The organism is Burkholderia sp. LMU1-1-1.1, assembly GCF_040675865.1.
GTDB lineage: Bacteria > Pseudomonadota > Gammaproteobacteria > Burkholderiales > Burkholderiaceae_D > Rugamonas.
On sequence record NZ_JBEGHG010000002.1, the window covers coordinates 225,021 to 282,215 of the forward strand.

At 65.8% G+C, this 57,195-nt stretch carries 51 protein-coding genes (2 of these 51 running past the window's edge); 36 read left to right on the forward strand and 15 right to left on the reverse strand.

From position 1 onward, the window contains the following. The 6 genes in view from MRBLMU1_RS03380 to tagF are tightly spaced (at most 25 nt apart) and all read left to right on the forward strand, a layout consistent with a single transcriptional unit that may run on beyond the window. Positions 1-405, forward strand: the 3' end of a protein-coding gene (locus MRBLMU1_RS03380; RefSeq protein WP_363497012.1) for a type VI secretion system Vgr family protein. Its footprint begins 1,560 nt before the window's first position; the window shows 405 of its 1,965 coding nt (coding positions 1,561-1,965); the start codon falls outside the window, past its left edge; the stop codon is at positions 403-405. Between the two features lie 9 nt (positions 406-414). Beyond that, complete coding sequence (gene tagH, locus MRBLMU1_RS03385) at positions 415-1,914, forward strand: type VI secretion system-associated FHA domain protein TagH (RefSeq protein WP_363497015.1); 1,500 nt, start codon at positions 415-417, stop codon at positions 1,912-1,914. A gap of 16 nt (positions 1,915-1,930) precedes the next feature. Beyond that, on the forward strand, positions 1,931-3,268 hold the full coding sequence (tssK, locus tag MRBLMU1_RS03390; protein ID WP_363497018.1) for a type VI secretion system baseplate subunit TssK: 1,338 nt from the start codon (positions 1,931-1,933) through the stop codon (positions 3,266-3,268). 9 nt (positions 3,269-3,277) lie between these two features. Next, the gene (gene icmH, locus MRBLMU1_RS03395) at positions 3,278-4,627 is read left to right on the forward strand and encodes a type IVB secretion system protein IcmH/DotU (protein ID WP_363497021.1); all 1,350 of its coding nucleotides are present in this window, start codon (positions 3,278-3,280) and stop codon (positions 4,625-4,627) included. Positions 4,628-4,652: 25 nt separating this feature from the next. Further along, positions 4,653-8,195 carry a type VI secretion system membrane subunit TssM gene (tssM, locus tag MRBLMU1_RS03400; protein ID WP_363497023.1) on the forward strand — a complete coding sequence of 1,181 codons (3,543 nt, stop codon included), beginning with the start codon at positions 4,653-4,655 and terminating at the stop codon, positions 8,193-8,195. After that, entirely contained in the window at positions 8,195-8,791 is a 597-nt protein-coding gene (gene tagF / locus MRBLMU1_RS03405; protein ID WP_363497026.1) for a type VI secretion system-associated protein TagF, read from the forward strand. Before tssM ends, tagF begins: the two co-directional genes overlap by 1 nt. A 13-nt stretch (positions 8,792-8,804) precedes the next feature. On the opposite strand, the gene MRBLMU1_RS03410 is transcribed toward tagF, so the two are convergent. The 5 genes from MRBLMU1_RS03410 to MRBLMU1_RS03430 form a co-directional block, all read right to left on the reverse strand. Continuing rightward, positions 8,805-10,310: a serine/threonine-protein kinase gene (locus tag MRBLMU1_RS03410; protein ID WP_363497029.1), complete on the reverse strand. Its 1,506-nt coding sequence runs from the start codon at positions 10,308-10,310 to the stop codon at positions 8,805-8,807. Further along, positions 10,303-11,184, reverse strand: coding sequence for a c-type heme family protein (locus MRBLMU1_RS03415; protein ID WP_363497032.1), 882 nt, complete (start codon positions 11,182-11,184; stop codon positions 10,303-10,305). Before MRBLMU1_RS03415 ends, MRBLMU1_RS03410 begins: the two co-directional genes overlap by 8 nt. A 3-nt stretch (positions 11,185-11,187) precedes the next feature. Beyond that, complete coding sequence (locus MRBLMU1_RS03420; protein WP_363497035.1) at positions 11,188-12,063, reverse strand: hypothetical protein; 876 nt, start codon at positions 12,061-12,063, stop codon at positions 11,188-11,190. Between the two features lie 89 nt (positions 12,064-12,152). Continuing rightward, positions 12,153-13,247, reverse strand: coding sequence for a GAF domain-containing protein (locus MRBLMU1_RS03425; RefSeq protein WP_363497038.1), 1,095 nt, complete (start codon positions 13,245-13,247; stop codon positions 12,153-12,155). A gap of 51 nt (positions 13,248-13,298) precedes the next feature. Beyond that, a complete protein-coding gene (locus MRBLMU1_RS03430; RefSeq protein WP_363497041.1) occupies positions 13,299-14,165 on the reverse strand; it encodes an alpha/beta fold hydrolase in 867 nt (288 codons plus the stop codon). Between the two features lie 233 nt (positions 14,166-14,398). Here MRBLMU1_RS03430 and MRBLMU1_RS03435 point away from each other — a divergent pair, with 233 nt between their 5' ends. Continuing rightward, entirely contained in the window at positions 14,399-16,012 is a 1,614-nt protein-coding gene (locus tag MRBLMU1_RS03435; protein WP_363497044.1) for a GMC family oxidoreductase, read from the forward strand. Positions 16,013-16,070: 58 nt separating this feature from the next. After that, positions 16,071-16,643, forward strand: a complete 573-nt coding sequence (locus MRBLMU1_RS03440; RefSeq protein WP_363497047.1) for a sigma-70 family RNA polymerase sigma factor — start codon at positions 16,071-16,073, stop codon at positions 16,641-16,643. Positions 16,644-16,776: 133 nt separating this feature from the next. Here MRBLMU1_RS03440 and MRBLMU1_RS03445 read toward each other — a convergent pair whose 3' ends face one another. From MRBLMU1_RS03445 to MRBLMU1_RS03455, 3 genes are all read right to left on the reverse strand, one after another. Next, positions 16,777-19,890 carry a di-heme oxidoredictase family protein gene (locus MRBLMU1_RS03445; protein ID WP_414646021.1) on the reverse strand — a complete coding sequence of 1,038 codons (3,114 nt, stop codon included), beginning with the start codon at positions 19,888-19,890 and terminating at the stop codon, positions 16,777-16,779. Positions 19,891-20,274: 384 nt separating this feature from the next. Beyond that, the gene (locus MRBLMU1_RS03450; RefSeq protein WP_363497053.1) at positions 20,275-21,141 is read right to left on the reverse strand and encodes an SAM-dependent methyltransferase; all 867 of its coding nucleotides are present in this window, start codon (positions 21,139-21,141) and stop codon (positions 20,275-20,277) included. Between the two features lie 82 nt (positions 21,142-21,223). After that, positions 21,224-22,084 (reverse strand): alpha/beta fold hydrolase, encoded by an 861-nt coding sequence (locus MRBLMU1_RS03455; protein WP_363497056.1) that lies wholly within the window; start codon positions 22,082-22,084, stop codon positions 21,224-21,226. A 467-nt stretch (positions 22,085-22,551) separates the two neighbouring features. Here MRBLMU1_RS03455 and MRBLMU1_RS03460 point away from each other — a divergent pair, with 467 nt between their 5' ends. Beyond that, positions 22,552-23,451, forward strand: coding sequence for a GAF domain-containing protein (locus MRBLMU1_RS03460; RefSeq protein ID WP_363497059.1), 900 nt, complete (start codon positions 22,552-22,554; stop codon positions 23,449-23,451). A 165-nt stretch (positions 23,452-23,616) separates the two neighbouring features. Then, complete coding sequence (locus MRBLMU1_RS03465; RefSeq protein WP_363497062.1) at positions 23,617-24,600, forward strand: glycoside hydrolase family 43 protein; 984 nt, start codon at positions 23,617-23,619, stop codon at positions 24,598-24,600. Positions 24,601-24,618: 18 nt separating this feature from the next. On the opposite strand, the gene MRBLMU1_RS03470 is transcribed toward MRBLMU1_RS03465, so the two are convergent. Together MRBLMU1_RS03470 and MRBLMU1_RS03475 are read right to left on the reverse strand one after the other, a co-directional pair. Beyond that, positions 24,619-25,557: an alpha/beta hydrolase gene (locus MRBLMU1_RS03470; RefSeq protein WP_363497065.1), complete on the reverse strand. Its 939-nt coding sequence runs from the start codon at positions 25,555-25,557 to the stop codon at positions 24,619-24,621. Positions 25,558-25,591: 34 nt separating this feature from the next. Continuing rightward, positions 25,592-26,953: a glycoside hydrolase family 27 protein gene (locus MRBLMU1_RS03475; protein ID WP_363497068.1), complete on the reverse strand. Its 1,362-nt coding sequence runs from the start codon at positions 26,951-26,953 to the stop codon at positions 25,592-25,594. Between the two features lie 294 nt (positions 26,954-27,247). On the opposite strand from MRBLMU1_RS03475, the gene nhaA reads away from it, so the two are divergent. Then, positions 27,248-28,423, forward strand: a complete 1,176-nt coding sequence (gene nhaA / locus MRBLMU1_RS03480) for a Na+/H+ antiporter NhaA (protein ID WP_363497071.1) — start codon at positions 27,248-27,250, stop codon at positions 28,421-28,423. A 10-nt stretch (positions 28,424-28,433) separates the two neighbouring features. Here the strand turns inward: nhaA and MRBLMU1_RS03485 are convergent, their stop codons facing one another. The 3 genes from MRBLMU1_RS03485 to MRBLMU1_RS03495 form a co-directional block, all read right to left on the reverse strand. Next, positions 28,434-28,709: a pentapeptide MXKDX repeat protein gene (locus MRBLMU1_RS03485; protein WP_363497074.1), complete on the reverse strand. Its 276-nt coding sequence runs from the start codon at positions 28,707-28,709 to the stop codon at positions 28,434-28,436. A gap of 65 nt (positions 28,710-28,774) precedes the next feature. Next, a complete protein-coding gene (locus MRBLMU1_RS03490; protein ID WP_414646022.1) occupies positions 28,775-29,506 on the reverse strand; it encodes a molybdopterin-dependent oxidoreductase in 732 nt (243 codons plus the stop codon). 73 nt (positions 29,507-29,579) lie between these two features. Continuing rightward, positions 29,580-30,197: a cytochrome b/b6 domain-containing protein gene (locus tag MRBLMU1_RS03495; protein ID WP_363497080.1), complete on the reverse strand. Its 618-nt coding sequence runs from the start codon at positions 30,195-30,197 to the stop codon at positions 29,580-29,582. A gap of 117 nt (positions 30,198-30,314) precedes the next feature. Here MRBLMU1_RS03495 and MRBLMU1_RS03500 point away from each other — a divergent pair, with 117 nt between their 5' ends. From MRBLMU1_RS03500 to MRBLMU1_RS03520, 5 genes are all read left to right on the forward strand, one after another. Continuing rightward, a complete protein-coding gene (locus MRBLMU1_RS03500) occupies positions 30,315-30,899 on the forward strand; it encodes a sigma-70 family RNA polymerase sigma factor (protein WP_363497083.1) in 585 nt (194 codons plus the stop codon). Continuing rightward, entirely contained in the window at positions 30,896-31,537 is a 642-nt protein-coding gene (locus MRBLMU1_RS03505) for a DUF1109 domain-containing protein (protein ID WP_363497086.1), read from the forward strand. Before MRBLMU1_RS03500 ends, MRBLMU1_RS03505 begins: the two co-directional genes overlap by 4 nt. A gap of 51 nt (positions 31,538-31,588) precedes the next feature. Continuing rightward, entirely contained in the window at positions 31,589-31,723 is a 135-nt protein-coding gene (locus MRBLMU1_RS03510) for a hypothetical protein (protein ID WP_363497089.1), read from the forward strand. Then, a complete protein-coding gene (locus MRBLMU1_RS03515) occupies positions 31,720-31,917 on the forward strand; it encodes a hypothetical protein (RefSeq protein ID WP_363497092.1) in 198 nt (65 codons plus the stop codon). Before MRBLMU1_RS03510 ends, MRBLMU1_RS03515 begins: the two co-directional genes overlap by 4 nt. Before the next feature lie 115 nt (positions 31,918-32,032). Next, positions 32,033-32,653: an RNA polymerase sigma factor gene (locus MRBLMU1_RS03520; protein WP_363497095.1), complete on the forward strand. Its 621-nt coding sequence runs from the start codon at positions 32,033-32,035 to the stop codon at positions 32,651-32,653. Here the strand turns inward: MRBLMU1_RS03520 and MRBLMU1_RS03525 are convergent. Continuing rightward, positions 32,638-33,591 (reverse strand): LysR family transcriptional regulator, encoded by a 954-nt coding sequence (locus MRBLMU1_RS03525; RefSeq protein WP_363497098.1) that lies wholly within the window; start codon positions 33,589-33,591, stop codon positions 32,638-32,640. The genes MRBLMU1_RS03520 and MRBLMU1_RS03525 overlap by 16 nt on opposite strands. Before the next feature lie 312 nt (positions 33,592-33,903). Between MRBLMU1_RS03525 and MRBLMU1_RS03530 the strand changes: the two genes are divergently transcribed. From MRBLMU1_RS03530 to MRBLMU1_RS03630, 20 genes are all read left to right on the forward strand, one after another. Beyond that, on the forward strand, positions 33,904-36,243 hold the full coding sequence (locus MRBLMU1_RS03530; RefSeq protein ID WP_363497101.1) for a family 43 glycosylhydrolase: 2,340 nt from the start codon (positions 33,904-33,906) through the stop codon (positions 36,241-36,243). A gap of 123 nt (positions 36,244-36,366) precedes the next feature. Continuing rightward, entirely contained in the window at positions 36,367-37,557 is a 1,191-nt protein-coding gene (locus MRBLMU1_RS03535; RefSeq protein WP_363497104.1) for an aldose epimerase family protein, read from the forward strand. A gap of 81 nt (positions 37,558-37,638) precedes the next feature. Beyond that, on the forward strand, positions 37,639-38,544 hold the full coding sequence (locus tag MRBLMU1_RS03540) for a LysR family transcriptional regulator (protein WP_363497107.1): 906 nt from the start codon (positions 37,639-37,641) through the stop codon (positions 38,542-38,544). 180 nt (positions 38,545-38,724) lie between these two features. Beyond that, on the forward strand, positions 38,725-39,669 hold the full coding sequence (locus MRBLMU1_RS03545; protein ID WP_363497110.1) for a dihydrodipicolinate synthase family protein: 945 nt from the start codon (positions 38,725-38,727) through the stop codon (positions 39,667-39,669). Positions 39,670-39,776: 107 nt separating this feature from the next. Next, positions 39,777-40,475, forward strand: coding sequence for a GntR family transcriptional regulator (locus MRBLMU1_RS03550; protein WP_363497113.1), 699 nt, complete (start codon positions 39,777-39,779; stop codon positions 40,473-40,475). Between the two features lie 180 nt (positions 40,476-40,655). Continuing rightward, the gene (arr, locus tag MRBLMU1_RS03560) at positions 40,656-41,111 is read left to right on the forward strand and encodes an NAD(+)--rifampin ADP-ribosyltransferase (protein ID WP_363497116.1); all 456 of its coding nucleotides are present in this window, start codon (positions 40,656-40,658) and stop codon (positions 41,109-41,111) included. 110 nt (positions 41,112-41,221) lie between these two features. Beyond that, positions 41,222-42,835: a mechanosensitive ion channel family protein gene (locus MRBLMU1_RS03565; protein ID WP_363497118.1), complete on the forward strand. Its 1,614-nt coding sequence runs from the start codon at positions 41,222-41,224 to the stop codon at positions 42,833-42,835. A gap of 314 nt (positions 42,836-43,149) precedes the next feature. Next, positions 43,150-43,455: a P-II family nitrogen regulator gene (locus MRBLMU1_RS03570; RefSeq protein ID WP_363497121.1), complete on the forward strand. Its 306-nt coding sequence runs from the start codon at positions 43,150-43,152 to the stop codon at positions 43,453-43,455. A gap of 35 nt (positions 43,456-43,490) precedes the next feature. Next, positions 43,491-43,823 (forward strand): hypothetical protein, encoded by a 333-nt coding sequence (locus tag MRBLMU1_RS03575; protein ID WP_363497123.1) that lies wholly within the window; start codon positions 43,491-43,493, stop codon positions 43,821-43,823. Between the two features lies 1 nt (position 43,824). Further along, the gene (locus MRBLMU1_RS03580) at positions 43,825-44,727 is read left to right on the forward strand and encodes a c-type cytochrome (RefSeq protein ID WP_363497126.1); all 903 of its coding nucleotides are present in this window, start codon (positions 43,825-43,827) and stop codon (positions 44,725-44,727) included. 33 nt (positions 44,728-44,760) lie between these two features. Then, positions 44,761-45,375, forward strand: a complete 615-nt coding sequence (locus MRBLMU1_RS03585; protein ID WP_363497129.1) for a PEP-CTERM sorting domain-containing protein — start codon at positions 44,761-44,763, stop codon at positions 45,373-45,375. A 193-nt stretch (positions 45,376-45,568) separates the two neighbouring features. Next, the gene (locus MRBLMU1_RS03590; protein ID WP_363497132.1) at positions 45,569-46,429 is read left to right on the forward strand and encodes an AraC family transcriptional regulator; all 861 of its coding nucleotides are present in this window, start codon (positions 45,569-45,571) and stop codon (positions 46,427-46,429) included. Between the two features lie 23 nt (positions 46,430-46,452). Beyond that, positions 46,453-47,031 (forward strand): gluconate 2-dehydrogenase subunit 3 family protein, encoded by a 579-nt coding sequence (locus MRBLMU1_RS03595; RefSeq protein WP_363497135.1) that lies wholly within the window; start codon positions 46,453-46,455, stop codon positions 47,029-47,031. Continuing rightward, positions 47,028-48,767, forward strand: a complete 1,740-nt coding sequence (locus tag MRBLMU1_RS03600) for a GMC family oxidoreductase (protein ID WP_363497138.1) — start codon at positions 47,028-47,030, stop codon at positions 48,765-48,767. The genes MRBLMU1_RS03595 and MRBLMU1_RS03600 overlap by 4 nt, the downstream gene beginning before the upstream one ends. A 9-nt stretch (positions 48,768-48,776) precedes the next feature. Further along, positions 48,777-49,637, forward strand: coding sequence for a sugar phosphate isomerase/epimerase family protein (locus tag MRBLMU1_RS03605; RefSeq protein WP_363497141.1), 861 nt, complete (start codon positions 48,777-48,779; stop codon positions 49,635-49,637). Positions 49,638-49,653: 16 nt separating this feature from the next. After that, positions 49,654-51,144: a sugar ABC transporter ATP-binding protein gene (locus tag MRBLMU1_RS03610; RefSeq protein WP_363497143.1), complete on the forward strand. Its 1,491-nt coding sequence runs from the start codon at positions 49,654-49,656 to the stop codon at positions 51,142-51,144. Continuing rightward, on the forward strand, positions 51,122-52,123 hold the full coding sequence (locus MRBLMU1_RS03615; protein ID WP_363497145.1) for an ABC transporter permease: 1,002 nt from the start codon (positions 51,122-51,124) through the stop codon (positions 52,121-52,123). The genes MRBLMU1_RS03610 and MRBLMU1_RS03615 overlap by 23 nt, the downstream gene beginning before the upstream one ends. 30 nt (positions 52,124-52,153) lie before the next feature. Next, a complete protein-coding gene (locus MRBLMU1_RS03620) occupies positions 52,154-53,104 on the forward strand; it encodes a substrate-binding domain-containing protein (RefSeq protein ID WP_315213265.1) in 951 nt (316 codons plus the stop codon). Between the two features lie 138 nt (positions 53,105-53,242). Continuing rightward, on the forward strand, positions 53,243-54,298 hold the full coding sequence (locus MRBLMU1_RS03625; protein WP_363497148.1) for a sugar phosphate isomerase/epimerase family protein: 1,056 nt from the start codon (positions 53,243-53,245) through the stop codon (positions 54,296-54,298). A 1-nt stretch (position 54,299) separates the two neighbouring features. Then, on the forward strand, positions 54,300-55,457 hold the full coding sequence (locus tag MRBLMU1_RS03630; protein WP_363497151.1) for a Gfo/Idh/MocA family protein: 1,158 nt from the start codon (positions 54,300-54,302) through the stop codon (positions 55,455-55,457). A 40-nt stretch (positions 55,458-55,497) separates the two neighbouring features. Here the strand turns inward: MRBLMU1_RS03630 and MRBLMU1_RS03635 are convergent, their stop codons facing one another. Beyond that, positions 55,498-57,195: the 3' portion of a TIM-barrel domain-containing protein gene (locus MRBLMU1_RS03635; protein WP_363497154.1), read on the reverse strand. Its footprint extends 1,221 nt past the window's final position; only the last 1,698 of its 2,919 coding nucleotides appear in the window; the start codon falls outside the window, past its right edge; its stop codon occupies positions 55,498-55,500.

The following is a 57,195-nucleotide window of genomic DNA, read 5'->3' on the forward strand; positions in this document are numbered from 1 at the left end:
GGCGGCGACCGCCACGCGATGGTGGTCAAGGACAGCTTCGAGGAGGTCGGCGGCGACCGCCACCTGAAGGTCGGCGGCGACCGCATCGAGGTCGCCGAGGGCTCGGCGTCGCACTCGGCGACGATGAACATGGTGGTCAAGGGCGGCCTCAAAACCGCCGTCCATGCCGGACAGACGGTTCATATCAAGGCCGGCATGAACGTGGTGATCGAGGCGGGCGCCAACATCACCCTGAAAGCGGGGGCGGCTTTCCTGAGCATCGGGCCGGCGGTGATCGTCGGCTCCACCATTCCCATACCGATGCCGTCCGCATCGACAGTGGTCAACGCGGCCGTGCTGGCGGCCACCGTGCCGCCGGCGGGGCCGCCCACCGCGCCGCAAGAAGCCGACGACGGCAAGAAATAAGGAACCGATATGAATATGAATGAAGCGGCCATGCCGCAATTGCTGCTGCGGGTGGAGAGTTACCGCGACCAGCCGCCGGCCGAGCCGCTGCACGCCAGTTTTGGCCTGGAAGGCGGCATGGTCGGGCGGGCGCCCGGCAACGTGCTCGTGCTGGACGATCCAAGCAAATACATTTCGCGCAGCCACGCCAGCGTGACCTGGCGCGACGACCGGTACTACCTGACTGATGCGGGCAGCAATCCCAGCATCGTCAACGGCCGGCCGCTGGGCGCCGGGGTCGAGATCGCGCTGGGCGAGGGCGACCGCATCGTGCTGGGCGACTACGTCCTGCAGGCTTCGCTGACGCTGCCGGCCCTGCCGGCGCAGCCGTCGGCGGACGCCACGCTGATGGCGCCGCCGCCCTTCGTGCCGCCGCCGGTGCAGGCGCCGCCGCAATTGCCGATGTTCGAGCCCATGCTGCCGCCGCCGGCCCCGGAGCCGATTACCGCAGAGACATTCGATGCGCTGGCGGGGGCGCGCATCCTCGATGGCGCCGCCGTGCCCGTCGGCAACGATGTACTGGCCGATCCGCTCGGGCTGAACCTGTTTGCCGGCATGGCGCCGGCCGCGCGCGCCGCGCAGCACGACCATGTGTCGCCGGAACTACAGGCGTACTCGCCGCCGCCCGCGGCGTCGATGTCGATCCCCGCCGACTATGATTTGCTGGCGGATTTGCAGGCACCCGCGCCGGTCGCCGCACCGGTGGTCGCGGCAGCATGGCCCGCTGCGCCATTGGCCGCGTCACCGGCGGGCGCGCAACCCGCGCCGCCGCAGCCATCGCCGCCGCCCGCGCAAGCCGCGCCGCCGCAGCAGGCGCCTGCGCAGCCATCGCCGCCGCCGGCCCCCGTCCCGTCTTCGGCCGGCGGCGACGCCGTCCTGCAAGCATTGCTGGACGGTCTCGGACTGCCCCATCTGGGTTCCAGCCATACGCCCGAACAACTGGCGCGCCTGGTCGGCGAGATGCTGCGCGCCGCCACCGCCGGCACCATGGATGTGCTGAGGGCGCGCACGCTGACCAAGCGCGAGAGCCACATCGACATGACCATGATCGCCCCGCGCGCCAACAATCCGTTGAAGTTCTTCCCGGACGCCGATAGCGCGCTGACGCAAATGCTGGGCGCGCAGATTCCCGGCTACCTGCCGCCATTGCCCGCCATCGGCGGCGCCTTCGACGACCTCAAGGCCCACGAACTGGCGGTGATCGCCGGCATGCGCGCCGCCCTGGCGGCCGTGGTGCAGCGCTTCGACCCGGCCCGCATCGAGCAGCGCCTGGCCGACCCCGGCCGTCTCGACAAGCTGCTGCCGGCCGGCCGCAAGGCCCGCATGTGGGACCGCCTGGTCGAGCTCTACGGCGAGCTGGCGCGCGACGCCGACGAAGACCTGCAGCGCCTGTTCGGCGAGAAATTCTCCGGCGCCTACGCGCAGCAGGTCGAACGCCTGCGCGGCGAACGCCCACCCACCAATATTTGATACAGAAAGTCGCTCCATGTCGTGGAATAGCAAAGTAGTCTGGTCCGAAGGGATGCTGTTGCAGCCCCAGCACTTGCAGCAGCATGACCGTTATCTGCACACCCAGCTGGAGGCGCGCGTCGGCGCGCTGCGGCCGTACGCGTGGGGCGTGTCGGCGCTGGAAATCGACCAGCAACAGCTGGCGCTGGGCAAGCTGGCGCTGTCGTCGTTCAGCGCCGTGCTGCCCGACGGCACGCCGGTCGGCACACCCACCGAGGAGGACCTGCCGGCGCCGATCGACATCCCGGCCGACGCGCGCGACGTCACCGTGGTGCTGGCTCTGCCGACCCGGCGCCACGGCGTGGCCGAAGTCGACGACCGTCCGGGCCACGACAACTTCGCGCGCCACCGCGGCGCCGAACATGAAGCCTGGGACAGCAATGGGCTCGACAACAGCGCGCTGATGACGGTCGGTAAGTTGCGCCTGCGCCTGGCGCTGGAAAGCGATGTCGCCGACGCCTACGCCACGCTGGGGGTGGCGCGCATCGTCGAGCGCCGCGCCGACAACCGCGTGGTGCTCGATCCGGCCTATTGCCCGCCGGCGCTGGAGGTGCGGGCCGCGCCGGCGCTGGGCGGCTTCATCGACGAACTGCTGGGCCTGCTGCACCAGCGCGGCGAGGCGCTGGCGGTCCGCCTGTCCCAGCCGGGCAGCGCCGGCGCGGCGGAAATCGCCGACTTCCTGCTGCTGCAAGTGCTGAACCGCAGCCAGCCGCTGGTCGCGCACTTGGCCGGCATGACCGGCCTGCATCCGGAAACGCTGTACCGCGAGCTGGTCCAGCTGGCCGGGGAGCTGGCGACCTTCACCCGCGCCGACAAGCGCGGCGCCCGTTATCCGACCTACCGCCACACCGCGCTGGCGGAGACGTTCGCACCGCTGATGCTGGACCTGCGCCGCGCGCTGTCGGCCGTCATGGACCCGCACGCGGTGGCGATTCCGCTTGAGGAGCGCCAGTTCGGCATCCGCGTGGCGGTGCTGCCGGACCAAACGCTGCTGCGCTCGGCCAGTTTCGTGCTGGCGGTATCGGCCGACTTGCCGCCGGAGGCGGTGCGCAACGGCTTCCCGCCGCAGGTCAAGATGGGTTCGGTGGAAAAGATCCGCGACCTGGTCAACCTGCAGCTGCCCGGCATCGCGCTGCGGCCGCTGCCGGTGGCGCCGCGCCAGCTGCCGTTCCTGGCCGGGTACACCTATTTCGAACTCGACCGTACCAGCGAGTACTGGTCGCAATTGAACAACTCGGCCGGTTTCGCCATGCACGTGGTGGACAACTTCCCCGGACTGCGGATGCAGTTCTGGGCCATCCGTAAAAGTCATTAAGAGGTTCCGGTGAATCAAGACACGCCATTCGACACCACGCAAGATCCCGATCGCACGGTGCTGATCCCGACGCCGGGCGGACGCCGTCCCGCGCCACCAGGCCCGCCCGAGGCCGCGGCCGGTGCCGCGCCCGCGCAGCCGGCCGCCCACCATGCCGCCGCACGGACCGGCACGGCCGGCGCCCCGGCGTTGCACGGACGCGGCCTCAATCCGCTGGTACAGGCAGCCAATGCGCTGCTGGACCTGGTGGTGCCGCTGCGCTTCCTGCCGGCGCCGCCGGACATGGAGCTGCTGCGCCAGCGCCTCACCGACGAGGTGCGGCGGTTCGAGGCCGCCGCGCGCGCCGGCCACGTGGACGTCGAAACGGTGGCCGCCGCGCGCTACGCGCTGTGCACCTTGCTCGACGAAACCATTTCCAGCACGCCGTGGGGCGGCGGCGTGTGGAACAGCCGCAGCCTGCTGGCCGCCTTCCACAACGAATCGTGGGGCGGTGAAAAGTTCTTCGTCGTCTTGCAACGGCTGAGCCAGGACCCGCGCGCCAACCTGGACCTGCTGGAACTGATGTACTTGTGCCTGTCGCTGGGGCTGGAGGGGCGTTACCGCGTGATCGACCGTGGCCACGACCAGCTGGCGACGCTGCGCGACCGCCTGCTGTTGATGGTCCAGCGCCAGCATGGCCCGCTGGAGGCGGACCTGTCGCCGCGCTGGCGCGGCGCGCCCGCGCCGCAACGCTCGATGCTGCGGCGCGTGCCGCTGTGGGTGCTGGCGGCGGCGGCCGCCGCCGTGCTGCTGGTGCTGCAACTGACCTATAGCTGGTGGCTGAACCGCGCCTCCGATCCGGTGTTCGCGCAGCTCGGCGCGCTGCGGGTGGCGCCGCCGCCGCGCACCCCGGTGGTGGCGCCGCCGGGACCGGCGCCGGTGCGGGTGGCGCGTTTCCTGGCGCCGGAGATCGCCGCCGGATTGGTCAGCGTCACCGAAACCGCCGACCGTTCCACCGTGACCTTGCGCGGCGACGGCGTGTTCGCCTCCGGCAGCGCCGAGGTGGCGCGCAGCCAGTTGCCGGTGCTGCTGCGCATCGGCACGGCGCTCGAGGCGGTGCCCGGCAAGGTGCTGGTCATCGGCCACACCGACGACACCAAGCCGTCGGTGTCGGCGCGGCTGCCGTCCAACTACGACCTGTCGAAGGCGCGCGCGCGCACCGTCGCCGGCTTGCTGGCCGAGCGGTCCGGACCGCCCACGCGCTACAGCAGCGAGGGGCGCGGCGACACCGAACCGGTGGCGCCCAACGATAACGCGGGCAACCGCGCCCGCAACCGCCGCGTCGAGATAGTCGTGTTGACGCCGCCACAGCCGCAGTAAGCGGCGACCAGGAGAAGCGCAAGGTATGAAACGTATATTGAACTGGCTGATGAAGCCATGGGTGTTGTCGGTGATCGGCCTGCTGTTGCTGGCCTTGCTGATCTGGTACGAGGGACCGCTGCTGGCGTTCGACGGCAGCGAGCCGCTGGCGTCGGCCACGGCGCGCTGGACGGTGATCGCGCTGGTGTGGGGCGCGGCGGCCGCCTGGCTGGGCTGGCGCCTGTGGATGGCGCGCCGCCGCAACGGCCAATTGATGGCCGGCGTCGCCGCCGCGCCCGACGGCACCGGACCGGATTCCGCCGACTCGTCCCAGTCGGCAGAATCGGCGGCCGAGGTCGCGCTGTTGGGCGAGCGCATGCGCTCGGCGATGGCGGTGCTGCGCAAGGCCAATCCCGGCTGGAAGATGAGCGGCCAGTACCTGTACCAGCTGCCGTGGTATGTCTTCGTCGGCGCGCCGGGCAGCGGCAAGACCACCGCGCTGACGCACTCCGGCCTGCAATTCCCGCTGGCCGACGCGCTGGGCTCCGGCGCCATCGGCGGCATAGGCGGCACCCGCCATTGCGACTGGTGGTTCACCGACGAGGCCGTGCTGCTCGACACGGCCGGCCGCTACACCACCCAGGACAGCTACGCCGAAGTCGACAAGGCCGCCTGGACTGGGTTTCTCGGCTTGCTGAAGAAGTACCGGCGCCGGCGCCCCGTCAACGGCATCATCGTCGCCATCAGCGTGGCCGACCTGCTGCAACAGGGCGAGGCCGGGCGCCAGTCCCAGGCCCAGGCGATCCGCGCCCGCATCCACGAGCTGCACGAACAGCTGGGGCAGGCGTTCCCGGTTTACGTGATGGTGACCAAGACCGACTTGCTGGCCGGGTTCGCGGAATTCTTCGAGACCATGGGCCGCGACGAGCGCGCGCAAGTGTGGGGCGTGACCTTCCCGCTGCCGGCCGACGGCACGCCGGCGGCGGCGCTGGCCGGCTTCCCGGCCGAGTTCGAGGCGCTCGAGCGCCAGCTGCAAGCGCGCGTGCTGCAGCGCATGCACAAGGAGCGCGATTTGCAGCGGCGCGCCTTGCTGTATGGCTTCCCGCAGCAGTTCGCCGCCATCGGCGACGTGCTGGGCCGCTTCCTGAACGCCGTGTTCGAGCCGAACCGCTATGAACAGCCGGCGCTGCTGCGCGGCGTCTACTTCACCAGCGGCACGCAGGAGGGCAGTCCGATCGACCGCGTGATGGCGTCGCTGGCGGCCTCGTTCGGCCTGGGCCGCAAGGTGTTGCCGGCCGGCGCAGGCGCCGGGCGCAGCTACTTCCTTACCCGCCTGCTGCGCGAAGTGATCTTCAAGGAGGCCGGCCTGGCCGGCGTCAACCAGGCCGCCGAGCGGCGCCGCCAGTGGATCGAATGGGGCGCGCTGGCCGGCGCCGGGCTGCTGGCGGTGTCGCTGGCGGTGGGCCTGACGGTGAGCTACGGCCGCAACCAGGCGCTGGTGGCGCGGTCGGCGGCCGCCGCCACCGAACTGGCCAGGCTGGCGGCCGCCACGCCGGCGGCCGGCAATGCGCTGGTGGCCTTGCCGGTGTTGAACGCCGCGCGCGACTTGCCGGCCGGGTATGCCGAGCGGGAAGACAGCGTTCCGCTGTTCAGCCGCATGAGCTTGTGCCAGGGCGAAAAGCTGGGTGACGGCGCCGTCAACGCTTACCGCCGGGCGCTGCGCAGCACCTTGTTGCCGCGCATCGTCGCCAACATGGAGGGCGCGCTGCGGCGGGGCGACGCCAACCAGCAGGACTTCCTCTACGAAACCTTGCGCGTCTATCTGATGCTGGGGCAGCACCAGTACTTCGACGCCGCCTCGGTGCAGGCGTGGGTCGAGTTCGACTGGCGCGGCAGCCTGCCGGACGCCAGCGAGACGCAGCGCGAACAATTGCTGGCGCACGTAGGCGCACTGCTGGAAAACGAGGCCGACGCCGAGGCGATCCAGCTCGACGCCGCGCTGGTGGCGCAGGTGCGGCTGACCCTGGCGGGCATGGCGCTGCCGGAGCGCATCTACAACCGCCTCAAACGCCTGGTGGCGGCCGGGCGGCTGCCCGAATTCAGCATCAACGGCGCGCTGGGCCGCGACGGTTCCAGCGTCTTCGCGCGCGCCAGCGGGGCGCCGCTCTCGCGCGGCGTGAGCGGCGTCTACAGCGTGGTCGGTTACCGCGCGCTGCTGGAGCAGAGCTGGCAGGCCGTGGCCGACGTGGCGCGCGACAACTGGGTGCTGGACCGCCAGGAGTCGGCCGCCACGATCGGCGGCATCGAACAGATCCGGGCGGGGGTGCTGCAATTGTATTTCCTCGATTACATCGGCCAATGGGACCGCTTCCTGGCCGACGTGCGGCTGGTGCCATTGGCCAGCCTGGACCAGGCCGCGCGCGTGACCAACGCGCTGGCCGGCGTCGACTCGCCGTTGCGCACGCTGTTGCAGGCGGCCGCGCGCGAGACCACCTTGGGAGCGGTCAAGCCGTCGGCCGGCCAGGCCACCGTGGACAAGCTGGTGCGGGACAAGCTGAACTCGGCCCGCCGGCAACTGGCGTCCGCGCTGGGCACGAGCGAGCAGGACGCGCCGGCCGCCGCGCCACAGCAGCCGGTCGACCAGCACTTCGCCGCGCTGCATCGACTGGCGGCCGGCCCCGCGCCCACGCCGCTCGACCAGACGCTGGCCTTGCTCAAGGACGCCGCGCTGTACTTCGACGCGGCCGAAAGCGCGCGCCGCAGCGGTGCGCCGGCCCCGGCCGGCGATGCGCTGGTGCGGCTGAAGCGGGGCGGGCAGGGCTTGCCGGCGCCGTTGTCGACCTTGCTCCAAAGCGTGGACAGCGGCGGCAACGGCCTGGCCCAGGGCAGCGAGCGGGCGCGCCTGAACGCGCTGTGGGCCGGCAGCGGCGCGCAATTTTGCCGCGACGCCATCGCCGGCCGCTACCCATTGACGCGCGGCAGCGGTCGTGACGCGACCGCCGACGACTTCGGAAAATTCTTCGGTCCCGGCGGCTTGATGGATGATTTCTTCAACAAGCACCTGACCACCCTGGTCGACATGAGCGGCGGCCAATGGCGCTGGCGCGGCACGGCCGCCGCGGCGGGCATGTCGCAAGAGGCGCTGGACCAGTTCCAGCGTGGGGCGCGGCTGCGCGACATGTTCTTTGGCGCCAACGGGCGTCAACCGTCGCTGCGCTTCGACCTGCGGGTGGCGGGCGTCGATCCGGCATTGACGCAGCTGACCCTCGACATCGACGGGCAGCCGCTGGCCTTCCAGGCCGGGCAGGCCCCGCGCTCGGCGCCGATGCTGCTGCCCAGCGGAAAAGGCAACGGGCAGGTGCGCTTCGACGCCACGCCGGCGCTGCGCGGCGAACTGCGCACCGACGGACCGTGGGCGTGGTTGCGCATGGTCGATCGCGGCGCGCTCGAGCCGCTGCAGGGCGAGCGCTTCCGGCTGACGTTCGACCTGGAGGGCCGCAAGGCCGTCTATGAATTGACCGCGAGCAGCGTCATCAATCCGTTCCGCCGCGACGCGCTGGAGCAGTTCCGCTGCCCGGCCAGCCTTTGATGACGACGCCGCATTCCGCAGCCGGGTTCTTCGGCAAGTTTCCCAGCCACGGCGACTTCGTGGCGCGGCGCCTGCCGGCCGGGTTCCTCCAACCCTGGGACGCATGGCTGCAAGCGGGCATGGCCGATAGCGTCTGCCGGCTCGGCGATGCCTGGCTGCCGATCTACCTGAATAGCCCGATCTGGCGTTTCGCGCTGGGCGCCGGCGTCTGCGGACCGCAAGCCTGGGGCGGCGTGCTCATGCCCAGCGTCGACCGGGTGGGGCGCTATTTCCCCCTGACGATAGCGGCCGGCCTGGACGGCATGGCGACCCAAGGAAGCGGATGCCGTCCACCCCCGGCAATTTGGTACGCCTCGCTGGAGGCCATGGCGCTGGCCGCGTTGGGCGACGAGTTTTCGTTGCCCACCTTCGACGCTTCGCTGCTGGCGCTGGCGCCCGCGCGCGCGGCACGCGAAATTCCCGGCGAGCTCCCCGGGAGCGCGTTATTTTGGCTGGGCGACGACAGCCCGCCGGCTGCTCCGTCGCTGATGTTGTCTCCGCGCGCGCTGGCCGCATCCCTGTTCACCGAGCTTTTGCTTGCCGACGTGCGCGATTAAGGCCGAGGGCGCTTTAGTGGTCGGGAAGGCGCTGGGTCCCGACGCGCGCCGCGTTGTCCAAAAAACGCTGACGTGCGGGGGAGGCGTCGATGTGCGCCGCCAGCATCGAGATGAGGTCGTCGCGGCTCACCGCCTGACGCAGCGCGCGCTTGACGACGATGGCGGCAATCGGACCGATGGCCACCGCCAGGATCGGCGTGAGCGCTGTCGCGAATTCGGGAGTCAGCGGCGCGGGCGCCGGCGCCGGCACGGGAGCCGGCGGCGATGTCGGCGGCAGCGTTGGCTCCGCCCCGGCGGTGGCGAGGGGGCTGGTGGCCGTCGCAGGCGGCGATTCGGCGCCAAGCGCCGCCATCTGCTGTTGAAACAAAGCCTTGGCCGATGGCGACGGGATATGCTCCAGCAACTGCCGGCCCAAGGTGTCGAAGTCCGGCGAGGTGGCGGCGACTTTGCGCAGCAGCAGCTTGGCCATCGGTCCGATCTGCCGCGTCAGCAGCGTTTCCACGGATGGCGCTATCGCTTGCAGCCAGGCCGGGTGGTTGGCGGCCCCGGTTCCGGTGCCGGTCCCTGTGGCGTGGCGCGCCGAACGGTCGGCCCAACCGGGCTGCGACGTCAGCGCCCGCAGCGAGGCCGGGGTCGCCATGATGGTGGCGTCGTTGTCGGGCTCCCGCGCTTGCGACGGGATGACGGGGCCGTCGCGCGACACGGCGCTCAACGCCAGCTGGAACGCCCGCGCCGTGGCGTGCCGCTGGTCCGGCGCCTTGGCCAGTCCCCGCATGACCACCGCGTCTAAACCCGGCGGCAACGCCGCGTTCAAGCTTGACGGCTGCGCCGGCGTGTGATTGAGCACCTGCTGCATCACCGTGGCGGCCGACCCCGAAAACGGCCGCTGGCCGGTCAGCAGCTGGTAGAGCACGATGGCGGCCGAGAACAGGTCGCTGCGGCCGTCGATGGCTTCGCCACGGAATTGTTCCGGCGACATATAGCTCGGCGTGCCCAGCATGGCGCCGGTCTGCGTCATGGTCGAGGATTCGATGCGGGCGATGCCGAAATCGCTGATCTTGATGCGGCCGTCGCGCGTGACCAGAAGGTTGGCCGGTTTGATATCGCGGTGCACGACCCCGTGCGCATGCGAATAGTCGAGCGCGGCCAGCAGGTCGCTGAACCAGTCCAGCGCCTGCGGCAGCGGGCAGGGCCGCTCGCCGATCAGCGCCGACAGCGGCGTGCCGTCGACGTACTCCATCGCGATATAGGCGATCTCGTCGTCTTCGCCGTACTCGTGCACGGCGACGATATTCGGATGCATCAGCCGTCCGGCCGCCTGCGCCTCCTTGCGGAAGCGCTCGATGATCTCGGCCGCCTGCTCCTCGTTGCCCAGGTCGCGGCGCACGGTCTTGAGCGCCACGGTGCGCTCGATCAGCGGGTCCAGCGCGCGGTACACCACGCCCATGGCGCCCTTGCCCAGCAGGCCGTCGAGGCGGTACTTGCCGATCCGCTGCGGCAGGACCGCCGCCTCAGTCATCGAGCATCTTCATCGCGCTGGCCAGGCTGGTGCGCATGCGGTCGAACGATTGCGCCAGCTGCGCCAGCTCGTCGCCGTCGCGGATGTCGAAGGCGGCGGCATCGAAACGGCCCAGGCTGACTTCGTCGGCGATGCGCGACAGCCGGCTGACGCGGCGCGTGACGAACAGGTGCACGGTGACGTTCAACGCCACGAACAGGAAGGCGAAGATCCCCAGCAATGACCACATATAGGTGTGCAGCAGCGTGGTCGCGCGTTCCAGCGGCACGGTCATCGGCACCGAGACGATCTGCGCGCCCACCGTTTCGTGCAGCTTCCAGCCGAAGCCATTGGCGGTGCCGTAGATGTCGGTCATGGTCTTGGGCGCGGCGTCCGGGGTGCTGTGGCAAGCCAGGCAGGCGGCGTTGCCGATGGTGACCGGCTTGGCGATATACAGCGCCCGGCCGGCCGGCGTGGCGCGCTCGCCGACCAGTTCCGCCACGCCGGGGTCGGCGCGCAGCTGCTTCACCAGCGGCCTTTCCCAGTCGTTGGCGAGATTGCGCGGATTGGTGGGATTGAGCGTGGCCTGCTTGTAGCTGTAGTCGGGGTAGGCCTTCAGCAGCTCGTTGAGGTGCTCGATGGCGGCGAAGGTCGGCACCGCTTCCGGCAGGAACTCGAACTTCAGCCGGTTTTCCAGCAGCGGCACGACGTGGGCGCTGGTGTAATTGCCGGCCGCCGCCGAGGCCTGCATCAGCAGCCGGGCGTTTTGCAGCGTTTCTTCACGGGCATTGTCGACCAGCAACGCGTTGGTCACGACGCTGGACGCGGCGAAGCCGACCACGGCGACGGCCAGGAACACCAGGTTGAACTTGACGGCGAGGGAAAATTTCTTCATGGATCAGAACAAGGAGTTGGAGATGGTGTTGAGGCTGCGTTTGGCCTTGACCGCCTGCTGCACGGCGGCCCGCCAGTCCGGATTGGCGACCAGCATGGTTTCGGCGTCCTTGGCGAACACCGGGTCGGCCAGGCGCGTGGAAAACTGCGCCACCAGTTGTTTGCTGACGATGGGCGCCAGATTGGTCCACTCCGCCAGGTCGCGGGCGCCGGCCTCGCGCAGCGGTTTGACCTCGGCCGGCTTGGCACGGCCGGCGATGGCGACCAGCGGGTCGAAGAAGGTGCGCGGCATCTCGGCGATGAACCGCTGCGGCGGACGCTCGATCACGCGCAGCGCCAGGCCGGCGCGGCGCTGCGCGTACTGCTCGCGGTTGATCGGCGTGGCGGCGCCGGCCTTTTCCTTGTCGGTCGCCGCCAAGGTGCCGTGTTCGACAAACAATTCGATCTGGTCCGGCGTCAGGTGCAGCAGGCCGCTGGCGCCCGCGCTGCCCGCTCGGACTTCCAGGGCCCCCGCCCGGGCCGTCAGCGGCCGGGCGGCGCGCTTGTCGGCGGCGATCTTCAGCCAGCCGCGCAGCAGGTTGACGGTCGGCGCGCCGCCGGTGTCGCCGAGCTGCACGGTGCTCGAAGGTCCCAGCGCGATCAAGGCGTCGCCCGGCCATTCCAGCTGCAGGCCGCGCGTGCCGGACTCGATGATGTCGCCGGTCTGCAGCCCGACCCCGGCCGGCGCGTCGTAGACGGTGGTCTTGCGTATTAATTTTGCCGGCTGCTCGGAGAAGGACAGCAGCGCGCGCTGCGCCAGCGCCGGCGCCATCGGCGCCAGCAGCAGCGCCAGCAACAGCAGCCGCGGCGCCGCGAGGGTGGTTTGGTAATGCGTGTTCATCGCGGAAATGGTCTTTGACGGTCCAGTGTGTATCGTTACTTACGCACCGGCCGGCATTTCGGACGCACTTCCGACGAACTATTTTTTACTCAGCGGCGCGTGGGGCCCGGACGGGCGCCGCGATTGACTTCGGCCGTGACCAGGCGCGCCAGGCGGCCCAGGATTTCCGTTTGGGTGGCGTCGAGCTGGCGGGGTTCCATATCGATGATGCAAAGCGAGCCCAGCGCATAACCCTGTTCATCGGTGATGGGCGCGCCGGCGTAAAAGCGGAAGTGCGGCGGGCCCGCGACCGCCGGATTGTCGGCGAAGCGGGGATCCGACCCCAGGTCGGCAAATTGCTGGATGCCCGATTGCAACACCGTGTAGTTGCAAAAGGCCCAGCTACGCGGCGTCTCCCGCATGTCCAGGCCCACCTTGGCCTTGAACCACTGGCGGTCCTCGCTCAGGATGGTAATCAGGGCGATCGGCGCCGCCAGGCTGAGGGCGGCGATCTTGGTCAGGTTGTCCATGGCCTCTTCGCTGGCGCTGTCGAGAATGCCGGAACGGTGGACCGCCCGCAGCCGGCCCGCTTCCTTGGGACTGACGGGGTAGGGCGCGTTCAGCAACTCCGCCGGCAGCGGCAGCAGTTGCAGATGCTTCAGGTGCGTGTGGTGGACCAGTTCGTCGACCATCTTCTCGGAAGCCTGCTCCAGCTGGATGACCTTGAATTGCAGGGCGGGGTCGACCGGCGGCGCGCCGCCGTCGGCGGGCAGCCGGGTCGCGATCACGATTTGCAGCCGGCTCAGCAGTGCGATATTGCGCAGGGTGGTGAGAAAGTGCGGGGGCAGGGTATGCAGGTCTTCCGCCTCGACAACGAAAACATCGGGCACGGTCGCGCCCAGCGCGACGGCGGCGGCGACCGGGTCCTCAATAAAGCTTAGTTCGCTGATGTCGAGCGCGGCGAACGCCTGCGACCAGCTGGCGTGGCGCCTGGCGGGCGCCAGCACCAGCACACGGCGCGGCGCGACGATGATGTCGTCGTCGCGGTTCAGCACCGCCAGCACGTCCGCCTCGAACATGCGGCGGTGGCCGCCGGGCGTCTTCCAGTTTGGAATGACGCCGCTTTCGGTCCATAGCTGGGCGGTGCGCGGCGAAACGCCGAGGATTTTCGCCGCCTGCGCCGTTGTGATAATTGAACTTTTCATTGACGCGAGTATAGCGTAAGCCCGCGTTTCACATCGGCCGACGGCGATATGTCAGTGCCCGTTCAGCAGGAAATCGCGCAGCGCCCAGGTCACCGACTCCGGATTCTCCAGGTTGGAAATATGTCCGGCGTCGTCGATGGTGCGCAGCGGACAGCCGATCAGGGCCGCCATTTCGGCCGCTTCACGCACGGGCCGGGGAATATCGCCCTCGCCCACGATCACCAGGGTGTTGTCGGCATTCAAATCGGACAGGCCGGGGCGGTGGTCGGGACGGGTGAAGATCAGGCGTCCCAGCGGGACGATGCTGTCCGCTATCCGATCGGCCGGGAGCGCCGCCAGCGATGCGCGGAATGCCTGGCACAGGGGCGAGGCCGGATCGGTCTCCGGGCTGAAGAACATCGGCACCACGATATCGAGCAGCCCGGCGGACAGCGCACGGTCCACCTCGAGCTGGCGCAGCAGTCCCAGGTATTTGGCCTGCGATGGCGCCGGCTCGGGTCCCACGTAGGTGTCCATCAATACCAGCTTGCGCACCCGCTCGGGAGCCAGCCGCTTCATCGCGGCGGCCCACATGCCGCCGACCGACAGGCCGACCACGTGGCATTGCTTGATCGACAGCGCGTCGAGCAAGGCGAGATGGTGCCGCGCCAGGTCGTCCAGGCCCTCGGTGCCGTCCGGCGGCGACCCGGAAAAGCCGTGGCCCCACAGATCCGGGGCGATCACGCGGAAATGCCGGGACAGCGCGTCGAGTTGCGGTTGCCACATGGCGGCGTCCCACAAATAGCTATGGCCGAGGAGCACGGGGAAGCCTTCCCCCTGGTCTATATAGGCAAGCTGCTTGCCGCCGATGGTGGTGAATTGGCGCGAAGGTGCGGTCGCCGCCGGCGGCGGGGAAGGCGATTTGTTCAAGTCTGTCATAAATTTACCGGTTGAGTTGAGGACGGAGGGGCTCCGATGCCACTTACGGCGAGCATCGGCGTTTGGATGCGCCGCGTCGATGACCGATTTGGCAATGGTTATCCAAATATTGAGAAAAAAACTACAAAAAATCGGCAAATTAAGTATAATCGGCAAAATACGCAATAAGGTGCCGCATCGTTGGCGAAGTTGCCATGCGGGGTGCCCCTTGGATACCTCAACGGAGTTTTACAATGAACAATATTCAATTTGAAGACGGCGATTTCGCGGCGGCCGTCCGCGCCAACCAGGCGACGCTGCGCGGCACGCCCACATCGACGTACGACTTCATCGTCTGCGGTTCCGGTTCCGCCGGCTCGGTGGTGGCCGCCCGGCTCGCGGAAAATCCGGAAGTTCGGGTGCTGCTGCTGGAGGCCGGTGGCAGCGACGAAGTCGCCAGCGTGATCGAGCCGGCCCAATGGCCTTTGAACCTGGGCTCGGAACGCGACTGGGGCTTCGTCGCGGAACCCAACCAGCACCTGAACGGCCGCGCCATTCCGATGAACATGGGCAAGGTACTGGGCGGCGGCTCGAGCATCAACGTCATGCTGTGGGCGCGTGGACACCGCAGCGATTGGGATTACTTCGCCGCCCAGTCGGGGGATGATGCGTGGAACTATGCGTCCGTGTTGAAGATTTACCAACGCATCGAAGACTGGAACGGTCCGGCCGATCCCGGACGCCGGGGCAAGGGCGGACCGGTGTATGTGGCGCCGGCGCAATCGCCGAAGCCGACCGCCACGCTGATGCTGGAAGCGGCGCGTTCGCTGGGCGTTCCCACCTTCGACAGCCCGAACGGCGCCATGATGGAGTCGGACGGCGGCGCCGCCATCAATGACTTGCGCATCCGCGACGGCAAGCGCCTGTCGGTGTTCCGCTCTTATACCTATCCGCGCATGGCGCAGCCGAACCTGACCGTGCTCACCGATGCGCTGGTGTCCAAGCTCACCTTCGACAATAACAAGGTCACCGGCGTCGAAGTCACCGTCGACGGCGGCAAGCGCGTGTTTCGCGCCGCGCGCGAGGTGGTGCTGTCGCTGGGCGCGGTCAACACGCCCAAGCTGTTGATGCAATCCGGTATCGGACCTGAGGGGGAGCTGCGGCGCCACGGCATCAAGGCGCGCCAACCCCTGGCCGGCGTCGGCCAGAACCACCAGGACCACGTGTCGTTCGGCTGCATCTGGGAGTACAAGGAGCCGCAGGAAGTCGGTGCCGGCGGCTCCGAGGCGACGCTGTACTGGAAGAGCGACGCGTCGCTGGACGCCCCCGACATGCTGCATTGCCAGGTCGAATTCCCGGTGCCGAGCGCGGATACCGCCCCGCTGGGCGTACCGGAGCATGGCTGGACCATGTTTGCCGGCCTGGCCCACCCGAAAAGCCGGGGCGAAGTGGTGCTGTCGGGCGCGGAGGCGAGCGATCCGGTGGTGATCCGCGCCAACACGCTGGGCGACCCGGACGACATCAGGGCGGCGCTGAACTCGGTTGAAATGTGCCGCGACCTGGGCAACGCCAGCGCCTTCAACTCCCTGATCAAGCGCGAGTGCATGCCGGGGAAACTGGGACGGCGGGAGATGGAAGCCTACCTGCGCAACGCGGCGGTGACCTACTGGCACCAGTCGTGCACCGCCAAGATGGGCCGCGACGAGATGTCGGTGGTCGATGGCAAGCTGCGGGTGTACGGGATCGACAACCTGCGCATCGCCGACGCCTCCATCATGCCGCGTATCACCACCGGCAACACGATGGCGCCCTGCGTGGTGATCGGTGAGCGGGCGGCCGACATCATCAAGGCCAGCCACGGGATATGAGCCCGAGGCCCGCGTCCGGTATGTGGCGCGGGCCGCCGGCAAACGAATACTGATGTCCATGCATATTACAACCCCCGAGAACCAGCGATTGGTGGCGCTGTTGCAACGCGTCGCGGTGCGGGATCACGCTTCGTTCCGTCAACTGTACGATCTCACCGCCGCCCACCTGTACGGCGTTGCGATGCGCTTCGTGCGCAAGCGCGAGCTGGCCGATGAAGTACTGCAAGATGCGTTCATCAACGTCTGGCAGCACGCCGGAAGCTATGCGGCCTCGCTGTCGACGCCGATGACGTGGCTGATCAGCATCGTGCGCAACAAGTCGCTCGACCATCTGCGCAAGGGCCGGCTGGAAGTCGATATCGCGGATGGCCCGCATCACGACACCGAGGAAGCCGCCGAGCACGCCGATCCGCTGGAGCTGCTGCTGGGTGCGATGGAAAAGCGGGAACTGGGACGCTGCCTGTCGCAACTGGAACCCGCGCAACGGCAGTCGCTGGCGCTGGCCTACTATGAAGGCTTGTCCCATTCCGAAATCGCCAGCCACCTGCAAGTGCCGCTGGGGACGGCAAAAGCATGGATCAGGCGAGCGCTGGCCCGGTTGCGGTTGTGCTACGAGGCGCCCGGGCCTTGAGCCAACCGGGACGGGGCCGAACACGGCACCGGCGCCCGCGCGGCACCCTTCATGTGATCCGATCATTCCACGGCTGGGCAAATAAAAGCCGGACGCCGCGAGGCGCCCGGCTTTTAAGATCAAGCGGTGGAAATTACAGCGACTTCAGGAATGCCAGCAGCGCTTCGCGGTCGGTTTTGCTCAGTGCTTCAAAGCGTAGACGCGATTTGGCGGCCTCGCCATCGTGCCACATGATCGCCTCGGTCAGATTGCGTGCGCGGCCGTCGTGCAGGTAGCCGGCCTTGGCGGCGCCACCGGCGGCCTTTTCGGTATAGCCGATGCCCCACAGCGGCGCGGTGCGCCACATATTGCCCTTGGCTTGGCCCTCGACGAATCCGTCGGCCAGTCCGGCGCCCATGTCGTGCAACAGCAGGTCCGTGTACGGCCGTATCGTCTGGTTGCGCAGTTCCGCGAACAGGTGGCCCGGGCCGGTCTTCATCTCGACCGTGTGGCAGGCCGCGCAACGCATGCCCTGGAACACCCTGGCGCCGGCGGCCACCTTGGCCGTATCCACGTTCAGGTCATCCAGCGGTGCCACGCCTTTCGGGAAGCCGCTTGACAGGCTGCGTTGTGCCGGTACGGCCACCAATGCGAGGTAGTTCGACAGCGATTGCAGGTCCGCCTCGGAAATGCCTTTCTGGGCGGCGGCCGTCATGCAACCGGCGGGGTCGCTGTTGCACGAACGGTTGCGGTACACCGGCGAGGTGACCGCCATGTCCTGCACCAGCGCGGCGGCGGTTTGTTGCCGCAGCGTGGCCTTGGCCGCCTTCCAGCCGAAGCGGCCGAGGTGCACGGCGCCCGTTTCCGGATCGTAGACATAGTTGGCCACGCCCCTGACGCCGTCGACGTCGGGGGTGGCGGTGGCGCGCGCCAGGATGTCGGCCTCGGGAATGGCTTCCAGCAATCCGGCACCGATGATCGGTTGCGCGGCGCGCAGCGAGACGGTGGCCGGTGTCGGGCCCTCGAACGCCAGTTTCGCCTTGCGCAGCTCGACCGGGGTGCCGTCGGCCAGCTTTTTGACGGTGGTGTCGAAGCCCGCCACGGTGACGCCGGTGCCCCAGTTCTGCGGCGTGCCGGACGATGAGATGGCGTTCATCTGCACCGTGGTGCCGTAGACCGGATGCGGCAGTTGCTGGCCGGCGGCGTTGGTGGTGGCGACCCGGACCGACATGCTGTCCAGCTTTTGATTCAAGGCCCTCGGCGCGACGCTGCGGCCATTGTTGGCATGGCAGGCGAAGCACGACGACTGGTTGAAGCGCTGGCCCTGCAGGCCCACGGCGGCGTCGTAGCGGTCGTTGCCCGGCTCGTTGTGGGCGCCGGTGGTGAAGTTGGTGTGGAACAGGCGGCGCCCTTCGACGAAGCGCTGCATATTGGCCATGCCGATGTTGGTGTGCGGCTGCTGGAACATGAAGTTGCCGTTGTCGGCGTAGTCATACGAGACCGAACCGATGCCACCGGACAGCGTGTCCGGCGGCAGCGGGATCGAGTTCAGGCGCGGCTGGACGCCGTACCATGGACGGATGCCGTTACCGACGACGTACATGAATTCCGACGAGTAGTAACGGTTGCCCCCGCTGTCACCCTTGGCGGCCATCACGCCGTCCGGAGCGAACATGGACGGCGACACCTCGATCGGGTCGCCGACCTTCAGCGCGCGGGCGGGCACGTTCCTGCCATTCGGGAAGCCATTTGCGCCCAGCTCGGCATGGCCGGGGTAGTTGTCGATCCAAATGGTGCACGCGCTGTTGATGCCTTTGGCCGAATTGAGCCTCGCTTCCACCGGATAGGGCGTCGCCTTGCAGGGGGCGACATTGTTGCCGCCTTCCAGCCGGCCGTTGTTCATCCAGCCGTAACCGGTGACGTTGACGCGGTCGAAGGCGCGGAAGAAAGCGATGCCGCCCGGCAGGTTGGTCTGGCCGAAGTATTCATTGACGATCAGTTTCGGTTCGGTGATGCCGGGGACGCGGCTGTTATCGATGATCTCGATACCCCAGGCGCGGTTCTTGAAGTACTGCGGCACGAATGTCAGGTATCTGCCCGGTTCCTTGTCAAACGCCAGACCGGTGACGGGATCGACGGTCTCGTTGGGGCCGTAGCCGATTTCATTCCACTCTTCGCCGCGCTCGCGGCCATGGCGGTCCAGGCCGCGCGCGCCGAAGCGCGTGACCAGCGTGCCGTCGGGCAGCGTGAATTGCAGCGTTTCGATCGGCTTGGCGGCGGCGGGCAACGGCGCCCATCCGGCGCCGCCGGCCGGGAATTTCAGCGGCGATGTGGCGGAGCTGGTCAGCGAGTTATCGTTTCCGGGCGTCTTGAACTCCACTTCGAACAACGAGTAGCCGTATTGTGTGGCACGCTCGACGCCTTGCAGGCGGATGAAGCGCGCGTTGACGCCCAGGTTGAAGAATTCCTCGGTGCCGCCCTGGCCGTTGGTCACGGCGCGGATCTGCGTCCAGTCCTGGCCGTTGTCCGACACCAGCAGGTTGTACTGCTTGCCGTACGCGTTCTGCCACACCAGCTTCATGTAGCCGACCATGGTTTTGACGCCGAAATCGTACTGGATCCAGGCGCCGTCTTCGAACGCGCTGGCCCAGCGTGTGTTGAGCTTGCCGTCGATGGTGTTGCCGGCGCTGTCGCCCTGGTTTTCCAGTTTCGACGAGGTCGCCTGAGCGGGCTTCAACAGCACGCCCGGCTTGGTGGGATCGACGATCACCGGATCGTTGGTGGTCGGCGGCGGCGTGCCCGGATCGGCCGGGTCGCCGGGGGAGGTGGCGGAGCCGCCGGAATAGGCCTGGACCTCGAAGATCGAATAACCGTAACCGCTGGAGCGCTTCACGCCCTGCACGCGCAGGTAGCGCCCCTGCGCGTTCAGACCGGTCCAGTCTTCGACGCCGCCCTGGCTGTTGTCCACGGTCTTGATGGTGGACCAATTGGAATTATCGTCGGACACCTGCAGCAGGTACTGGGTCGCGTGGGCGTTTTCCCATTCGATATGGACGCGGTTGATCGGCTTCGACACGCCGAAGTCCAGCGTCAGGTTCTGATCGTCGGCAAACAGGCTGCTCCAGCGCGTGTTGGGATTATGGTCGATCGCGGCGGTCGCCGACAGGTCGCCCCGTTCGGAACCGCTGGCCTTGGCCTCCACCGGCGTCAGAGCGACTTCCGGCTCGGCGGCCATCCGGCCGCTGCTGAAGGTGCCCAGCAGTTTCATCGCGCCGCCCGAGGGCGCGGTTGCCGTCGAATTATCGCCGCCGCCGCAGGCGGCCAACGACAGGCTGAGCGCGAGCGGCAGTCCGGCTTTGCTTAAACGTAATAATTTTTCCACTGATCTGCGTCGATATGGAAGGTGACTCATGCTATCCCTTGATTTTATGGTTGGAAATAAAAATGGCTTTTATTGCATTAATCGCAAAAATGCATGGACTTGGGGCCGCACATTATGGCGGTGCGTCCCGGCGCATTTAATTGCAGTTCGGCAAGAACGTGTTGCGGAGTCTAACCGGGATTGGCCGGTTTCTTACAACCGTCACGCTGGCGGGCGGCCTGGTTAGTGAACTTTTAGGATTGCGTCCCCCTGCCGCAGCGGCCTCCCGCCTCAGGGAAGTCTGCCCAGGACGAAGGTCGCCACCGGGGCGACGTCCGACTCGACATCGACGTACCCGCGAGCGCGCAGCAACGCTTCAAGTTCTGCCGGGTCGGTCACCTCTCCGCCGCTGCGTAGCGTGCGCAACGACGACATCACCGCCATGAATGGATCCTCCGGCTGGGTGTACATCGCGGCCACCAGCCAGCCGCCGGGAGGCGACGCCGCCGCGATCCGCTCGACCGCTTGCCCCACCACCGCACGGTTGAGGAACATGGTGGGCAGCCAGGCCGACGTATATCGCGGACCTGGTTCAAGCCTGGTGATATCCAGGTGGCGCAGTTGAACGCGATCGGCGTGCGGGCTGGCGGCGACGTTCTCGGCGGCGATGCGTAGCGCGGGCTCCCAGATGTCGATGGCGTCGACCTCCAGGCCGGGACAGGTTTCCACGGCGCGCAGTGCGATCCCTGCGACGCCGGTGCCGACATCAAGAAACCTGCCGTTCAAGGCTTGGCGCAAGGCGGGACGTGTTTCGGCCAGGCCGAGTATGCGGTCGAAAGCGCCGCGGGAGGCCCGCCCCATCGCCTGCAACAGCTGCTGGTCTTCGACTTGCCAGCCGGCCGTCCGGTGGGGATTCCGCCACAATTCACCGCTTTCCGCAAACGCCATGTCAATTTGTGTGAGCAATGGCGCGATGTCCGCGTCGCCGACGTCGCTAACCGCATCGCCCAGAATCAAGCGCAAGCCCTTGTTGATTTGCTCGTCCATCGCGCCGTTGACGGATTCGGCCGATCGCGATTTAAGCGATGCGCCGACGATCGCCAGCATTCGCGTCGCGCGGATCAGCTCTTCAACGCGGCCTGAAAGGTGGTTTGACATTTTGGTATTCCTTGATTGAAGGGAAACTTGCGTCCGACCGGCCTCAATGCCCGGCCCGGACTATTTTGACGCTGGCGGTTTTTTAATGACCCAGAAAATCGATGAGCGATGCGTTGAACGCCCGGGCGTCCTGCCACGGCGCGAAGTGACTGACATTGCGCAGCATAATCAGGCGGGCGCCGGGGATGGTATCGGCTAAATGCGCGAAGTAAGCCGGGCGTATGACCTCATCGTACTCTGCGCCCACGATCGCGATTTTCGGACCCCGGATGGCCGCGAGCTGCGCATCGCTGTAGTTCGGTTCGTTTTTCTGCATTAAGCGCACGGCGGCGGTGAGCTTTTCGAAGTCGGCGGGCTCGGCCACCGATTTATAGGCCGCTTCCAGGCGCGGCCCGATCAGCGGCAGCACGGGGGACGGGAGCGGTTCGCTAATTGCCTTGGTATCCATGTTGGCGCCGAAGGCATAGACCTTGTCCAGGCGGGCGGGGTGCCGCATGGCGACGATCAAGCCGAGAATCCCGCCATCGCTCCAGCCGACGATATCGGCGCGGCGCAGTTTTAATCTGTCCATCACAGCCAGCACGTCGTCCGCCATCAGTTCGTAGGAAAGCGGTTTGTCGCCCAGCGTGCTGCGTCCGTGGCCGCGGCTGTCGATCATGATCACGCGACGATGGCTGGCAACCAGTGAAGGCACCTGGTTGCCCCAACTTGCGGACGTGGCGCGGCCTCCGTGCAGCAAGATCAACGGCTTGCCCGACCCGACGACGCCGTACCATAAACTGGCCCCGTCATGCTCCAATCGGCCTTCTTGGAGCGGCGGCAGCGGCTGCTCTGCCGGCAGGGTCTGCCAAACCGGTGTGGCGGAAAAAGCGGAAGAGAGTGTCATCAACTGCAGCACCGCGAACGTCAGCCCGAAGAGCCACCGTTTGATGGATGCCCCCATCGCTCCGACGAGGGTACCGCGCCGGCCGGCATTCGGGTCACTGGCCGCTTGGCGCGGGAGTCCAGCTTGGCAAGGATAGGTAGTGTGATTAATTATCATTGTGGCAATTCTCTTTGCAGAATAGAGGTGGGGAAAAGTCGCGGTTTCAGCATGCCAGCCCGGGCAGGCATGAGTTGACGCGAGCCCTTACTTGTTTACCCACTTACTTACGCAAACAATTCCAATTTGGATGCGTGTCCATATGGAGCCAGTTGCTCCCGTTACGCCCCGATTCACCACCCAATGAAGATTTTTTCCGTAAGGAATGCATCCAATCGGGAGTTCGCGCTGTATCTAGGGATACGTGTCGCGTTCAGGCTGGCGATGCGGGCATTCGTTCCGCGCGCCATGCGGATTTTGGAGTTGAGAATTGGGATGATGAACCAGGAACTGCGGGAAGGTCCCAGCGATATAAATGGTGGGCTGGAATGACCCGTCGTCCCACTGCGACGCTACAATCGGTGGCGCGTGTTGTTGAGCGGTTGTCGCGGCAATTCGACATCGACGGCCTCGTACGCGCGTCGCTAAACGGATTGCGGCAGGATCTGGCGATGCGGCACGTCATCTATTTGCAGCTCGATGAGGCAAGTGGCCGGCTCACGGTGATTGGCAGCCGCGGCTATTCGGCGCTCGGCGCCTGCGCCGGCACGGTGCTAGGCGGAGGGATTATTGGCATGGCCGCTGCGACTGGACGCGCGATCAGGATCGATAGCATGCACGACGCTTTGCGTCTGAATCAGCCGGGCTTTCGTCTATCGACACCAGGGCTGGCCGACGCTCAAAGCCAGATCGCCGTGCCGGTACCGGTCAACGGCAGGGTGCGCGGTGTGCTGTTTGCGGAAAGTCCGGAACGCCAGGCGTTTTGTAGCGATGACGAGTTCGGGATGTCGATCATCGCGTCCCAGATGGGCAGCATGCAAGCGGCGCTCGAAGCGCTGCAAGGCGCTGAGCAGACCGAAACGCCACGAGAATGGGCTCTGCCAGGCGTGGGAGCCAGGACGCCGGTCCTTTATTATGCGTACGACGACAGCATATTCATCGATGGGCAATATGTGATCAAGGGCATTGCCGGCCGGTTGCTCCACTACATGATCACGCAGTATCAGGTGCTCGGGCGCTCGGAGTTTAGCAACAAGGAGATCCGGCTGGAGACCATGCTGCGCCTGCCCACGATGAAGGATAATCTGGAAACCCGGTTGATACTGCTACGCCGCCGACTGGAGACTAGGAAATTTCCCGTACGCCTGGTTGCCGCAGGCCGTGGCCGCGTGACGCTGCAGGTGCGTGGCGAACTGGAACTTGCCGCAGTGCTTGACCATCGCAAGTAGGTTCGCCGGTGCGGGGCCGCGAATTTCGTCGATGCGATGGCGGGGTTGCCAATGTTACACTCGACGCATTCCAATCCCGGGCTTGTAAAAATGAATTGTCTGCTGCGTTGTTTGGCCGTGTTCTGCCTTGCGGGTGCGGCATCCGCAAACGCCGCCAATCCTGTCGTGCCCGGTTGGTACGCCGATCCGGAGATCCGCATCTTCAACGGGCGATACTGGATATACCCGACCTATTCGGACGACCATGGCACGCCGGACAGGTCCAAGGCCTTCACGCCCGCGCAACAACGCATGCGCGCGCAATCGGAGCTGATCTGGGAGCCTTTCCTCAAGAGCACCTTCTTCAATGCTTTCTCGTCGCCGGATCTGGTGCACTGGACCAAGCACCCGCATGTGCTCGATGTCGAGCATGTGTCGTGGGCGGCCTACGCCTTGTGGGCGCCATCGGCGATCGAGCACAAGGGGAGATACTATCTTTTCTTCGGCGCCAACGACATCAAAAGCGACGCGCAGCTGGGCGGTATCGGCGTTGCCGTCAGCGACCGTCCGGAGGGGCCGTTCAAGGACGCGCTGGGGCGGCCGCTGATCGGACAAATCCACAACGGCGCCCAGCCCATCGACCAGATGGTGTTCAAGGACGACGACGGCCAGTTTTATATGTACTACGGCGGCTGGAAACACGCCAACGTCGTCAAGCTGGCGCCGGATCTGCTCGGCTTGGTGCCATTCCCCGACGGCGCGACATTCAAGGAGATCACGCCGGATCCGGAATACGTCGAAGGATCCTTCATGGTCAAGCGCAAAGGGGTGTACTACTTCATGTGGTCGGAGGGGGAGTGGACCGGTCCGGGGTACAGCGTCGCGTATGCGATGAGCCCGTCGCCGTTGGGGCCATTCAAGCGCATCGGCAAAATCCTGCAGCAGGACGACCGGGTCGCGCGGGGCGCCGGCCACCACTCCGTCGTCAATGTTCCGGGGACCGACCAATGGTATATCGCGTACCATCGCCGTCCCCTCGGCGAGGTCGACGGCAATCATCGCGAGCTCGCGGTCGAGCGGATGGTCTTCAACGAGGACGGCACGATCCGGCCGGTGGTCATGACGACCGAAGGCGTGGCGCCAAGTCCACTAACCGCTTCCGGTCGCTGAGACCGGCGGCCTTGCGCATTATTTCGGCGGCGCGACGATCCCCATCCCGCGCAGAAAATCGCGCACCGCCTGATAAGCCTGCTGGTTCTGCTCGGGCGTGAAGTCGCCGTGACCGCCGCCCTTGATGGTCAGCAGCTGGTTCTTCTCGCCGGCCTTGTCCATCGCCTGGCGCAGGCGCACCGCGTGCGCGTAAGGCACCAGCGGATCGGCGTCGCCATGGATGGTCAGCACCGCCGGCCCGTCCTTGCGCACATAACTCAGCGGCGAGAGGCGGCGCGCCAGCTCCATCCGGCCGTCCATGGCGCCGAACCACGCCACAGCGTACGAGCGCACGTTGGGGCCCTGCAGCATGTCGGCGACGTCGGTGATGCCGAACCAATTGATCACGGCCGCCACCTTGGGCGCAGGATTGACGTACGGCCCGCTCCACGAGCCATGTAATGCGCACTGGTTGGTGAACGGCGAATCGGACGGGATCATCGCCGTCGCCAGCGCCAGGTGTCCGCCCGCCGAGCCGCCCGTCACCACCACCTTGGACAGGTCGAAGTTGTACTGCTTGGCGTTGCGGCCGACCCATTGCAGCGCGCATAGCGTGTCTTCCACGGCCGCCGGCGCCAGCGCGGTTTTGGCCAGCCGGTATTCGACATTGACCACCGCGAAGCCCATCTGCATATAAGGCAATAATTTCAGCAGGCTCCCTTCACGCGATCCCGCCACCCAGCCGCCGCCGTGGAAGTTGATCACCACCGGGGTGGCCGATGTGGCCGGCGAAGGCTCATAGACGTCGAGTTTGAGGTCACGTCCGCTGGCGGTCAGGTAGGTCACGTTCGGCTTGACGTTGTAGCCGCCGATCTGGACGGCGGCGGCGAAGCCGTCGTCGGTGGCGTTTTGCGCCAGCGTTGGTGCATGCGAAAACAAACACAAGGTTGAACACAGCAGTAGTCGCGGAAGTCTCATCGTTCTGTTTCATCCCGGTTGAGTTAAAAGACGGTCAGGCCGCCACGCGCAGCAGGGCCGAACCATGGGGAACCAGCTTCTGGCGGATGACCCCGCGCGCCGGCGGCAGATCCTTGCGGGTCCACAGGTCGCGCAGCTTCACGGTCTTGTCGCCCAGGTTGAGGCGCGACAGGTCGAATTCGATCTCCACCGGCGCGTCCTCCGTGTTGAACAGCGCCAGATAGTGGAACGGCTGGGCGCCGTCAGCCCGCGCGCTCCAGATGCGCGTGCCCGGATCGGCGCGGTGCGGACGGTTATGATGGCTTTTCTGATTGACCGCGATCACTTCCGGATTGGTCAGCAAGGCCAGCGTGTTCGCGTCCAGGCGCCGCAGGTCGCCGCCCATGATCAGCGGCGAGCGCGCGATGGACCATAAACTCATCAGTGTTTGCTGCTCGTCCGGCGTGAACTTCGTGTCGCGCTCGCCCATCGCGAGGCGCCCGAGGGGCAGCATGTCGGCGTCGGGCCAGGCGTTTTCCGCCATCGTCGGATTCCAGTTCTCCAGGCGCTGGAACTGCTCCTTCAGCAATTTCCATTCGTCCCAGAAGTCGTCCGAGATGCGCCACAGCTGCGCGTAGTGCGGCACATGTTCGGCCCATTTGAGATCGGTTTCGCCGGGCGACAGACTGAGCGTGATAGCGCGGCCGGACGCCTGGATGGCTTTGTGGGCCGCCTCGACTTCACGCCAGTTCTTGTCGTAGGGACGCGACATGTCGTCCATCTTGACGAAGTCCACGCCCCACGACGCGTACAGCTTGAAGATCGAGTTGTAGTACTCCTGCGCGCCGGGCTTGGTCATGTCGACGCCGTACATGTCGCCGTTCCATCCGCAGGTGGACGTGGTGTCGGCGATGTCGCGCGCGCGCAAGTTCGTGCCCAGCACCGGGGTATTGATCCGCACCGCCTGGCGCGGAATGCCGCGCATGACGTGGATACCGAATTTCATCCCCATGCGATGGATCTGGTCGGCAAGCGCTTTGAACCCCTTGCCATTGACGGCCGAAGGAAACCGGTTCGGCGCCGGATGCAGGCGGCCGTTGGCATCCATCGTCAGTTCGGCATCCTTGCGGTATTCGTAGCCCGTGGCGTTCGGTTCGTACCACTGTATGTCCACGGTAAATATGTCATAGCCCGACGGCAGCAACTTTTGCGCCATGATGCGCGCGTTTTCGAGCGCCTGGGCTTCGGTGATCGTGGTGGCGAACGAATTCCAGCTGTTCCAGCCCATCGGCGGCGTCGGCGCCAGGGATGTCCGGCTAGCGGGTTTGTCCGTGGCGCCGAGCGCCGCGCCGGGCAGGGTCGCGGCGGCGGTGGCGATGGAAGTGGCAAGAAGGTGGCGACGAGGTAGGTTGATCATGAAATCCCGGGCGAGGCTAAGAAAAGGAAAAGTAGCACATTTCTGCGCGGAACAGCATTGCACAACCAGCAATCCTTATCAATTATGAATTTCGCCAAACGCGGGATGAAAAGTGATTGTTGCCCCCCGCCGATGCTGGCGGGCGGGAATTTTGGCCAAGACTGGCGCTGTCCGTGCCGCAGACCATGGCCGCGCCCGCCGACGTGTTATAATTGCAACGGGTGTCCACACATGTCGTGTGGCAGGGATTGCGTCAGGTCGGGCCGCCGCGCGGTTTTCACGCGACCTCATCTCATGACTATCATTCCAACGCCCCTCTCCAATACCTTCAACCGGTTCGTCGAATCGGAAAAAGCCGGCGGCATCCTGCTGATCGCTTGCACCATCGTTTCCCTGTGCCTGGCCAATTCGCCGCTGGCGGAGCCTTATCTGCATTTTTGGCACGCCAAGGTCGCCGGTTTGTCGGTGGAGCTGTGGATCAACGACGCCTTGATGGCGATCTTCTTCTTGTTGATCGGCCTGGAGCTGGAACGGGAAATCCACAGCGGCGAGCTGTCGAGTATTCGCAGCGCGCTGTTGCCGATGGTGGCGGCGGCCGGCGGCATCGCCGCGCCGGCCTTGATCCATTTCCTGTTCAACGGCGGCACGCCGAGCCAGGCCGGCATGGGGATTCCGATGGCGACCGACATCGCCTTCGCGCTGGCCGTGCTGACGCTGCTTGGCCGCGCCGTCCCCACGTCGCTGAAGGTGTTCCTGACGGCGCTGGCGGTCATGGACGATCTCGGCGCCATCATCGTCATCGCCGTCTTCTATACCTCGACGCTGGCGCCGCTCTACCTGCTCGGCGCGCTGCTCGTGTTCGCCGGCCTGCTGTGCATGAACCGGATGTTTCGCGTGCTCGCGCTGGCGCCGTACCTGGTCGGCGGCGCGCTCATGTGGTTCCTGATGTTCAAATCGGGGGTGCACGCCACCATCGCCGGCGTGCTGCTGGCGTTCGCCATTCCCTATTCGGCCAAGGGCGAGGACACCGCGTCGCCTTCACACCGCCTCGAGCATGCGCTGCACGTGCCGGTGGCGTTCGTCATCCTGCCCATCTTCGCGTTGGCCAATACGGGGATCGTCATCGGCGCCGGATGGATGGGGGAGCTGCTGTCGTCCAACAGCGTCGGCATCCTCGCCGGCCTGGTACTCGGCAAGCCGCTGGGCATCACGTTCGCGTGCATGGCGGCGGTGGCGTTGGGTGTGTGCACCTTGCCCCAAGACTTGAGGTGGCGCCACGTGATAGGTGCGGGCCTGCTCGGCGGCATTGGATTCACGATGTCGATCTTCATCACCAACCTTGCGTTCAGCGGCGATGCGGCGCTGATCAATGCGTCGAAAATGGCGATCCTGTTGGCTTCGCTCGTGGCCGGCGCGGCGGGCTTTGTCTGGTTGAAGATGTTCGGCAAGCCGGTTGCCGAACATCGGTGACATAGGCGGCTTATTTCTTCATCGCGTCTTTCGCCATTTCATCCTTTTTCATGTCATCTTTCTTCATTTCGTCCTTGGCCATGCCGTCTTTCTTCATGCCGTCCTTGGCCATTTTGTCGTGATGCATGGGCTTTTTCATGGCGTCCTTCTTCATGCCGTCCTTCGCCATGCCGTCCTTGGCCATGGCGTCCTTCGACATCTCGTCTTTCTTCATCGCTTCCTGGGCGTGGACGGCGCCGGACAGCATCAGGCAGGCGGCGAGCAGGGTGGTGGTCAGCTTGTTCATGGTGATTCCTTTTAGTAGGGTTTAACAACGGTTTTAACAACGAGATTTAACAACGTGGGTACCGGTCAGCTGCCGCCGAACCAGTTATACCCCTGGTCTTCCCAATAGCCGCCAGGGTGGGTATTCGTGACGAAAATGGCTTGTACATGCTTGGGATTCTTGTAGCCGAGCTTGGTCGGCATGCGCAGCTTCATCGGGAAGCCGTAGCGCGGCGGCAGCGGCTGGTCGTTGAAACTGAGCGCCATCAGCGTTTGCGGATGCAGCGCCGTGGCCATGTCGATGCTGGTGTGGTAGTCGTCGCCGCATTTGAAGCCGACGTATTTCGCGCTCAAATCGGCGCCGACGTGGCGCAGGAAGTGCGAGAAGGGCACGCCGCCCCACTTGCCGATCGCGCTCCAGCCCTCGACGCAGATGTGGCGCGTGACCTGCGATTGCTGCGGCAGCGCGCGCAGCGCGTCCAGCGTCCACGGTTTGCGGTCGGCCACCATGCCGCTCAACTCCAAACGCCAATCGGCGCCGTCGATGTCGCGTATCTCGTCCTCGCCGTAATAGGCGTTGAACGGAAACGGTTGCGTGATCATCGACGCCGGGTAGGTCGGCGCCAGGCGGGCCGGATCGAACAGCAGGGCCTGGACACGGTCGTTGAAGCGGGAGACCTGGTTCAGCGCCGCCTCGATGCTTTCCTCGCTGCCGACGGAGCAACCGGTCAGCAAGGTCAATCCACCCAGCGTCACGGTGCGTTGCAGGAAGGCGCGGCGCGACGGTTCGGCCACCCGGGCGATGGCGTCGGCCAGCATGGCGGCGCCTTCGGTCGGGATGGCGATTTCGCGTTTCTTGAATAGTTTTATCATGGGAGTCCCGGTGCGGCGCTTAGCGGCCGCGTAACATGGCCAGCAGTGTGCGCGGCACCAGCGCCACCATCACCACGTGGATAACGATAAAGGCAAACAGGCCGGCCATCGCGAAGAAGTGCACGCGGCGCGCGCCTTCGTAGCCGCCCATCAGTTCGCGCAGCAGCGGAAACTGCACGGATTTCCATAGCACCAGTCCGGACAGCACGATGACGACGCTGGCAACCATGACGAAAAGATACGCCAGCCGCTGCACGCTGTTGTAATGGCGCGGGTCGGCGTGCGACAGCTTGCCCCGCAGCGCCTGGCCCAGGTCGCGCAGCAGCTGGCGCGGCGTGACCGGGAAAAACTGCCGCCGCAACCGGCCCGAGGCCAGGTTGACCAGCAAATACAGCATGCCGTTGGCGACCAGCAGCCACATGGCGGCGAAGTGCCACTGCAACGCGCCGCCGAGCCAGCCGCCCAAGGTCAGGCCCGATGGAATGGCGAAATCGAAAAACCGGGTGGCGTTGTAGATGCGCCAGCCGCTCGTCAGCAGGATCAGCACGGCGATGGCGTTGAGCCAGTGTGTCAGGCGCAGCCACGCGGGGTGGACGATGGCCGGCGCGCCGCAAGCGGGTGGATCGATGGATTTCATGGTGTGCGTTCTCGATGAAGGTAACATTGAGTTCGCAACAGCCGGGCGATTGGTTACAGCCCGGGTCGAAATATTCGTAAAAAATTTATTTGATGGGCGATGTAACCAAAGGGCGCGATGCGACGAATAGAAAAGGTGGACCACCTGCGCATGACCGAACTACGCCTCCATGCCCTGTTTTTACAGGGCATGGACGGTGACGCCCTGGCTTATCGCCGTTTCCTGACGGCGACGGCGACGCATTTGCGCGCCTTCCTGCGCCGGCGTCTGAGCCGCTGGCCCGACGAGGTGGAGGATCTGGTGCAGGAGGCGCTGCTGGCGATCCACAACCAGCGCCTCAGCTACGATACCGCCGTGCCTCTGACGGCCTGGGTCTATACCATCGCCAAGTACAAGCTGATCGACTGGTTGCGGCGGCACGCGCGGCGCGACAGCCTGCACGATACGCTGGACGATGTCGACGAGGGCGAGGGCGCGCTGTTCTCCAGCGCGGCGGCGGAGGCCGGCGAGGCGCGCCGCGACCTCGCCAAGCTGCTCGCCCTGCTGCCGGACAAGCAACGCGACGCCATCGTCCATACCAAGCTGGACGGCTTGTCGACGCGCGAGGCCGCCGCGGCGCTGAAGATGTCGGAGGCGGACGTCAAGGTATCGGTGCATCGCGGAATGAAGACATTGGCCACTATCCTGAGAGGTTCGCCATGAAGACTGACGATTTGATCACCATGTTGTCCAGCGGACCGGACGTGGCGCTGGCCGCCCGGCCGGTGCGCGCCACGGCGCTGCCGCTGCTCGCCGGCCTGCTGGCCAGCGCCGCGTTGATGGTGGCGATACTGGGCCTGCGTCCGGACCTGGGTCTGGAGTTGACGTGGCCGGCGTTCTGGCTGAAGCTGGTGTTCTCGCTGGCGCTGGCGGGCGCTGGCGGGCTTGCGGTCAAGCGCCTGGCCGCGCCCGGCGCCAGCGTGCGCGTGCTGCCGTGGTTTGTCGGCGGGCCGGTGCTGGCGCTGTGGGCGGTGGCGGCCGTCGCGCTGTGGCTGGCGGCGCCGGAGTTGCGTGCCGATCTGTTCTGGGGCAGCACGTGGCGCTATTGCCCGTTGCTCATCGCCGTGTTGTCGCTGCCGCTGCTGGCCGCCGCGCTGCACATCCTGCGCGGGCGGGCGCCGACCCGCCTGCGCCTGGCGGGCGCGGCGGCTGGTTTCGCTGCCGGCGGCGCGGCGGCGGTCGTGTACTGCCTGCACTGCCCGGAAATGAGCCCGGTGTTCGTCGGCTTCTGGTATTTGCTGGGCATACTGATACCGACCGCCCTGGGGGCGGCGCTGGGTCCGCGCGCGCTGGCCTGGTAGGGCTGGTCGAATGCTGCGTCTAAAACGGGGCCGGCGGCGTATCTCAATCATGTGAACAACTCCGACAAGGCGGCCGACCACGTCGCCCGCAGCATCGCCGCCGATCCGGCCGCCCGTTTCGATGCGCAATGGATCGACCGAGGTTTCGCCGAGTACTGGCTGGGCGCCGAAGGCTGCTACGCATGACCAACGATTTCCTCACCGGGCTGCAACCGCACCAGCAAATGGCCGTCTACGCCGGCAGCGTGGTCCCCGAAATCGCCGCCGATCTGTTGAACCATTCGGGCCGGCTCGATCAGGTGTACGCCTGGTTCGGGGATCCGGACGCCACCCATGCGCATCTGGCCGGCCGAGGCTTTGCCGTGCCCCGGGCCGCCTAGGTCGGCCGTCACGCAGCCCTGGCCGGTGATACGCCGGGCAAGGGCTGTGCCCTGCAAGAAACGCCTATAAGCGCGGTCGATAGCCAGTCATACAAATGTTCGATTGGCCGCTCCGGTGGATTTCGGCGACCATGCCCGCATGGATACTTTGACGAACGAAAGGCAGTACCTGGCCGTACTCCTCACGGAGATTTCCACCGGATGCGAGCGGGCGTTTAATGAACTTTACAGGCGGACACGCTCCTGTCTTTACGGCGTTGCGTTCCGGCTGGTCCGGCAGCCGTTCAAGGCGGAGGAGGTGTTGCAGGAGGCGTACCTCAAGGTGTGGACCGGCGCGCGCGGCTTCAGGAGCGGGCTCGGCACGCCGATGACGTGGCTGATCACGATCGTGCGCAACCAGGCGATCAGCCGTTTGCGCAGCGAGCAATTGGAGCACAGCCTGAGCGACGACCTTGGCCGACAGGAGGACTGGCAAGCGCGCGACGACCAGCAGCCGGACGGCGATCCCGTCGGCGGGGACGCGCTGACGCAAGCCTTCTACGCGGAGAAACGCATGCGCATATCGGCGCATATCGCCGGGCTCGAGCCGATGCAGCGGCAGTGCCTCGCGCTGGCCTTCGAGCACGGGCTCTCGCATTCCGAATTGTCGCAGCATCTAGGCGCGCCGCTGGGAACGGTTAAATGCGCCATCCGGCGCGCCATCGCGCGGCTGCGCGCCTGTTACAAGGTGGCCTGATCGGCGAGGCTTCGCGTGGCGGCGATGATTTGTTCGCGCAGCCAGCGCAGGCCGGGGCATTCCTCGTTGTGCGGGTGCCAGGCCATGCAGAGCACGTACGGCGGCAGATCGAAAGGGAGCGCGGCCAGTTCGACGTCCGCGGCCCAGCCCCGGGCCAGGCTGTCGGGCACGGTGCATACCAGGTCGCTCGCCGACAGCACGCTCGGCACCGAGGAGAAATCGCGCAGCGCCATGGCGACATGGCGTTTCTTGCTGAGGCGGTACAGGTGTTCGTCGATCACCCCGTGCAGGCTCGCCGACAGCGAGACGTTGACATGCTCCAGCGCGCAATACGCGTCGAGCGTCAGCGGCGACACGCCACGCGGATGATGCCGGCGCTGGGCGAGGACCATCGCGGCGCTGCCCAGCGTCACGCTGGCGAGGTCCGGCGGCAGCAGGCAGGCTGGACCGACGTAAAGGTCGTACCGGGCTTTCTCCAGGTCGCCGGCCAGGCTGGAGAAATCCGGCTCCGCCGCCGTCACCTTCAAACGGGGATTGTTCAGCGTGGCGAATTGCTTGGCCAGCAGCGGCAGCACCAGGGCGGCGGCGGTGTTGCTGGCGGCGATGCTGAATTGTCGGGCGGCGGTGGCCGGGTCGAATTCGTCGCGCGGCAACTGCACAGCCGACGCGAGCGCGACCAATGCCGGCTGCAGGCGCCGGTGCAGGCGGTTGGCGAACGGGGAGGGAACCAAGCCGCGTCCGTTCGCCATCGGCACCAACAAGGGATCGTTGAACAGCAGCCGCAGGCGCGCCAGCTGCGCCGACAAGGCTGGCTGGCTCAAGTGCAGCTTCGCCGCCGCGCGCGTCACGCTCAATTCCTGCAGCAGAACGTCCAGCGAGGCCAGCAGTTGGAGGTCGGCGCCACGCAGTTGCAGTGGTTTGGGCGAGGAAGTAGGCATGGCGGCTCGGGACGTATTGATGTGGTGGCGTTATGGCGGGGGCGGGGAAAACTATTTATGCAACATTACTATTCTGTCACAAATTTGAGCATGTCGTGCGAGCGCACGTTTCAACGCGGCAACATCTCCAGGGGGCGATAGCCGTCCCCGATGCTTGTTTGGCTATCGCGGCGGCGTAAAAGGTCATTGGACACGGCGGTTCCTGCGCTATATCGTGCAAAGCCGATCATGGGTTTACGGAGCGCTTCCGGCGGCAAGGAAGGCGTCCGTGTTCCTGGCGGGTAAAACGATAAAAATACAATGGAGACAAACGTGACCAAATCCTTCTCGCTGTGGGGGGCCGCCGCAGTATTGGCCTCATCCATGCTGTCCACCCACGCCGCCGCGCAGGCGCCAACCGCGCCGGTGACCTTCCTCAACGCCTCCGTCCACGATCCTTCCGTGATCAAAACGGACGGCACCTATTACGTCTTCGGCTCCCACCTGGCGTCGGCCAAGAGCAAGGATTTGATGCGGTGGACCCCGATCACCGACTCCGTCAGCGCCACCAATAAGTTATTCCTGAACGGTTCCAGCAATGTCTACACGGAACTGGCGGAGACATTCAGCTGGGCGCAAACGAACACGCTGTGGGCGCCGGACGTGATCCGCCTCGCCGATGGCAAGTTCTATATGTACTACAACGCCTGCAAGGGTGATTCCCCGCGCTCGGCGCTCGGTATCGCGGTCGCCGATAAGATCGAAGGCCCTTACGTGAACAAGGGCATCATCCTGAAGTCCGGCATGTGGGGCCAGGCCAGCTATGACGGCACCGTTTACGACGCCCTCAAGCATCCGAACACCGTCGATCCGAACGTGTTTTTCGATAACGGCGGCAGGCTGTGGATGATTTACGGCTCCTATTCGGGCGGTATCTTCATCATGCAGATGAACCCGGTCAACGGCATGCCGCTGCCGGGACAGGGATACGGCAAGCGCTTGATGGGCGGCAATCACAGCCGGATCGAAGGCGCCTATGTGATGTTCAGCCCCGTCACCCAGTACTACTATATGTTCACCTCGTTCGGCGGCCTGGACGCGGCCGGCGGCTACAACATGCGCGTGGCCCGCGCCACTTCCCCGGACGGCCCTTACTACGACGCCCAGGGCGTGGATATGGCCAACGTCAAGGCCGATCCGTCCAAACCCCTGTTCGACGACGCCTCGATCGCGCCGTATGGTGTGAAAATCATGGGTAACTTCCTGTTCGAGCGCAAGCTGGGCGAGCCGGGTACCGGCATCGGTACCGGCTATGTCTCGGCGGGCCACAATTCGGCTTACTACGATGCGGCCACCGGCAAGCACTTCCTGATTTTCCATACCCGCTTCCCCGAGCGTGGCGAACAGCATCAAGTGCGCGTGCACCAGATGTTCATGAACGCCGATGGCTGGCCGGTGGTCGCGCCGTACCGCAACACCAATGAAACCCTGGAGGCCGTCCAGCGGGGATTCGTGTTCGGCGACTATATGTTCGTCAACCACGGCAAGGATATCTCCGCCACCGTCAAAAAGTCCCGCTTCATCACGCTCAATGCGAACGGCTCGATCAGCGGCGCCGTCTCCGGTTCCTGGGCGCTGGTGGGCGCCAACCAGGCCGAGATCAATCTGCCCGGCTCGCCGCCATTCAAAGGGGTATTCCTCAAGCAGTGGGATGAAACCTCGCAAAGCTACGTGATGACGTTCTCGGCGACCTCGCGCGACGGCGTCTCCGTCATGGGCAGCCGGCTGGCGCCGCGCAGCGACATGCAGGCGGTGAACGCCATCGCCGACCAACTCACGCTCGGCAACACCAACGCGGTCACCGGCGACATGACCTTGCCGACCAGCGGCGCGCGCGACGCCGTCATCACGTGGACGTCATCGAATCCGCAAGTGTTGAGCAACACGGGGCAGGTCACCAGCCCGGCGAGCGATGTGACCGTCACCTTGACGGCCACCATCACCAAGGGGCAGGCGAGGGTGGTCAAGTCGTTCGTCGTCACCGTCCGCAAGCTGGGCGGCATGATCGCCCACTACACGTTCGACGGCAACCTGGGCGATGCGACCGGCGCGTTCGGCGCCGGGGCGGTCATCGGCGCGAAAATCGATGTCGGCGGCGGCAGCCTGGGCTACGAGCCGGGCATGAAGGGCAGCGCCGCCGTCTTCAACGGCGCGAGCGGCGTGCGCCTGCCCAACGGCCTGATCTCCAGCAACACCTACACGGTGGCCATGTGGCTCAAGCCGGCCCAGCTGACCGCGTTCACCACCACCTTCTTCGGCGCCCGCAACGGCGATTCGTGGATCAGTTTTCTGCCGAAGGGCCATGACGGCGTCGGCGGCGCGACCATGCTGTGGTCGGGAACCGCCTGGTACGATGCCGGCCTGGGCATGAACATCCCGGTCGGACAGTGGTCGCACGTGGCGTTCAGCGTCAAGAACGGCGCCGTCAACATCTACGTCAACGGCGCCAAGCGCTACAGCGGCGCGAACTTCCCCAACGTGTTCACCACCACCACCGGCGTGTTCGCGCTGGGTGTGAACTGGTGGGACGCGCCGTACAAAGGGTCGATGGACGATCTGCGCATCTACGGTTCGGCGTTGACCGACGGGGAGATTTCCAGCCTCGCGCGCTAAGTCCGGGACTTTTTTTATGCGGATGCCGGCCTCCCGGGCGCCTGATGGCCGGCTCAGCAATTATCATAGGCATGGCCGGCATCCGCCGGCCGCCTACTTTTTTAACGGACACATCACCTACACATGACTATTTCCACCAGACCCGCCAAGATTTTCCTGCTCAGCACCCTGGTCGGCCTCAGCGCCTGCGGCCAGATGCCATCCCGCGACGGCTCCGACCCTGCTGCTCCGGCCGGCGTATCGTTGTCGCGCATGCCCTTCGGCACGCTGTCCAATGGCGCCAAGGTCGAAGCCATCGTCCTGAAAAACGCCGGCGGGTTGTCGGCCACGCTGATCTCCTACGGCGCGACCGTGCAGAGCCTGCGCTTCCCTGACAAACAGGGCAACGCCGCCGACGTCGCGGTCGGCTACGACACCCTGGCCGGCTACGAGACGACCCCGGGCTTCACCAACGTGACGGTGGGCCGCTACGCCAACCGCATCGCCAACGGCACGTTCGCGATCGACGGCAAGAAGTTCGCGCTGTCGGTCAACGAGGCGCCCAACACGCTGCACGGCGGCGCGATCGGCTGGGACAAGCGCAACTGGGTGGTCAAGAGTGTCGAGCAGACGGCCGACAAGGCCTCGGTGACGTTCACGCTGACCTCGCCCGATGGCGACCAGGGCTTCCCCGGCACCGTGGTGGCCGACGTGACGTACGAGCTCAATAACAAGAACGACCTGACCATCCGCTACGGCGCCAAAACCGACAAGCCGACGGTGGTCAACCTGACCTGGCACAGCATGCTCAACCTGTCGGGCATCCCGGCCACGCGCCTGGCTACGGACGCCGAGGTGACCATCGAATCGGACGCCATCCTGCCGGTCAACCAGACGCTGATTCCGACCGGCCAGCCGCTGCCGGTGGCCGGCACGCCGTTCGACTTCCGCACGCCGGGCGTCGTGACCGAGCGCGTGCGCATGCAGCACCCGCAGCTGGCGCTGGCCAACGGCGGCATCGACCACAACTACATTCTGCGCGGCGGCAAGACGGCTGAACCGAAGCCGGCCGTCAAGATCGAGGACCGGCAGTCCGGTCGGGGCCTGAAGATCTCCACCACCGAGCCGGGCATGCAGGTCTACACCGGCAACTTCCTCAAGGGCGAGGTGACCGGCAAGGGCGGTCAGAAGCTGACCAAGTACCAGTCGATCAGCTTCGAGGCGCAGGGCTATCCCGACAGTCCGAACCAGTCGGCGTTCCCGACCACGCGCTTGGACCCGGGCCGCGACTATGCGCAGACCACGGTCCTGCATTTCTATACGCTCGATAAGTAATCCCGGCAACCCCGTGCTGCCGCGATGTCGCGGCACGCGTCCGGGGTGCTATATTCAGGTTTTCTGAATAATGGGGGCGGCATGGACAGGTTGCGGGCGATGGAAGTGTTCGTCGAGGTGGTGCGCAAGAACGGTTTCGCGCGGGCGGCCGACGCGCTCGACACGTCGCCGGCCAATGTCACGCGCATCATCGCCGATCTGGAAAGCCACCTCGGCACCCGTTTACTGAACCGCAGTTCGCGCAAGATGTCGCTCACCGAGAGCGGCGACGCGCTCTACGAGCGGGCCAAGACCATCGTCGAGGACATGGCCGAGGTCGAGGCGATCGCGTCGTCGACGTCGATGACGCCGCGCGGCCTGCTGCGGCTGAACGCGCCGCTCAGTTTTGGCGTGTTGCAGCTGGCGCCGCTGTGGGCCAGGTTCATGGACCTGCACCCCGGCGTCGAGCTGGAGGTGGCGCTGAGCGACCGGGTGGTCGATATCGTCGAGGAGGGCTACGACATGGCGATTCGCATCTCGCGCTCCGGCTCGGCATCGCACGCCGCGCGCAAGCTCGCCACTTCGCAGAATATCTGCTGCGCCGCGCCGGCCTATCTTGAAAAACACGGCGTGCCGCAGGCGCCGCAAGACCTCGCCGCCCACCGCTGCATCGGCTACCGCTACGCGGCCACCGCCGACGAGTGGCACTTCAGCAATCAGCTGGGACAGACCGACGTGGTCAAGGTCAGCTGTGCGATGCATACCAATAATGGCGATACGGCCCGGGCCGTGGCCGTCGCCGGCGGCGGCGTCATCTGGCAGCCGACGTTTTTGATCGGGGCCGACCTGCGGGCGGGACGCCTGGTGCGCGTGCTGCCGGATTATCATTTGCCCGACATCGACGTGCTGGCGGTCTATCCGAGCCGGCGCCATCTGAGCGCCAAGGTACGCGTGATGATCGACTTCCTGGCGGAGGAGTTCGCGGGAATTCCGCCGTGGGACCGCTAACGCGGCAATCTGGATTTTAAGAAATTTCCATTGCAATCAATGACTTGTGCTGTGGAGTCGTTATTTTTATTTTTCAGATTGTATAAAATATCCAAAAGTATTATCATCGGCGTGTGGGTGATGACGGAGGTAATGCATCGCCTTTTTCAAATCACCTAACAACTTTATGAAGGAAGCACCATGAGCGACAATATCTTCACCGGCACCATTCCGGCCCTGATGACCCCATGCACCCCGGAGCGCACCCCCGACTTCGACGCGCTGGTGAAGAAAGGCCGCGAGTTGGTCGACCTCGGCATGAGCGCGGTGGTGTATTGCGGCTCGATGGGCGACTGGCCGCTGCTGACCGAGGCGCAGCGCCAGGAAGGCGTGGCGCGCCTGGTCGCCGCCGGCGTACCGACCATCGTCGGCACCGGCGCGGTCAATTCGAAGGAAGCGGTGTCGCACGCCGCGCACGCCGCCAAGGTGGGCGCGAGCGGCTTGATGGTCATTCCACGCGTGTTGTCGCGCGGCGCCTCGCCGGCCGCGCAGAAGGCGCACTTCGAGGCCGTCCTGTCGGCCGCGCCGAAGCTGCCGAGCGTGATCTACAACAGCCCGTACTACGGCTTCGCCACGCGCGCCGACCTGTTCTTCGAACTGCGCGCCAAGCATCCGAACCTGATCGGCTTCAAGGAGTTCGGCGGCGCGGTCGATCTGCGCTACGCGGCCGAGCACATCACCAGCCAGGACGAGAACGTCACGCTGATGGCCGGCGTCGACACCCAGGTGTTCCACGGCTTCGTCAACTGCGGCGCCACCGGCGCGATCACCGGCATCGGCAACGCGCTGCCGCGTGAAGTGCTGCAACTGGTCGCGCTGTGCCGCAAGGCCGCCGAGGGCGATGTCACCGCCCGCCGCCAGGCGCGCGAACTGGAATCGGCGCTGGCCGTGCTGTCGTCGTTCGACGAGGGCACCGACCTGGTGCTGTTCTACAAGTACCTGATGGTCCTCAACGGCGACAAGGAATATACCTTGCACTTCAACGAGACCGATGTGCTGAGCGACAGCCAGCGCCGCTATGCCGAGATCCAGTACGGCCTGTTCCGCACCTGGTACGCCGGCTGGTCGAAAGAGGTCGCGGCCTAAGGTCTCCGACGGAGTGCCGGATATATTCCGGCGAGGCGGCAATATAATTTATACTGCCGCCTGCAAAGTCCGGGCGCCTGCCCGGACATCCGACAGAAAGCCCCGCCATGAGCTCCACCGTTACCGCCGACAAGGCAGCAGCCCCGCGCTTCGCGGTGACCACCGTCGCCGAGCAGGCGGCGGACGCGTTGCGCCGCAAGATCATGGCTGGCGACCTGCCGGAAGGGTTCCAGCTGCGCCAGGACGCGCTGGCGGCCGAATTCGGCATCAGCCGGATTCCGGTGCGCGAGGCGCTGGTGCAGCTCGAAGGCGAGGGCCTGGTCAGGATCGTGCCGCACAAGGGCGCGGTGGTGTCCGAGCTGTCGATCGCCGAGATCAGCGAGCTGTTCATGTTGCGCGGCTTGCTCGAACCGCTATTGCTGAAAAAGTCCGCGCCCAAGCTCACCGCTGCCGACTTCGCGGAAATCGACGCCATCCTGGCCGAGTACAAGCAGGAATTGCACACACAACACTCGACCCGCTGGGGCGAACTGAACACGCGGTTGCACGACTTGCTGATGTCGCGCGCCGAACAGCCGCGCACCCTGGCCATCGTCACCGGCCTGCTGCAGCAGACCGACCGCTACACGCGCCTGCAATTGTCATTGAGCGCCGAGAGCTGCCGGCGCGCCGAGGAAGAGCACGCCGAACTGGTGCGCTTGTGCAAAGTCGGCGAGGTGAGGGCGGCGGCCAGCCTGTTGAAGCGGCATATCGACCATGCGGCCGCCGAGCTGGAACGCTTCATCGTCTCCAGGCGGCGGCTGTAGCATGCGGGCATCATTACGGTTGATGACCGTAAGCTGAGCAACCGGCAAGAAACTGCGATACGAAAGCAAGCGACCTGGATATCTTGGTTGATCCAACTTCCGAGACGACGTTGTTTGACATCGGCGCCATTCGGCATGAGTTATTGCAGTTCCTAGGGGTACTTGAGGGGGGGGCAACGTATGAGTTCGCAAGAATGGACACCGGTCGACCATGAGAGCTGCGGCAAGGTCGAGGGCCCGTTTTACCATGGAACCAAAAACCGGCTTGAGATAGGCGACTTGCTGGTTCCCGGCTTCCAATCCAATTTCGAGGAGGGCCGTGTCTCCAACAACGTCTATTTCACCGCCGGCCTGGAGGCGGCGGTGTGGGGAGCCGAGTTGGCCACGGCGCTTGCCGGCGCGGCGGGACCGGGATATATCTACATCGTGGAGCCGACCGGCGTCTTCGAAGACGATCCCAATCTGACGAACAAGCGTTTCCCTGGCAACCCGACGCGATCCTACCGCACGCGCCAACCCTTGAAGATCGTTGGCGAAGTCAAGGACTGGGCCGGCCACCCGCCGGAGACAGTGCAGGAAATGCTCGATCATCTGGCGGCGCTCAGGGGCAGCGGCCGGGCGGTGATAGAGGATTAGACTTTGTGCGGTAGCGAACAGCGCGCCGGCCGAAAGACTTCTATCATTGCCAGCCGACATGTCCAGGTTGTTGCGAACCACATGTAACAGGCATAGGAGTCGTTCTTAACATGCGTTTTATTCCCACCTTCCTGATCTGGTTTTTGCTCGCGGTGGCCGCGCCCGTGGCCGTTGCGATACCGCCCGCCAAGCCCGCCGCCGAGGCGCCCGCCGTTCCCGCCGACACCCTCGGCCGCGAGACCCCACGTTCCATGGTCGCCGGGCTGATCGGCGCGTTGGCCGAACTCGATTACGACCGCGCCGCCCAGTTCTTCGATCTGCCCGCGCCGACCAGCAACCGCCAGCAGCGCAACGCGGCCAGCCAGGCGCGCGCCTTCCACGCACTGCTCGACGACAGCGGTTCGCTCAAGCCGTTCGCCGCCTTGTCGAACGTCGACACGGGCAGGCTGGACGACGATCTGCCGGCCGATGAGGAAAATATCGGGGAAGTCACGTTGCAGGGCAAGGAAGTGCCCATTCTGCTCACGCGCGGACAGGACGGCGACCGGCAGGTGTGGCGCATTTCGAAAGAGACGCTGGCGCTGATGTCGACGGCGATCAAGCTGGCACCGGTGGCGCAGACGCCGCCGAAAAACGAATGGTATGTCGCCGGCGCGCCGCTCAAGGACTGGGGCGTGCTGCTCGGGCTGGGCGTGGTGGTGTTCGGCGGCCTGTGGATCGTTTCCGTCGTTTGCGTGACCGTCATCCGCCGGCTCGTCACCGATCCGGTCGCCAGCAGCGGCTACCGCTTCGCCGAGGCGGCGCTGCCGCCACTGAGCCTGCTGATCGCCGTCGGCGTCTTCTACAACTGGGCCGACGCGCTGCCCGTGTCCATCGTCGCGCGCCAGAATTTGTTGCGCTACACCGGCGTCATCACCGCCATCGCGGTGGTGTGGTTCGGCCTGCGGCTGGTCGACGGCATCGCCGACCTCGCCGTCGCCCGCATGCAGCGCCAGGAGCGCCGCCAGATCGTCTCCGTCATCATCCTGGTGCGGCGCACGGTCAAGTTCCTGCTGCTCGCGTTCGCCGGCATCGGCATCCTCGGCACGTTCGGCATCGATGTCACCACCGGGATCGCGGCGCTCGGTATCGGCGGTATCGCGCTGGCGCTGGGCGCCCAGAAGACCGTCGAGAACCTGGTCGGCAGCGTCACCATCATCGCCGACCGTCCGCTGCAGGTGGGCGACTTCGTCAGGGTCGGCGACGTGGTCGGCACGGTGGAGGACGTCGGCATCCGCTCGTCGCGCATCCGCACCGGCGAACGCACCGTGGTGACGGTGCCCAACGGCGACTTGTCGGCGCGCCAGATCGAGAATTTCGCCGAGCGCGACCGCTTTCTGTTCAATCCGGTGATCGCGATCGCCTACGGCACACCGTCGGCCAAGCTGCGCGAGGCGATCGGCATCGTCCAGGATGTGCTGGCCAGCCATGAAAAGATGGCCGAAGGCGCCCGCGCCCGCCTGGGCAACATCACCGACCGTTCTTTCAACATCGAGGTGTTCTCGTACATCGACGTGCCCGAATTCGACGTCCAGGTCGTCATCCGCGAAGAGCTGCTGCTGACGATTTACGAACGGCTCGAGGCGGCGGGCATCGCTCTGTCGTTCCCGAGCCAAACGATTTCGTGGACGCCGCGGCCCGCTGCGGCCGACGCCGGCAAGCCCGCCATCGTCGCGCCGGCCTGACGCCGGCCGGCTCCCCGTGCGGCCGCCGCGTTATGCCGCGCCGGCGGCCCGGCGGTTTCGGCCATCCCTGTATTTTCCTTCATTAAAGTGGCGGTCCCCGCCACCGCGCGCCGCGGCGTCGCCGGCGCCACCCTCCGCGTGTCGCCCCCTTCATCCCCGTTGATTGCCATGCTGGCGCCGCCGCGTGGCCCCGCTTAAAAAAAAAGCGCATGTCCGCTGCGTCCGACTCCACCGCGATGCCGTAAGTATTCCTGTGCCCCGGATCGAGCCGCCCTGGCCCACGGGTCGTGCCCAGCCATTTAACGGAGAACCGCATGAAAGTCATTACCGCAACCATCAAGCCCACGGACTGGGACGCGGCCCACGCCGCGCTCAGCGCCCTTGGTATCGATGATATCGATTACACCGAGGTGCAAGTGCTCGGGCGCAACGCGGGACGGGCGCAACTTTATCGCGGTGCGCAATTTCTTGTCGATCATGTGCCGCAAATACGGATCGACGTCACGGCGGACGACAACATGGTGGCGCGGGTGATCGAAACCATCGCACTGGTCAAGGGCATCGCGGATCACGGGCAGTACGCGGTCCGGCATCTGGTGCGCCAGGGCGAGATCGGCTGACTTTTTTAATTTTATTGAGGGATTTTAAGATGCGTGTGACAGTTTCAGCAGTAGCAGACGTGGCAAGAAAAAGCGACCGCCCATCCGTTCGCGCGTGCGCGGCGGCAGTGGCGCTCTCGCTGTGCGCCACGCTGGCGGTGGCCGGCGAGCAGGGGGCAGCGTGCAAGGATCCGGCGGCCACCAATGTGGCCGCGATCACCGCCGCAGTGGAGCGCGGTGAAAAAACCGAGCCGGCGTCGAAGGCTTGCACGCCGGCGGACGGGGAGAAGGCACGCAAGGAGGCCGTCGAGAAATCGGCGGACGCGGCCACGCGCAAGCCTGATACGGCCGGCTGGCGCCGCATCATGGCCGGGTCCGGGCGTACCTGATATGAATAAGCTGAGCAAGACCTTGTGCTGGATCGCGGGCGGAGCGCTGACCGTGGCGGCCGGCGCCGTCGGCACGGGGTATCTGATAGGCAACTACAAGCGGGATCGCGTGGTGGAACTGCCCAAGCCGGTGGAAGAACTGGACTTGGCGCGCGGCCGCGTGGAGCACGGCGCCTATTTGTACCGCACACGGGGCTGTGTCGACTGCCACGGCGCCGCCGGCGCCGGACGCGTGGCGGCCGACTCCGGCGGTTTGCTGATTGTCGCGCCGAACATCACCGGCGGCCTCAACAGCGCGGTGCGCGAGTACGCCGTGAGCGACTGGGTGCGCACGCTGCGTCACGGCGTCAAGCCCAGCGGCCGGCCGGTGCTGTTCATGCCCAGCGAGGACTATAACCGGCTCAGCGATGCCGACATGGCGTCGCTGGTGCTCTACGTCAAGCAGCTGCCGGCGGTCCCCGGTAAAGCCGCCATGGTCCATTTCCCGCTGCCGGTGCAGTTGATGTATGGCTTCGGGCTGATCCGCGACGCAGCGCAGAAAATCGACCACGACCTGCCGCCGCCGGCGCCGGTGGCGGCGGCAGTGTCGCTGCAACACGGCGCCTATGTCGCCAACGCCTGTATCGGCTGCCACGGCGCCCATCTTGGCGGCGGCAAGGTGCCGGGCGGACCGCCGGACTGGCCGGCCGCCGCCAACCTGACGCCGGGGGAGGGTAGCGTTTTGCCGACATACCCGACGGCCGAGTCGTTCAGCCGTATGTTGCGTACCGGTGTGCGGCCGGACGGCAGCAAGGTGAATCCAGCCATGCCGTTCGAATCGCTACGCGAGATGAACGACACGGATGTCCACGCGTTGTACGCGTTTCTCAAGACGGCACCACCGCGGGCGTTCGGCTCGCGCTAGGTGGCGTCTCCAACCATGATAAGGATGGAATATATGAAATATCTGTTGCAGAAGACCGTCATGACGGCCGCCCTGGCCCTGTCTGCCCAAGCCCATGCCGTGACCGACCCGTCCGGTGATTTCCTGGCCGGCTACACCGGCAGCCGGGACGCCGCTTTCGATGTGCTGTCGGCCGACGTCAGCTACAACCCTTCGACCAGGGAGTTCGTCTTCCGGACCGCCGTGGCCGGACCGGTCGCCGCGGCCAGCGGCGCCGCCTATGTGTTCGGGCTCAACGCCGGCGGCGCGACCAACACACCGTTCGCCCCGGTGGGCCTGCCGGGCGTGGCGTTCAACCGCACGGTCATGCTGCGCGCCGACGGCACGGGCGCCATCGGCGCCACGCCGATCAGCGAACAAATCGTGGGCAATCAAATCTTCACCACCGTGTCCGCGTCGCTGCTGCCGTCGAACGGCCTGGCGTTCAAGGACTACACCTGGTCGGTGTGGTCGGTCGATACCAACGTCGCCGGTCCGGCGCGGCTGGCCGACTTCGCCCCGAACGCCAACATCGCCGTGGCCGTGGTGCCGGAACCGGAAACCTACGGCATGATGCTGGCCGGCCTGGGCATGCTCGGGATGGTGGCCCGCCGCCGCGCCAGGCGCTGACGCGGGCGGTCGCATCGGCCGGCGCATCCGCGCCATTGCGCCATGCGGCTTTTCTTGATTGACCGGCAAGTCGCCATGGGGGCCATCGCCATGGTGACTTGCCGATTTCGTTATAAATTTTTCCGATTTTTTACCACTTACCCGATGTTGCAGATGCTACCATTCTTGCCAGACTAGCGAATGGCAAATGGCGATGAGCACGAGGATGATCAGGATGGGCATGGTGGTGGCCACCGGCGATACCGAAAAGGAAAAGCACCAAAATTTCCTGGCCGGTGACGGCGCCGCTCCCGGCTCCGATTGCGCCGACTTTTTCTACCGCCACGGCATCTCCACCCCCAGCGTGCTGTTCGATGATCTGCAGGATACTTACTATTTCGCCAAGAACCGCGCCGGGCAGTTTGTCTGGGGCAACCGGCTGCTGCAAGAGCAGCATTCCCTTTCCAGCGTAAAAGACATCATCGGCAAGTCCGACCACGATTTCTTCCGCCGCGACATCGCCGACCGCATCCGCGCCGACGATCTGCAGGTGATGGAAAGCGGCGTCGCCGTCAAAAACAAGCTGGAAGTCATCGACGGCAACAACGGCGCGTTGACCTGGCTGTTCACCACCAAGGCGCCGGTGCGCGACCGCCATGGCGAGATCGTCGGCGTCGAAGGCTTCAGCCGCGACGCCCAGCGCTCGCAGGAGGCCATCGCGCCGTTCCACGTGTTCAAAAGCTGCATCGAATACCTGCAAGCCCACCTGACCGAGGATATCGGCATCGAACATCTGGCCAGCCTGTCGTGCATGTCGTTGTCGACCTTCGAGCGCAAGTTCAAGCAGCACTTTTCGCTGACGCCCAAGCAGTACATCCTGCGCATGAAAATCCACGAGGCTTGCCGTTTGCTGCCGGGCGCGCACAGCATCGCCCGCGTGGCGGTGGAGACGGGCTTTGGCGGGCAGAGTTATTTCACCAAGATTTTCCGTAGTGTGGTCGGCATCACGCCCAAACAATATCAGCTGTCCTTGCTGGCCTCCGGGCGGGCGGGAACGGTCCGAAGGAGTAGTTGAACCAAAGAAGCATTGGAGGAGACATGTTGCATGCTGAACGAGAGATCGACGGACGCAGATCCGCTCTCATCAAATTAGCCGGCCTGTGCGGCCTGGCATTGTCCGGCGACGCCCTGGCGGCGCTGGCGGCCTCCGGCAAGGCCCCCGCCGCGCCCGGGCTGCTGTCGGCCGACGCGCTCGCGTTGACAGCCGTGTTGGCCGAGCACATCATTCCCGCGACCGACACGCCCGGCGCGCTGGCCGTCGGCGCGCACCGCACCATTGACCATATGTTGACGGTGTGCGCCACCGCGTCCGAGCAGCAGAGCTTTATTGCCGGCCTGGAGCGGATCGACGCGATGGCGCTGGCCGCCGACGGCAAACGCTTCCGCGCGCTGCCGGCCAAGCACCGGATCGCGCTGCTGCACGCCCTCGATGGTGGCACGGCGCCATTTACCGCCGACGACCAGCGGTTTTTCCGAACCTTGAAGTCCTACACGCTGTTCGCCTACTACACCTCGGAGGCCGGTTCGACGCTCGAACTGGCATATCTGCCGGTGCCCGGAGGCTACAAGGGCAACTTCCCCGTTCGTAAAAACACCAGGACCTGGGCGATCATATGAGCCAAACTTCATCGTTTTACATCAAGCAAAGCGCCGAACAATTCGACGCCATCGTGGTCGGCTCCGGCATCACCGGCGGCTGGGCCGCCAAGGAAATGTGCGAGCGCGGCCTGCGCACGCTCATGGTCGAGCGCGGCCGTCCGGTCGAGCACCGCAGCGACTACATCGGCGAAGGCGTCGACGAGTGGAAGCTGCCCAACCGCGGCCTGGTCGAGGAAAAGCTGGCGGCGGACCAGTTCGCCGAGCAGCGCAAATGCTATGCCTTCGACGACCACACCAAGCACTTCTTCAACAACGACCGCGACATGCCCTACAGCACGCCGGAGGGCCGTCCCTTCAGCTGGATACGCGGCAACCAGCTGGGCGGCAAATCGTTGATGTGGGCGCGCCAGTCCTACCGCTGGAGCGACCTCGACTTCGAGGCCAACGCCAAGGACGGCCACGGCGTCGACTGGCCGATCCGCTATGCGGACCTGGAATCCTGGTACACCCATGTCGAGCGCCACGTCGGCATCAGCGGCGCGCGGGAAAACCTGGCGGTCTTGCCGGACAGCGAATTCCTGCCGCCGTTCGAATTCAACACCGTCGAAGCGGCGATGAAGAAGAAGTTCGACGCTAGCTTCGCGCCGGCCCGCATGATCATGGGCCGCTGCGCCCACCTGACCGTGCCCAACGAAAAGCATCTGGCGGCGGGGCGCGGCAGTTGCATGGCGCGCAGCATGTGCCATCGCGGCTGTTCCTTCGGCGCGTATTTCTCGACCCAGAGTTCGACCTTGCCGGCCGCCGCCGCGACGGGGCGCCTGAGCGTGGCCACCAACGCCATCGTCCACAGCGTGCTGTACGACGCCAAGACCAACCGCGCCACCGGCGTGCGGGTGATCGACGCCGAAACCATGGAAACCCGGGAGTTTTACGCCAAGGTGGTGTTCCTGTGCGCCTCGACCCTGGGCAGCACGCAGGTCCTGCTGAACTCGACCTCCGAAGCGTTCCCGACCGGACTGGGCAACTCGTCCGGCGTGCTGGGCCACTACCTGATGGACCATCTGTTCGGCGCCGGCGCCTCGGGCCGCGTCGAGGGCTACGAGAACGACTATTACTCCGGCCGCCGTCCGACCGGACCGTACATCCCGCGCTTCCGCAACGTGGCCGAGCAGCATCCCGGCTTCCTGCGCGGCTATGCGCTGGCGGGCGGCGCCGGGCGCGAGGGCTGGCAGCAGCAGGGTGGCAAACCGGGCTTCGGCAAGGACTACAAGGCCATGATACGCAAGCCGGGCCAGTGGCACTTCGGCCTGTACGGCCAGGGCGAGATGCTGCCGCGCTATGAAAACATGGTCAGCCTGCACCCGACCAAGAAGGACAAATGGGGCATGCCGCAGTTGCACATCGACTGCACCTATTCGGCCAACGACGACAAGATGCGCGAAGACATGGCCGACACCGCCGCCAACATCCTCGAATCGCTGGGCGTGAAGGACATCAAGAAATCGATCAAGACGACCGAGCAGTGGGCGCCCGGCCTGTCGATTCACGAAATGGGAACGGCCCGCATGGGGCGCGATCCGAAGACCTCGATGCTCAACGGTTACAACCAGGCGCACGACGTGCCGAATCTGTTTGTGACCGACGGCGCCAGCATGTGCTCGAGCGCCTGGCAAAACCCGTCGCTGACCTTCATGGCGCTGACCGTGCGGGCTTGCGCCTACGCGGCTGAACAACTCAAACTTGGCAAACTCTAAGGAATAATAATGAAAACATACCAACGCAAGGTTCTGGCATTGTCCCTGACGCTGTGCTTCACCCTGGGCGCCGCGTCGTCCCACGCCGCCACCAGCCCGCTGCTGGGTGTTCAGCTGTGGTCGGTCAAAGACGAGGTCAAGCAGGATTTCGAGGGCACGCTGGACAAGCTTGCCAAGCTGGGTTTCCATGGTGTCGAGTTCGCCGGCGAGTTCGGCAAGTACAAGGCCGATCCGGCCGGCTTGAAAGCTTTCCTGAGGAAGAAGGGCCTGCAATGCGCCGGCGCCCACATGCGTGTCGACCAGCTCAACGCCGCCAACTTCAAGGCCACCACCGACTTCTACAAGACGCTGGGCTGCAACCGCCTGATCATTTCAATGGATGACCGCGCCGCCAGCAAAGAGGGCTCGGCGGAACTGGCCAAGGAGTTGAGCGCCTTGTCCGTCAAGGTGGGTGCGCAGGGCATGAAGCTGGGCTACCACAACCACGAAGCGGAAATGTTGGGCGACAAGGGCCAGACCAACTGGGACCTGCTGGCCAAGAACACGCCCAAGGACTTCATCATGCAGCAGGACGTGGGCTGGACCACCTACGCCGGCAAGGACCCGATCGCCTTCGTCAACGACTATCCGGGCCGCACCGTGACCACGCATTACAAAGCCAAGTTCGTCAAGGGCACCGAGGGCACCAGCATCATCGGCCAGGACAAGACTGACTGGGCCGGCCTGACCAAGGCGGTGCGCAGCGTCGGCGGCACGGAGTGGATCATTGTCGAGCAGGAGGAATACCCGAACGGCATGGGCCAGCTGGAATCAGTGGCGGCGTCGATGCGCGGCCTGCAAGCCGTGCTGGCCCAGCTGCCGGCGCGGTAATGATCCAGGGAACTCCATGAGCTTGTCAGTACATTTTCAACACATCGTCAAGGAGTTCGGCCCGGTGCGCGTGCTGCACGGGGTCGATTTCGCGCTCGAGCCGGGCCGCGTCTACGGCCTGCTGGGCGAGAACGGCGCCGGCAAGTCGACCTTGATGAAGATCCTCGCCGGCTACGAGCGGCCGACCGGCGGCCAGTTGCTGATCGACGGCCTGGCGCGCGACTTCGCCGACGCGCGCCAGGCCGAGGCGCTGGGCATCGCGCTGATCCACCAGGAATTCAACCTGGCCGAGCATTTGACGATCACGCAGAACATTTTCCTCGGCCATGAAAAAACCAGCGGCTGGCTGCTGGACACCAAGGCCATGCGCGCCGGCGCCGCCGCCTGCCTGGAACAGGTGGGGCTCAACGTCAGTCCGGACACCAAGGTGGCCGACCTGATCGTCGCCGAGAAGCAGTTGGTGGAAATCGCCAAGGCGCTCAGCCGCAAGGCCCGCCTGCTGATCATGGACGAGCCGACCGCCAGCCTGTCGTCGGGCGAGACGCGCAAGCTGTTCGAGCTGATGGCGAGGCTCAAGTCCGAGGGCGTGACCATCGTCTACATCTCGCACAAGCTCGACGAGATGGAAGCCAACACCGATGAGGTGGTGGTGATGCGCGACGGCCGTTTCGTCACCCGCGCCGTGACCGCCGACATCGACCGCCACCAGATGGCGAATTTGATGGTGGGGCGCGACGTCTCGGATATGTTCGTGGCCAAGCAATTGCCAGCGCCGGACGCCAGGCCGCTGCTCAAGGTCGAGGGCCTGACTGTGCCCGGCTGGGTGCGCGACCTGAGCTTCGAGGTGCGCGCCGGCGAAATCCTCGGCTTCGGCGGCCTGGTCGGCGCCGGCCGCACCGAGGCTTTCGAAGCCTTGCTCGGCCTGCGTCCGCGCACGTCGGCGCGGATCGAGATAGCCGGCGCGCCGGTCGATATCCGCAGCCCGCGCCAGGCCATGCTGCACGGCCTGACCTACCTGAGCGAGGACCGCAAGGGCAAAGGCTTGCACGTGAACCTGGGCCTGCGCGAAAACCTCACGATGATGACCCTGGAGCGCGACGCCAAGCCGTGGCTGGACCTGAAAGGCGGCCGCGCCGCCTTGGACAAGGCGATCGCCGATTTCGGCATCCGCCTGCGCGACATCGATTGCAAGGCCGGCTCGCTGTCCGGCGGCAACCAGCAGAAGCTGGCGCTGGCGAAATACCTGCACAGCGATCCGCGCGTGGTCGTGCTCGACGAGCCGACCCGTGGCGTCGACGTCGGCGCCAAGCGCGATATTTACCAGTTGATCCACCGCCTGGCCGCCGAGGGCAGGGCCGTCATCGTCATCTCGTCCGAGCTGATCGAATTGATCGGCCTGTGCCACCGCGTGGCGATCCTGCACGGCGGCAAGCTGCAAGCGATGCTGGACCACGACCATCTCACCGAAGAAGAATTGATCTCCCATGCAACCGACACCCACCACTAAAGTTCCCTTCGCGCTGCCGGGACTGTCGCGTTTCCGGGGCTACGGCCCCGTCGTCGCGTTGATCCTGCTATGCATCGCGGGCGGCCTGCTGAACCCGGATTTCGCCACCGTCGAAAACCTGATGAACGTGCTCACCCGCACCGCCTTCATCGGCATCATCGCCGTCGGCATGACCTTCGTCATCGTCTCCGGCGGCATCGACCTGTCGGTCGGTTCGATGGCCGCGCTGATCGCGGGCGCCATGATCATGCTGATGAACGCGGCGGCCGGCGCGGCCCAGCCTATCGGCCCCGTGGCGACCGTCATGCTGGGGTGCGCGCTGGCGCTGCTGATGGGCGGCGTGCTGGGCGGCGCCCACGGCCTGCTGGTCACGCGCGGCCGCATCGAGCCGTTCATCGCCACCCTGGGCACGCTCGGCATCTTCCGCGCCACCTTGACCTACCTGTCCGATGGCGGCGCGCTGACCCTGGACAGCACCGTCTCCGACGTCTACAGCCCGGTCTACTACCAGAGCGTGCTGGGCGTGCCGATTCCGGTGCTGGTGTTCCTGCTGGTGGCCGTCGGCGGCGCGGTGATCTTGAACCGCACCGCGTTCGGCCAGCACGTGCAGGCCATCGGCTCGAACGAGCAGGTCGCCAGCTACGCCGCGATCCGCGTCGACAAGATCAAGGTGCTGACCTACCTGCTGCTGGGCGTGTGCGTGGCCATCGCCACCATCCTGTACGTGCCGCGCCTGGGTTCGGCCACGCCGACCACCGGCATCCTGTGGGAGCTGGAGGCGATCGCCGCCGTGGTCGTCGGCGGCACTTCGCTCAAGGGCGGATCGGGACGCATCATGGGCACCGTCATCGGCGCCATCCTGCTGTCGGTCATCGGCAATATCGTCAACCTGACCAGCATCATCAGCGTCCACCTGAACGCCGCCGTGCAGGGCGTGGTCATCATCACCGTCGCCTACATGCAGCGCGGCCGCCGTTAATTCGCCGTTTATTTTTAGATAGGGAACACAATGATCACAATGAAACGCATCGTTAGCGCCTGCCTGCTGGCGGTTGCGGCAGGTTCGGCCATCTCCGCTGAAAAAGTCACCCTCGGCGTGGCGATCCCCACCGCGACCCACGGCTTCACCGGCGGCATCGTCTGGTGGGCCAACCAGGCCAAGAAGGAGCTGGAGGCGGCCAATCCCACGCTCAAGGTCATCATCAAGACCGCCGCCAGCACGCCGGACCAGGCCAACCAGTTGCAGGACATGCTGGTGGTGAACAAGATCAACGCGCTGGTGATCTTCCCGCTGGAGTCGGCCTCGCTGACGCAGCCGGTGACGCAGCTGAAAAACAAGGGGGTCTATGTCACCGTGGTCGATCGCGGCCTGACCAACCCGGCGGCGCAGAACGCCTACGTGGCGGGCGACAACACCGCCTTCGGCAAGCTGCCGGCCGAATATTTGGTCAAGAAGCTGGGCGGCAAGGGCAACATTGTCGTGCTGCGCGGCATGCCCAGCACCCTGGACAACGAGCGGGTGGACGCGTTCAACGCCGTGATGAAAGCCAATCCCGGCATCAAGGTGCTCGACACCAAATATGGCAACTGGAACCGCGACGACGCCTTCAAGGTCATGCAGGATTACCTGACCCGCTTCAAGCAGATCGACGCGGTCTGGGCGGCCGACGACGACATGGCCATCGGCGTGGTCAAGGCCATCGAGCAAGCCAAGCGCACCGACATCAAGGAAGTGTTCGGCGGCGCCGGCGCCAAGAGCGCCGTCAAGAAAATCATCGATGGCGACAAGCTGATCCAGGCCAACGTCTCGTATTCGCCCAAGTTCATCTACGACGCCATCAAGATGACCGCCACCGCCCGCCTCAAAGGCGAAGCCTTGCCGGCCAAGACCGTCATTCCATCGGTACTGATCACGCGTGAGAACGCCAAGCAGTTCTATTTCGCCGATTCGCCGTATTAATTCGCCCCCTTACGCTTTCGTAGGGCGGATTAGCGCGCAGCGCGTAATCCGCCTTGAGCCGCCGACGGCGCTTGGCGGATTACGCTGCGCTAATCCGCCCTACGTGAGCGGTGTTACCACTTTACGCAGGAGTTCAGTATGAAAACAATTAAGGGACCGGCCATCTTCCTGGCGCAGTTCATGGGCGATGACGTCCCGTTCGACAGCCTCGAGAACCTGGCCGGCTGGGCGTCGGGCCTCGGCTACAAAGCCATCCAGCTGCCGTGCGATCCGCGCCTGTTCGACCTGGAACAGGCCGCCGACAGCCAGGCCTATTGCGACGACATCGTCGCTTTGCTGGCCTCGCATGGCTTGCAGATTTCGGAACTGTCCACCCATTTGCAGGGCCAGCTGGTGGCCGTGCATCCGGCCTACGACGCGCTGTTCGACGGCTTCGCGCCGGCGCATGTGCGCGGCGATCCGGTGGCGCGCCAAGCCTGGGCGGTCGACCAGTTGCTGCGCGCCGCGCGCGCCTCGAAGCGCCTTGGCCTGGCGGCCCATGTCAGCTTCTCCGGCGCGCTGGCCTGGCCGTACCTGTATCCGTGGCCGCAGCGCCCGGCCGGACTGGTCGAGGAGGCCTTCGCCGAGCTGGGCCGCCGCTGGCTGCCGATCCTGGACGCCTTCGAGGATGCCGGCGTCGACATCTGCTACGAGCTGCATCCCGGCGAGGACCTGCACGACGGCGTGACCTTCGAACGCTTCCTCGACGCGGTCGGCGGCCACAAGCGCGCCAACATCCTGTACGACCCCAGCCACTTCGTACTGCAACAGCTGGACTACCTGGCCTTCATCGACATCTATCATGAACGCATCAAGGCTTTCCACGTCAAGGACGCCGAGTTCCGTCCCAACGGGCGGCAAGGCGTGTACGGCGGTTATCTCGGATGGCAGGAGCGGGCGGGGCGCTTCCGCTCGCTGGGCGACGGCCAGATCGACTTCAAGGCGATCTTCTCGAAGATGGCGCAGTACGACTATCCGGGCTGGGCGGTGCTGGAGTGGGAGTGCGCGCTCAAGCATCCAGAGGACGGCGCGCGCGAAGGCGCGGACTTCATCCGCAGCCACATCATCCGCGTGGCCGGACGGGCGTTTGACGATTTTGCCGGCAGCGGCGCGGACCTGCAACAGGTCCGCGCGCTGATGGGACTGGAGAACTGACATGAACGTGCAACGACGACTTCGGCTGGGCATGGTGGGCGGCGGCGACGGCGCCTTTATCGGCGCGGTGCACCGCATCGCCGGGCGCCTGGACGACTGCTATGAACTGGTGGCGGCCAGCCTGTCCAGCAATCCGGAAAAGGCGGCGGCCAGCGCCGCCGGCCTGCGGCTGGTCTCGGGGCGCAGCTACGCCGACTATCAAGAGATGGCGCGCGCGGAAGCGGCCCGGCCGGACGGTATCGACGCGGTCGCCATCGTCACGCCGAACTATCTGCACGCGCCGATGGCGACCGCCTTCCTGGAGGCGGGCATCCACGTCATCTGCGACAAGCCGCTGGCGATCTCGCTGGCCGAAGGCGAGGCGCTGGCGGCGCTGGCGCGCGAGCGCAACAAAATCTTCGCGCTGACCCACGTCTACGCCGGCTATCCGATGGTGCGGCACGCCCGCGAGATGGTCGCGGCCGGTGAGATCGGCGAGATCCGGCTAGTGCACGTGGAATACCCGCAGGACTGGCTGGCCGAGGCGGCCAACCAGAGCGAGGATTACCAGCGCAACAACTGGCACAACGATCCGTTGCGCGCCGGTCCGAACGGCTGCCTGGGCGATATCGGCAGCCACGCCTATCACCTGGCCGGCTATGTCAGCGGCATGCTGCCGGACGAGATCCTGGCCGAGCTGCACGCGTTCACGCCCGGCCGCCGGCTCGACGACCACGTGCAGGTCATGCTGCGCTACGCCAACGGCGCGCGCGGCATGCTGTGGAGCAGCCAGATGGCGACCGGCTGCGAGAACGGCCTGCGCCTGCGTGTCTACGGCACCAAGGCCAGCCTCAGCTTCGAGCAAGAGAATCCGAACGAACTGTGGCTCACGCCGCAGGGCGGCTGCGCCCAGCGCCTGACGCGCGGACGGGTGCGCAGCGCGGCGGCGGACGCCGCCACCCGCGTGCCGTCCGGCCATCCTGAGGGTTACCTGGAAGCGTTCGCCCAGCTGTACCGCGACGCCGCCGCGCAGATCCATGCCATCGACGCCGGGCAGCCCAAGCCCGAGCTGACGCAAGGCATGCCAGACGTCGGCGACGGCGTGGCCGGGCTGAAGTTCATGGACGCGGCCATGGAAAGCAGCCGGCAAGGCTCGCGCTGGATTCGGATTCCGGAGTGAGCGGCGGGCCGCGAAAAACCGCGGCCTCGATCTGTGTGCGCTAGAACTTCACTGACACCGGCTTGCCGGTGTAGGTGATCGACTTGGAGGCGCCCGCTGGCTCGATCCCGGTGGCGTTCTTCGGGCCGACCAGCACGATATTGAGCTTGCGCGTCTTGACCAGGCCTGGATAGGTGCCTTTGCGGGCGCTGACGGTGAGCGACTTGTTGGCGTCGTTCCAGGTCAGGTCATAGGTCGCGTAGCGTCCTTTCTCGTAGTCGTAGGTTTCGTTGTCATCCTCGTAGACGGTGAATTTTCCGTCTGCGCCCGGATAGACGCGGACCTCGTACGGCGCCTCCGGCCGCTCGGTCGCGTATTGCACCACCGGCCCCATCGGCACGATCGCCCCCGCGCGCACGTACAGCGGGAAGACGTCGAGCGGCACGTCCTTGCCCACCGTCTTGCCGCCGGCAAAGCGTTCGTGCGTCCAGAAGTCGTACCAGTCGGTGCCGGCCGGCAGGTAGGTCTGCATCGTCGTGTCAGGCTTGCCGCTATCTTTGGCCGTGGCCGCCAGTTGCGATGGCGTGCGCCACACCAGCCGCAGGTTGCGTTCGTTAGTGCCCTGGAAATACTCAAGCTTGACCGGCAGGATTTGCCCCCGTTTTAGCGTGACTTTGGTGCCGGCGTAGCGCTTGCCGCCGTTTTTCCAGTCCTCGGCGGCGACTTTGCCGTCGATGAACAGGCGGAAGCCGTCGTCGCCTTCCAGGCCCAGTTCGTACTCGCCATCCTCCGGCGCCACGATGGCGCCGCTCCAGCGCGCGGAGAAGTTCTCCAGGCTGGCGAGACCGGCCGGAATGTCCGCCAGTGGCGGCCCCGGCCATTGGAAGTCGATGGTGGCGTCCAGCGTTTTACCCTTCGGTGTCTCGAAGCCGGTGCCCTCGAAGTACTGTCCGGCCAGTCCCGGCTTGCCGTCGGCCGTGCGCAGCGCGCTGGCTGGAATGGTGGCCGGCGGCGGTGGCTGGAAGCGATACATCTGGCGCGTGACTGGATGGACCAGGAACGACGGCCCGAACTGGAAGGCGTCGTTGATGTCGCGCACGCCCTTGTCATCCGGGAAGTCCATCGGCAGCGCGCGCATCATCGTGTAGCCGTCGTGGGTGACCTTCCAGCTCAGGCTGTAGATGTAGGGCAGCAGCCGGTAGCGCAGGTGGACGGCGTCGCGCAGCGACTTGTACATCTCCGGATCGGACTGCTTGAACAGATAGGGTTCGCGCTCGATGTCGGTGCCGTGGATGCGCATCAGCGGATTGAAGGCGGCGTACTGCAGCCAGCGGGCGTACAGCTCGCGGTACGAGGCGTTCTTTTCGCCGCCCGGGAAACCGCTGACGAAGAAGCCGCCGGTGTCCTGGGTCCAGTACGGGTTGCCGGTGATGGTGACGTTGACGCCGCCGTTGATCTGTTCCTGTAACGTTTTCCAGCTGGCCCGCGTGTCGCCGGACCAGGAGGTGGCTGCGGTCCTTTGCGCGCCGGCCCAGGCCGAGCGCGTCAAGGTCATGGCGCGCTGGTTGCTGGTGGCCCGCTGTCCCTCGTACGTGCCCAGGGTGGTCATCAGCGAGTAGGGATTGAGGTAGCGGGTGAAATCGCCCAAGGCGTTGTTGCCGAGGCCCTTGATGTCGCGTTCGGTTTCCCCGGCGTCGTGGACGGCGGTGCCGACTTCCACTTCCGTGCCATCCATCCACAGCGCGTCGACGCCGACGTC

Bases quoted from the DNA above. Each gene is read 5' to 3' on its own strand.
- MRBLMU1_RS03470 (WP_363497065.1), bottom strand. From the start codon at position 25,557: ATGAGACTTCCGCGACTACTGCTGTGTTCAACCTTGTGTTTGTTTTCG.
- MRBLMU1_RS03500 (WP_363497083.1), top strand. From the start codon at position 30,315: ATGCGACGAATAGAAAAGGTGGACCACCTGCGCATGACCGAACTACGC.
- MRBLMU1_RS03485 (WP_363497074.1), bottom strand. From the start codon at position 28,709: ATGAACAAGCTGACCACCACCCTGCTCGCCGCCTGCCTGATGCTGTCC.
- MRBLMU1_RS03440 (WP_363497047.1), top strand. From the start codon at position 16,071: ATGCATATTACAACCCCCGAGAACCAGCGATTGGTGGCGCTGTTGCAA.
- MRBLMU1_RS03545 (WP_363497110.1), top strand. From the start codon at position 38,725: ATGAGCGACAATATCTTCACCGGCACCATTCCGGCCCTGATGACCCCA.
- MRBLMU1_RS03435 (WP_363497044.1), top strand. From the start codon at position 14,399: ATGAACAATATTCAATTTGAAGACGGCGATTTCGCGGCGGCCGTCCGC.
- MRBLMU1_RS03605 (WP_363497141.1), top strand. From the start codon at position 48,777: ATGAAAACATACCAACGCAAGGTTCTGGCATTGTCCCTGACGCTGTGC.
- MRBLMU1_RS03550 (WP_363497113.1), top strand. From the start codon at position 39,777: ATGAGCTCCACCGTTACCGCCGACAAGGCAGCAGCCCCGCGCTTCGCG.
- MRBLMU1_RS03580 (WP_363497126.1), top strand. From the start codon at position 43,825: ATGAATAAGCTGAGCAAGACCTTGTGCTGGATCGCGGGCGGAGCGCTG.
- MRBLMU1_RS03515 (WP_363497092.1), top strand. From the start codon at position 31,720: ATGACCAACGATTTCCTCACCGGGCTGCAACCGCACCAGCAAATGGCC.
- tagF (WP_363497026.1), top strand. From the start codon at position 8,195: ATGACGACGCCGCATTCCGCAGCCGGGTTCTTCGGCAAGTTTCCCAGC.
- MRBLMU1_RS03565 (WP_363497118.1), top strand. From the start codon at position 41,222: ATGCGTTTTATTCCCACCTTCCTGATCTGGTTTTTGCTCGCGGTGGCC.
- MRBLMU1_RS03595 (WP_363497135.1), top strand. From the start codon at position 46,453: ATGTTGCATGCTGAACGAGAGATCGACGGACGCAGATCCGCTCTCATC.
- MRBLMU1_RS03610 (WP_363497143.1), top strand. From the start codon at position 49,654: ATGAGCTTGTCAGTACATTTTCAACACATCGTCAAGGAGTTCGGCCCG.
- MRBLMU1_RS03505 (WP_363497086.1), top strand. From the start codon at position 30,896: ATGAAGACTGACGATTTGATCACCATGTTGTCCAGCGGACCGGACGTG.
- MRBLMU1_RS03590 (WP_363497132.1), top strand. From the start codon at position 45,569: ATGAGCACGAGGATGATCAGGATGGGCATGGTGGTGGCCACCGGCGAT.
- MRBLMU1_RS03540 (WP_363497107.1), top strand. From the start codon at position 37,639: ATGGACAGGTTGCGGGCGATGGAAGTGTTCGTCGAGGTGGTGCGCAAG.
- MRBLMU1_RS03460 (WP_363497059.1), top strand. From the start codon at position 22,552: ATGACCCGTCGTCCCACTGCGACGCTACAATCGGTGGCGCGTGTTGTT.
- MRBLMU1_RS03630 (WP_363497151.1), top strand. From the start codon at position 54,300: ATGAACGTGCAACGACGACTTCGGCTGGGCATGGTGGGCGGCGGCGAC.
- MRBLMU1_RS03490 (WP_414646022.1), bottom strand. From the start codon at position 29,506: ATGCTGGCCGACGCCATCGCCCGGGTGGCCGAACCGTCGCGCCGCGCC.
- nhaA (WP_363497071.1), top strand. From the start codon at position 27,248: ATGACTATCATTCCAACGCCCCTCTCCAATACCTTCAACCGGTTCGTC.
- MRBLMU1_RS03625 (WP_363497148.1), top strand. From the start codon at position 53,243: ATGAAAACAATTAAGGGACCGGCCATCTTCCTGGCGCAGTTCATGGGC.
- MRBLMU1_RS03585 (WP_363497129.1), top strand. From the start codon at position 44,761: ATGAAATATCTGTTGCAGAAGACCGTCATGACGGCCGCCCTGGCCCTG.
- MRBLMU1_RS03420 (WP_363497035.1), bottom strand. From the start codon at position 12,063: ATGAACACGCATTACCAAACCACCCTCGCGGCGCCGCGGCTGCTGTTG.
- tagH (WP_363497015.1), top strand. From the start codon at position 415: ATGAATATGAATGAAGCGGCCATGCCGCAATTGCTGCTGCGGGTGGAG.
- tssM (WP_363497023.1), top strand. From the start codon at position 4,653: ATGAAACGTATATTGAACTGGCTGATGAAGCCATGGGTGTTGTCGGTG.
- MRBLMU1_RS03445 (WP_414646021.1), bottom strand. From the start codon at position 19,890: ATGAAACTGCTGGGCACCTTCAGCAGCGGCCGGATGGCCGCCGAGCCG.
- MRBLMU1_RS03450 (WP_363497053.1), bottom strand. From the start codon at position 21,141: ATGTCAAACCACCTTTCAGGCCGCGTTGAAGAGCTGATCCGCGCGACG.
- MRBLMU1_RS03615 (WP_363497145.1), top strand. From the start codon at position 51,122: ATGCAACCGACACCCACCACTAAAGTTCCCTTCGCGCTGCCGGGACTG.
- tssK (WP_363497018.1), top strand. From the start codon at position 1,931: ATGTCGTGGAATAGCAAAGTAGTCTGGTCCGAAGGGATGCTGTTGCAG.
- MRBLMU1_RS03410 (WP_363497029.1), bottom strand. From the start codon at position 10,310: ATGACTGAGGCGGCGGTCCTGCCGCAGCGGATCGGCAAGTACCGCCTC.
- MRBLMU1_RS03525 (WP_363497098.1), bottom strand. From the start codon at position 33,591: ATGCCTACTTCCTCGCCCAAACCACTGCAACTGCGTGGCGCCGACCTC.
- MRBLMU1_RS03415 (WP_363497032.1), bottom strand. From the start codon at position 11,184: ATGAAGAAATTTTCCCTCGCCGTCAAGTTCAACCTGGTGTTCCTGGCC.
- MRBLMU1_RS03535 (WP_363497104.1), top strand. From the start codon at position 36,367: ATGACTATTTCCACCAGACCCGCCAAGATTTTCCTGCTCAGCACCCTG.
- MRBLMU1_RS03620 (WP_315213265.1), top strand. From the start codon at position 52,154: ATGATCACAATGAAACGCATCGTTAGCGCCTGCCTGCTGGCGGTTGCG.
- MRBLMU1_RS03425 (WP_363497038.1), bottom strand. From the start codon at position 13,247: ATGAAAAGTTCAATTATCACAACGGCGCAGGCGGCGAAAATCCTCGGC.
- MRBLMU1_RS03600 (WP_363497138.1), top strand. From the start codon at position 47,028: ATGAGCCAAACTTCATCGTTTTACATCAAGCAAAGCGCCGAACAATTC.
- MRBLMU1_RS03475 (WP_363497068.1), bottom strand. From the start codon at position 26,953: ATGATCAACCTACCTCGTCGCCACCTTCTTGCCACTTCCATCGCCACC.
- MRBLMU1_RS03430 (WP_363497041.1), bottom strand. From the start codon at position 14,165: ATGACAGACTTGAACAAATCGCCTTCCCCGCCGCCGGCGGCGACCGCA.
- MRBLMU1_RS03455 (WP_363497056.1), bottom strand. From the start codon at position 22,084: ATGGGGGCATCCATCAAACGGTGGCTCTTCGGGCTGACGTTCGCGGTG.
- MRBLMU1_RS03570 (WP_363497121.1), top strand. From the start codon at position 43,150: ATGAAAGTCATTACCGCAACCATCAAGCCCACGGACTGGGACGCGGCC.
- MRBLMU1_RS03495 (WP_363497080.1), bottom strand. From the start codon at position 30,197: ATGAAATCCATCGATCCACCCGCTTGCGGCGCGCCGGCCATCGTCCAC.
- arr (WP_363497116.1), top strand. From the start codon at position 40,656: ATGAGTTCGCAAGAATGGACACCGGTCGACCATGAGAGCTGCGGCAAG.